Here is a 57,671-nt window from a genome sequence, read left to right as displayed (position 1 = left end):
CATTCAGTACTGCTTTAATTTTTTTCCAGTCCTGTTTACCTTCTTTATAGGTTAAGGTCGTTTGAAAATTAAGTTGATCGCCACTCATCACGTTGCCGTTATTCGTTACATCTTGATTATTATTCGTACTATCTGTGACCTTTTGAACACCGGCCGCCGAAACTAAATTTGAAATCTGTTCAAACATAATTAAGTTATTTTCGTACTTGCTACCAGTTGAACCCGTGAATCCCCACATAATATCAGTTCCATTACCATTTTTCCCATCCGCGGTAAATCTACTTTTATCAATTTGGGCGGTTTGGCTTTGACCTGTTAATGCCGCACCTGTCGTGGGATCCTTATCATCTATTGTATAAGTCATCGAACCCTGCGTTGCCGATAATGTTTTATAATCTAACGTTACATGATGCCATGATCCGTTAGATAGATGTCTTGTTTTAATAACACCCTGGTGATTCATTACGGCATAAAACTTCAAGAAACCAAACCCAAATTTTAATCCGTACGTTTCAGGCGAGCTAGGGTACCCATAAGCAATATGATTAGTCCCTTTGACATCAGATGTATTATCAAAAGACGTCCCTTTCCCCGTATCGTTGTTATCATACGTATCAAATTCAAGTGCCCAGGCATTATTTATTGCAGTCTTAGCAATATCTGCTCTAGTACCACCATTATCAATCCCCCAAACACCCAACGATTGACCAACCCCTGATATGGCACCCGTTCCACGGGTATCATTTTGAAGCACAAAAGCCATCCCATCGCCGGAATCGAATTGATTACCAAAGTACATCCACATGTTCGTTTTACTATCCTTATTTATATTAAACGTGTTCGCAGGCATAGACCATTCTGAACCCAGCTGATCGCTGGAATCCGTTAATTTCACAATCGCCTTTGTTGCCGCACTAGAACTTTCATCCACGACCTTGTTATCCTTATCAAGCGAAATAACACTTGAATGATTGGCCGATCCGCCACCCGTCCCTGTTTGGAAAATATGATCCAGCGTTAACGCATCTGGTGCCACTGAAATAGCTTTAGCATAGTCTGCCGCTGCGTCTGTTGCCGCATTCGCACTAACAGAACCACCAATTCCTATCACTCCCAATGATAGACTCATTAAAAGTATTTTCCCCAATTTTAGCTTCATTATAAAAGCCCTCCCATTCGGTAACTCTTATATATTATCATAACACTTAATCGTACAAAATAGATTAATAATTACAATATAAATCAGCCATACCAATTATTTTTAACCATTAAACCAGGACTTTCATATCATTTATTACTTATGAATGAATTATATATTCAATTTAAAATTTAAATAAAAAAAAGAAGCATAATTAATTATGCTTCTTCCCCTATATCTATTCTGTTGGTGTGTGACTTAGCGTCCAATTGATGGTTGCTTTATAACTTTGTGTTTTAACTTCACTCGGTTTAACCTTTAACAGAATCCCCGTGTCTTTAGCCCATGTCTTCGTTACCTTAGACGCAGATGACTGACCGTTGAGAATTGTTAAACTATTACTATTAACAACTGTTTCTGCGGCATTTACTGAATCCTTGTAAATTAAAGCACCCTTTAAAATGGATCCATCAGCCCCAACAACATCGCTACCTTCAACTCCTAAGTTCCATGAACCTGGGAGTGATGCTTCAAGCTCAACATTCATCGCCGAAACAGGATTATAAGTTGTCGTTGATTGAGGAATTGGAATCGTTCCAAAATTCAAGTCATTGACTGTCGTTAAATCAATCTTACCTAAATCTTTGACCGTAATCGTTGATTGAACTGTTTTAGAATCACCATAACCATCATCAACCCTAATCGTGTAGGTATTATCACCCAACTTTAATTTGTTCGCTGGGATTGTTTCAGAATATGGATATGGATCTAACTTATTCAATGCAATTAACTCATCACTTAACTGTGCACCATTAAGTTTAGTCGTAACTGAAACAACATTAGGTTCCAAGATAGTATCTGTTTTAATGCTTGCAGCAACTTTGGCAGCTTGACCAACGTTAATGGTTTGGTTAACTAACCCGGTAATTGTAAATCTTTGTTGTGATGCCTTAATCGTAAATGCTGCCGCATTCGATGTTATCATCGCATTTTTACCGTTAAACGCACTTGCAGGACTAGCCACTTTTGTATCTGATGTAACTGTATTGGCAGTCCCGTTCATACTAATTGTTGCAGTATTATTAGTTTTAGACAAACTTTTCGATAAAACTGCTGAAATAGCTTTGTTCGTCACTTTAGTCGTATCGAACTTTTGGATTGTTCCATCCGCATATTTAATCGTTGCTTCTTTATCTAAGGTCACATCATTTGGCACTTGCAATAAGGCCTCAATTTTTTGCCAATCTTGTTTACCATCTTTATAGGTTAACGTTGACTGAAAATTAAGTTCGTCGCCACTAACAACCGTTCCGTTATTAGTCACGTCCGCATTGTTTTGCGTTACATCAGTAACTTTTTGGACGGCGTCAGCAGAAACCAAACTAGAGATTTTTTCAAACATCACTAAGTTATTTTCATAGTTACTTCCGGTAGCCCCCGTAAATCCCCAGGTTAACTGACCGTTTGTGCTAGCAAATTTACTTTTATTGATGTTAAATGAATTCGTTTGTCCGGCCAATGCCGCACCGGTACTTGGATCTTTATCACCAATCGTGTAAGTCATCAATCCGCTTGATTTGTAGTCTAACGTTACGTGCCACCACTTACCATTAGATAATTTCGCGGTATTGATAATGCCATTATGACCCAATTTATTGAACTTATTTATAAGCCCAATAGTTTGATATGAGCCAGCATCGTTAGGGTGCGCGGCCGCAACATGATTATCCCTAATCGAATCCAAATCATCAAAGCCACTACCGGCGCCCTTATCACCATTTCGATGCGTATCAAACTCCAGTGCCCATGACTTTTTAATAGCGGAATTGGCAACAGAGCTCTCCCATCCGCCGTTATCCACACCCCAGACACCTAATGATTGGCCCGCTCCAGAAATAGCAGCCGTTCCCCGATCATCATTTTGTAAAACAAATGCCATTCCGTCACCAGAATTACCACCTGCATTACCGAAATACATCCACATCGTTGTTAAATTATCTTTGTTAATATCAAATTTATTATTTGGGGTTGACCATTCTGAACCCACTTGTTTTTGTGCATCCGTAATTTTAACCAATGATTTATCCGCGGTTGCCGATCCTTCTGGCACCACATTTCCTTTAGCATCCAGTGTTACAACGGTCGCAACGTTAGATGCCCCTGATACAGTCCCTGTTCCTGTCTGGAAAATCCCAGTCAGAGTCAAGGCTTCAGGTGATGATTTTAAAGCAGTATCGTAGTCAGCGTCAGCACTGACTGTCCGACTACCAACCCCCAAGGTTAGTGCAATCATAATACTTGTTACAATCAATATTTTCATCATTCAGTTCCTCCTCCCAAAATGTCTTGCATTTTGATCAGTAGCTTAAAATCCGACAATTCAACTCATTGGTTGCAGCATTTATTTTTATTAGTTAACTGGTGTATTTGTTAATGTCCAATTAATCTGTGAGGTATAAACTTCGTCAGCTTTAATCTCACTTGGTACTACGTTCAACACAATTCCTGCATCCGTAGCCCATTTTTTTGTAATTGCTGCTGCTTGTCCCGTGCCACTATCAATTGTTGTCCCAATTGTTGGACTTAGTGGCGTGAAACTTTTATCTTTGGTATCACGGAACCCAACTGTTGAATGTTGCAAAGTACTGTTATCACTCTTAGCAGTTAAAGCACCCGCAGTGACAGACAATGTCCAATTCTTTGCCGCTGAGGTTTCTAACTTGAGTGTATAGTCCGCAGTACGGCTTAATACACTCGTTTTAGCTGGTATTTGATTATCAAATTTAATCGAATCATCAGATGAGATACTTAATAATCCCACGATAACCGTAATCGTTTGATTATTAGATGTATTTCCCTCCGTATCGACTGAGTAAACCGTTAAGACATGCGTCCCAATTGAAAGCTTGCTTGTATCTAGGTCAACCTTATGATCTTGTGTTGAACCCGGTTTAGCATTGGCATATTTTTCTAATTGAACCGGCGTGCCAGATGCGCCTTCTTTATAGTATGTTGTAATATCTGCACTGTTATCGACAACTTGGAAATTAAACGTATATGGTGCAATGACCGTTCCGTTGTTGTCATTTAATGTTAATACGGGATGAATATTAATTTTATTCGTATACTTCACTGTTTGAATACCGGCAGCATCTGTTGCTTGAACAGTAACCGTATTTTCGCCAGCTTTATATTTATCTTTTGGTACCGTCACGCTAAATTTACCATCTGTCCCAACATCCGCTTTAATCGGTGTTGTTTCATTGTTGACGGTTACATCAACCTTAGCACCCTTAGCAAGTAGCCCACCCAAACTAGATTTTACTGTCCCACTGACAGTTGCGTCTGAACCATAGTTAACATCAATATCTTTGAGATTATCGATTGTTAATAGAATTTTGGGTTGACCTTTAACGGTATAGCTAACGGCATTGGTATTAGCAATCGCGTTGCTTCCGATAACTTGTCCGGCTGGGCTAGTATCTTTACTATCTTCAGTAATCGGTTTTACTGTACCAAAGTATGTTACCTCCCCAGTTGTATTGGGGGTTGAGATATCTCCGTTACCCTCTGCCATTGGTGCTCCGAGATCAAGTACATCCTTAGGCGTATAACCCTCTTGTTCCTTACCATTTATCAGGACCGCCGTCCAATCAATATTTTTATCAGGAAATTTAGCATACGCGGCCGGTATTTTCCAAACTTGTTTACCACCCAAATATGTTGCCTTTGTTGTAAATTTCAACTTATCTCCAGCATTAACTATGCCTGTCCCATCACTGGGTAAATCCTTTCCTTGCGTAAGATTAGTTACAGTTTGTGTTGCTTTTGCATCTACAAGTCCAGGAACTTGTTCAAACATAACTAAGTTACTTTCAGAGTTAGCGCCCGTAGAACCCGTAAATCCCCAACGAATTTTACCGTTAGTTGACTTAAATTTTGTTTTATCAATTGATACTTTTTGCGTCTGCCCCTCATACTCAGCAGGTGCAAACTTCGAAGCATTGTATTCCGATATCGCCTCTTTATCATCAAATGTATAAGTCATAGATCCTGTTTTTGCGTCTATTGTTGTGTAATCAATTGTCAAATGATGCCATTTACCATTAGACAAAGAATCATTGTAGGTAATCAATCCAGTATGATTTTGCGTATAATATGCTTTACCCAAAAAGCCTTTACCCTTATAAGTACCCGCATCCGCCGGATATCCACTGGCAATATGACTGCGGCCTGGCAAGTTAAGATCAAAGGCACCACCACTATTCGTGCCCCCATTCATATAGGTATCAAATTCTAAGGCCCAGCTATTCTGAATAGCTGAACCGAGCAGATTAGAGCTAATATCATCTCCCCAAACACCTAATGTTTCACCGGAATTTCCCGAAATGGCGGCATTTCCCTTAGAGTCATTTTGAAACACGAGTGCCATTCCATCTCCGGCACCGTTCTCTCTATTCCCTAAATAAACCCACATTGATGCTTTTCCGTCCTTATTGATATCAAATGAATTATCATCAGTCGACCAAACGGCGGCCTTTTGATTTTTATCATTAGTTATTCTAACAAGTGTTTTTACTATAAGGGAAGGAGTATCCGTAGGTTGATTATGTTCGTTTAAATTAATCATGTCACTACTTGTAGTGACACCTGCCCCAGTACCCCGTTGGAACAGTCCATCCATCGTTATTGCTCGAGGGGCAGTTGAAAGTCCCTGAGCATAATCTCTCTCTTCATCAGTAAGAACAGCCGCTTTAACACTTGAAACCCCAGCCAAAAAGAACATCCCAAAAGCCAACATTGTTATTTTTAATTTATTATTTATCATCATCGTAATAGTCCCCCACCCATTTTATCGAAATATAACATACTTATATAGTATCATGTTATATCTTTTAAAAACGTCAAAAAAAGGAGGACTACACGCACTTTTTGATACTTTTCCACCTCCGCTAATGCTTGATTTTTACCAATTATGAACCTAAATTATCATTCATGAATTTAACGACTTTTTTACTATATAGGGCTGGATCTGTACCGAAGGCTTTTGCATGTCCTGCACCCTTAATAACCCACAATTCTTTCTTACCTGCAGACGCCTTATAGTTGTCGTAAACCATTGAACTTGGCACAAAATCATCTTTATCCCCATGAATAAATAACGTTGGTAATTTATTTTTCTTCAATTGCTTAACAGAATCTGCTTCAGCAAAAGAATATCCCGCACGCAACTGTGTCACCCAACTTGAGGTTGTGATTAACGGTTGCTTGGGTAGATTAAATTGTAACTTCAATTGATAAGCTAATAGGTCCTCAACATTCGTGTACCCACAATCTTCAACAATTGCCTTAACTTGAGTAGGTAACTTCTCGCCACTCATCATCATGACCGTTGCGGCACCCATACTTAGACCAAATAGACCAATTCTCTGATCTTGCCCTTTTTCAGCAATTAATTTTTTCGTCCATTTAATATAATCTAAACGGTCTTTCCAACCAAAACCAATATAATCGCCTTCACTCTTACCTTGTCCGCGATCATCTGGCGCTAACACATTGTAGCCAGCATCATGGAATAGTCGAATATATGACGCCATATTTTCTTTGTTTTCCATATAGCCATGAGCGACCACAACTGTTTTAGTTGATTGTTTTTCCGCAGGCACATAATCAGCAACTAATTTTAAATTCTCGCCAGCCGATTGTTGTGTCCAGTTCTCTTTTTTTACACCAGCCAACCATTTTTTATCTTTAATAGTTCTCTCCGGTGTTTTCTTTGACGCCCCTGTTAATGTTTTTTCGGTATTTTGGATAGCGTAGTGATAGAGGTAAAAACTTCCACCTGCAATCGCGACCGCAAATAGGACCAAAATACTCACGATCCAAATGATTATTTTCTTTTTCATTCAAAAATCCCCTTTTATTGTATATGCCATTAACGTATTATAGCATTGTTCATTTTATAATTCATATTTTAATTAAAAAAAATAACCACACTAGTTTGCTAACTAGCGTGGTTACAACGTTATAGACCATTTATTTAACTTGTTTAACTTCTTTTAAAATGGCTTGCATAACTTTTGCCTTTTCTTGTACCTTAAATGCGTCAGTTGCTTGTTTAACTATTTCAGCTTTATCTGCGGATGAAATTTTATCATTTTTCATCATTGCATTTGCGACTGCTTCCTTAGCGAAGGCAGCCCCTTCTTTAGCAAGTTTTGCTTTACCAGCCTTAGAATTTACTTGAGCTTGTTCGGCTTTAACTATTTTAGGCATTGCCTTAGCTTGGTTAGCCGTTAAAACTAGCATATCTTTCTTAACATAGAACGTATTCGTTCGTTTAATTAAGACATGATTATTATCGGCGATTCCAAACATCAATTTGTAGGTATTATTTTTATATACCCAACGCGTTTCTTTGACTACCAACTTATTGCTCTTCGCATTTTCAACGATTTTGCTAGTTGTATCATCAGTTTGCGTATGTTTCGTTTTTGTTTGTGATGCCGTATTTTTATAGACGACCACTTTTTCAGAACCATCCGTTCCAATTGGTTGGTAGACTAATAAGTTCGTATCCTTAGACATTGAGGCTAAAGATTCCGTTTTAGTTGTCGTTACCTTTTCCATCCCGTAATGGGTGCTGTAATTGGCAACAATCATCCCACCGAGAACGATAATACAAAGTGCAAAAATACCACCGAGCGTATAACTTACTGCATTATTCCTAATTAAATTCCATGTTAGGAAGAATAAAACAACGGCAATAACCAATAAAATAATAATCATTATTTTGCACCCCCGTTATTTGTTACTTGTTGTTTTGATTTTAAGAAGAATGAGAGTCCAAGACCAATGACACAGAAAATAATCGCAATGGCAAAGGCTGCTTTATACCCACTCAACGTCGCATTAATCGCTTGGTTCTTATAATCTAAAGGTGCTGATTTAAGCAGTGATTTACCAGGCAGTGCATCTACCGTTACGTTTGTTAAAACAGAAACCATGACAGCTGTCACAATTGAACTGGCAATTTGACGTGCTGTATTATTAACGGCCGTTCCATGACCCATCAATCTAGCTGGTAAAGCATTCATCCCAGACGTTGTTGTTGGCATCATAACCATTGAAATCCCGAACATCCGGATAGCGTACATGACCACGATGTATAACGTTGGCGTATCTTTCGTTAAGAACGCGAAAGGAATTGTTCCTAACGTTAATAGGAACATCCCACCAGTCGCTAACTTCTTAGCCCCAAATAAATCAAACAGACGACCCGTGAATGGACTCATAATTCCCATCATCAATGCCCCGGCTAATAACGTTAACCCTGATTGGAAAGCACTATCTCCACGCACAGTTTGTAGGTACATTGGCAAGATCATTTCGACACCGATCATAGCCATATTAACGATAGAACTTAAGAGCGCAGCAATTGTGTATTCTTTAGACGCAAAGACGTGTAATTCTAAGAATGGTGTTTCCATAGTTAGTTGACGCCATACGAAAAGACCAATAAAGATAACCCCAATTGCTAAGAAACTAAGTACTGATACACTACCCCAGCCGTTATCACCAACAGTTGAGAAACCATAAAGTAAACTACCAAAACCAATTGTTGATACAATTAGTGATAGAATATCAATTTTTGATTTATGCGTTTCGATAACGGGTTTCATAAACCAGAAAGAAGCCACGATAACAACGGCTACGATTGGTACAATCATCCCGAAAAGATCACGCCATGTTGCATTATCCACAACCCAACCTGAAAGCGTGGGCCCAATAGCAGGTGCCAACCCAATAACCATTCCGGCAAGTCCCATTGATGCCCCACGCTTTTCTGGTGGGAAAATCGATAACATAATCGTTTGGAGTAATGGCATCGTTACCCCAACACCAACAGCTTGAACTAAACGACCGGCAAGTAAGAAACCAAAGTTAGGCGCTGTATATGACATCACCGTTCCAAGTTCAAAAATCATCATTGCCCCAATATAGAGCCATTTTGTGTTCACGCGACTACTTAACCACGCACTAACAGGAATAAGGATCCCATTAACCAACATAAATCCAGTTGTTAACCATTGAACTGTTGACGTTGTCACGTTAAAGTCCTTCATTAACGTTGGATATGCTGTTGCTAAAATTGTTTGATTCAAAACCGTACAGAACGTTCCTATTAACAATGTTGCAATCAATAGGTTACGGTTATACGGTCTTCCTTTTGCATCTAAATTCATTTTGCTGACCTTCTTTTCCTCTTAAAATAACTTCGACTATTAATATAAGACTATTTGCAACGTATGTCAACCTACTTGACATACGTTTTAAAAAATATATAATCAATAGAGTAAATATGACAAGATTAATCCCGTTATCATTAATAAATTTTTTAATTTGGAGGTAAATTTATATGGATGATATAAACGACATCGCAAATATTCAAGATTATGCGAAAAGAATGGCCGATATTATGAAAAACGATACGTTCTCGATTGGTATCGGTGAAATTGCTGAAACAACTGGTCTTACACAGAGCCAAATTCGCTATTGGGAACAAAAAGGCTTCATTAAATCAATTAAGACAAATAAAAATCAAAACAGAAAATATTCTTACCATACATTATCGATTATTCGTTTAATCAAATCTTACCTAGATTCTGGGTTCACTCTCAAAACTGCGGCAGAAAAAGCCAATGCGCATAAAAAAATGGGTAAAATGCTACGTCAAATTTTTACGGATCGTTTCGTAGGCGTTGAAGAAATCGATGGTTTACCATGTATCAATCTTGGATTTTTCGATAAAGAAGAAACTCAGACGTTATACGTTGTAATTCATGATGACTCAACCGAAATAAAAGTTGTTCCAGTAAAATAAAAAATGCTCAACACTCCGAATTTTTCGTGAGTGTTGAGCGTTTTTTGTTTTTTGGCGCTTATTATGTCCGATGTCCGAGCAAGAGCCCAAACTAACATTCCGATGAAACCAAAGATAACCCAATAATAGCGTGCCAAAAATTCCCATCCATTATTAATAGGTTTATATTGCCATTCTCGCCATCGATGATTTTCATGCCAATCTTTATCCACCTCATCTTCTTCAAGCAGGCCTTTAATTTTCTTTTTAAATCCTGATTCAGGCTGACTGGCATCCCCGCCAAATAATAAAACTTCTACAGGAACGTCCAACACTTTCGCAGCCGCTTCGATTTTACCTAAATCCGGTTCAGCTTCTCCCGTTTCCCATTTTGAGATAGCTTGTCTTGAGATAAATAATTGGTTCGCCAATTCCTCTTGTGACAACTGTTTTTCCTTACGACATTTAACCAATTGTTCTGCAAAAATAATTTTCATCCCGATGTCCTACTTTCCTTTAATTAACACCTTAATATTATCATCCGGTAAAATGTTCAACAAGCAACGGATGGGGCAATCTCCCGCAACCAAAAATAGCATACCGCAAATCAAATTCGCATTTGCTTATATAACAGGGTTTTGAACGTATTTTATACAAATGAATGCAATACTGATAATCCTTAATTTTTTCTATTATTTAAACCCATTTATTATGCTTTTCTCTCCAGATAGGTATAATTAAGTTAAAATATATGATAATTGAGAGGGTCACATTATGAAATTCAAAAATATAATTTATACGGCGGCAGTCACTACATTAGCTGTCCTTAGTTTAGGATCAGTTGCTCACGCTGCAACTGACACATCTAGTTCGGCTTCATCAACAACAGAAAAGACAACCGATTGGTCAAATCCCGTTGTCACATTAGGTTCAAGTTTAACGGATTCACAGAAATCGGGTACAATTTCGACATTAACAGCGAGTTTAGACAGTAATTCTACTTACTCGACCTTACCAGTTAATGGATCTACGTTGGTTAAATATCTCAATAGTTCTGGTAGTACCTTCAATTCAGATTCAGGCGTTTGGTCATCAGCGATGGTTCAAAAAACCAGCAGTGGTTCCGGAATTAACGTTAAAATTTTAGATTACAATGGCACAAATAATATTACGACAATTACGGAAAACCAATATAAGAATGCGGCCTTAACGGCTGGGGTAACCGACGCTAACATCTATGTGACTTCCGCAACAAGAATTGATGGTTCTGGCGCCCTTGCTGGTGTCTATGCAGCTTTTGCTCAAAACGGTGAAACCTTGAATACAAAACAAGTGACTGCCGCTCAAAATGAAATGTCGACGTTAAGTGACATTACGCAAGCTAATAAGAGTAAAGACGGTTACACGGATTCACAGTTAAATAATGCGGTAGCCGGTGCCAAGAAAGATATGGCCAAAGAAGGTAGCAACGTTACGAACAACCAGATTACAAATATTGTGAATAACCAAATCACAAATAATAACTTAACTAACATCATTACTGACAATCAAAAACAACAAATTGTTGCTGTTTTAATTAAGATTCGTGACTCGGGTGCTTTAGATTCATCTGATTTCAAGTCACAAGCCAACAAAGTCGCAACAAATATTCAAGATGGTGCGAAAGATATTTTCAGCAAATTAAACACGTCTGAAAATCGTAACTTCTTACAAAAAATATGGGATGCAATCGTCTCATTCTTCAGTTCTATCTGGTCAGCTATTACATCAATGATTTCATAAACATAAAAACGCACCATTTAAGATGATGATTTATCTTAAATGGTGCGTTTTTATTTAATTTAACAGACTAAATCCAATTCTAACTACCATAATCATGCACAACATCTCAAAAAAAATATATTTATGCGTTCTAAAATTCAACGTTATCATGAGACTCATCAAGGTTGTCACTAAAATTCGTAAATCACCTATAACAAAATTTTGTTTAATTGCCAGACTCATTATCAAATTTATAGCAACAAGTATAATAAAATTTGGCGCAATTCGCTTAAAGGCCAACCAATAATATTTCACGTTGTTAACTCGAGGACGAATCATATTCTCCAATTGCCAGATATCATTAATGGGAATTAAAATAATTAATACCTCGAGACAACTCAAGAAAATAATCGTCAATTGACTCATTAGCGTCCCATTCCATGCAAAATTATATTGAATAGCATTCATAATTTTGGGATCTTGATAATAGAGACCAAAAATACATAGTTTTAATAGTACCAAATAAAGGATTACTTGATTCTTTCTCATAACTTTTGTAAGTCACCTTCGACTAGTTCATAACGCGTTGTAAATTCCAATTCAGATAGGTTTTCATGTGACGCAATAATAATAGATTTCCCTTCACCAATTAGCTCCATAACCATCTGGCCAAACGTTTCCAATGCCTTTTTATCAAGACCTCGTGTAGGTTCATCCAACAAGATTAAGTTTTGATTCTCCATAATAGCTTGTATAATGCCCACTTTTTGACGCATACCTAGTGAGTACTTATTAATTTTTTCACGACTATTATAATCTAAATCAAGCTTGCTAAATAAGTCACTGATTCTTTTCTCATTGTAATGATGATTAATTTGAGATAAGAACTTCATATTTTCTTTAGCTGTACTAGTTTCCATAAAGCTCGGGTTCTCAATTAATGCCCCAATTTCTACGTTTTCAAAAAGTGTAACAGTTCCACTACTTGGTTCCATAATATTAGCGATGATTTTGAAAAGAGTTGATTTTCCGGATCCATTAATCCCCATGATATGGATTAATTCACCTGAATCAACGGTTAAATTTAAGTCATTAATAATCTCATGTTGTTTAATTTTCTTTGATAATGCTTCTATTTTTAACATTTTTTTAGTTTCCATTATATAATTCCCTCCACATACCATTTAGAAATAATATTCATCACAAATGCGTAATGCCAGATAAAATTCATTCCCAGTGCAACTGCGAACACGAACACAGGGTTCATTCCAAAATTAATTAAGTTCATAACCATAATTTCAAATAAAAATAAGACCATATTAATCAATAAATAGAGATAAATGACGCCGACTCTAGCCGGATGTTCAACAGGCAACAACCATAAATTTAAAGCGTATTGAAATCCTAAATAAACGAGTCCAAGACTCATAGACAACATCAACTGACTTGTTAAATATTTTGTCAATTTCACTCTTGTAATGAGTAAGTTACTGATCCGGTTGTACCTCACTAACTGGCTAAAGATTAACACAAGTACAATTACGTTAGGTACAGTCGTTATAAAATTAGTCTGAGCTAAAGTAGAATAAACATCTTTATTTAACCCGCCTAACATTAATAGATTCCCACCGCCACAAACCAACACTGCCATAAGTAGTAAGACATTCTTCTTACGATTTAAAATTCCAATCATCCTGCTACCTCCTCATTCCTACTCATCATAGTATTGATCCCATACCTTATATAAAATAAAAGTAACTAACCCAAAAAAGAAAACTGAGCCGATAAAGGGAAACCACGCATTAAATTTAGGCGCATAGGAGCCAATCGTCCGTATTCCAGGTGTGAATAAGGTGTCAAAAGACACCGAATTCATAAAGAGAGAGCCAATGAAACTTCTAATATTTAATAACCCCATTAATAGACCCGGTACTAACGAAAAAAATAAACTTGCAATCAGTCCTACAGCGTAATAAAGAACCGAATTTTTCAAAAATAAACCGATACTTAAAATGAAGCTAGCAAATACCATAGCGCCAATTGTTGATAGGATAAGGTAAAAGACTAAGTTTAGAATAGCGTTCGTTGAAAAGACGTAAGGTAATTGATCGAACAGACTCCGCGTCTCTTCCGTAAAATTAATTGGATTAATTATCATAACGGAAACAACTAATTCTAAAATTCGATAACTTAAAAAGATACCTCCTGAATAGACGATATTCATTACGATTGCTTTTAGTCGATAGCGTTTTTGTGAACCCAGTCGTGTGATCATAAGGTTATCAAAATGGTTATTTTTAGCGCTGATAATATTATGAGAATAAAGAAATGGCATCACTGAGATATAGAAAAAGAATAAAAGTGCTGATGAAAAGCTCCCCTGTGTACCATAAAAGAAATTTAATCCTGAAGCTTCTTTTGGAATACTTGCTAAACTGATATACTCATTTTTTGCGTATAAAATCGTCGCTATTACCACATATAAATATGAACAAATTAAAAATATAACTCTTTTTTTTCTATTAAATATTAACATCTTAAATGTCCTTTCTATGTTGTTCACATTTCATTAAAATTTAAATTTTTGATTAATTATTTCTTCTCAGTATAACGAAGTATACAACTCTAAACAACGTTAGCGCATGAGTCTCTATTTTATTAAAATAACATAAATATTAACGGTCAGAGTTGTACATATGCGTTTAAAGAAAGCGTTTTACAAAGATGCTCATTTATCGTAACATTATACAGAAAGGAGGGATTTCATGAAGAAAATATGTTTTGTATTAACCGTTAGTTCCGGTATAAACTTTAGTTCAATAGATGCTATCCCATTTATTAAAAATCACGATGACCTAAAAGCCTATTTTTCTAGGTATTATGATGTTTCAGTTAACTATCTTAAAGATAAAGACAGCGTTGATTATTTGGTGGTCCCCAAACCTTTCGTGCCTTTTGATAATGAAAATAATTTACCAATAATTGAGGTGCCAGCACGTTTATTTATAGAAAAGGACTTTGAAAAAATAAAAATGTATCTAGATAATTCTATTTCTTAATAATTAAATAAAAAAATGGATAACGTAGAAAATTCTACGTTATCCATTTTAATTTCAACCGGTTAGTTAAACATTTTTACGCTTGAATACGAGGTATCCCAAGAATAAGAATACTGCTGTGTAACCAAGGTTACCCCAAATTAATTGATTTGTCGTCAAATGTGTTAAAGCCTCAAATGTTTTTCCGGCTGATAACTGATTACTCAAGTTCATCATGTTAAGCGGATTCCATTTAACCCAGTCCCATTTAGTAATAACTAAAATTTGGATACCTGAAAGGATACTCGTTAAGAAGTAGAATCCAATTCCGGCAGCAATTGAAGCACCAGAACTATTAAAGGCACTAGCTAATAGCAAGACTAAACTGATAATTAACCATAAATTCACAAAGTTACCAGCGAGGGATGTTGTTAATGCGCCGATAATCATTTGATTTCCTACTTTTTCTGCGAATGATAGATCAGGTAAGAAGATTAATTTAGCAACAATTGAAGCAACAATCACTAATACGTTTAAATAGATTGAGTAGATGAACACGGTCAACCATTTACTTGATAAAACAGCCCCCCGTGAATATTTACGATATAACAAATCTTTAATTGTTCCAAATTGTGATTCCATAGCAACAATTGTACTTGCACTCGCAACCATTATCATCACGATAAAGAACGTTGCGCCAAAACCACCAACAAATAGGTCTTTAGCTCCAAATATTTTAGGATTCATTTTTGAGATAATTGCAACGCCAAAAATAAAAATGGTAAGTAAAATCGAAATAATTGGTGTTGATTTCTTTTTCAATAATTTGAATGTTTCTTGTTTAACCAATGTTAACATCAGGCTTTACCCCCATCTTTTTGATCTAATAAATTAAGCAATGATTCTTCCATATCGTTTTCTTGATGTCTAACATCATTGATTTTAATTTTGTTATCATAAAGAACTTGAATAATATTTGCCAAATCAGCATTTTCACTCATTTTAATTTTAACTGATCGGTCAACTTGTAGCTCATACTTAGCCGCCGTTAAAACTTCCTTAGCTTTTTCGTTATCAGTTGTCGTTAACATAACGTAATGGCTATGTCCTGCATTCAATTCTTCAACAGACATTGCTTGAATGATTTTACCTTTGTTTAAAATGATAAAATGATCAACAATCTTTTCTAATTCGCCCAAAATATGACTTGAAATTAAGAACGATGTTCCTTTTTTTGATAATTTCAATACAAGTTCACGGACGTCACGTGTTGCTTGAGGATCAAGTCCATTCATTGGTTCATCCAAAATAATTAATCTTGGTCGATTCAATAATGCCAAGGCAATTCCTAATTTTTGTTTCATCCCCAATGAGTATGACTTAGCCTTACGGTTAATATAATCTGTCATATGTAGGTCAGCCACAATTTCGTCTAGTTCTTCTTTAGTATTATTTTCAGAGAATAATTTTAAATGATCATAGCCACTTAAAAATGGATAAATACCGGGGTATTCAATTAACGCACCGACTTCTTCTAACGCCTGATGACTCGTTGTTGAAACCATCTTCCCATCAATCGTTATTTCTCCTGCTTGGTAACTAGCTAATCCAAGAATGGATTTCATGATGGTTGTTTTACCGGCACCATTAGCACCAACAAGTCCAACAATTTCACCTTCTGAAATCTTGAAGTCAATCCCTTTAAGCACTGTCTTTTTGCCGAAACTCTTTGTTAAATTATTTATCGTTAACATTTCTTTCAAACTGAATCCCTCCCAATAATATCGCTTTTATGTGTATAAATTGTAGTTTATCATAATCCACTTATTATACATACTAACAAGTTTGTAAGGTCGAAATAGCCCCCTATTCGTTATGAATAGAGGGCTATTATTTTTTAAGATTTATTTTTTGAAAATTTATTTTGTATCTTTTGCCAAATGTTTTGTGGCCGATAGATAACGATATACGCAACGATAAACGTGATAATCCCGGTAATGACGCCCACTTTTATCATTTCACTCAGCTTTGTATAACCGCGACCTTGCCCACCAATAATGAATCCAATATAAAGAGTTACAAAAATCAGTAACGGTTTTTTTAGATAGTTAAATTGTAAGTAAGGACCGTCTTGTTCTAATGACAGATTATTAAAGAAATAAGAAGCTGCCCACATCATTAACGCGGCTAAAATCAAGAATATTACTATCTGGACTGGGACGCTAGGCCCCATCATTTCCATATTATATTCGGACGCATAATTAAAAGGATTACCCATGCTATTATTGAGGAATGCCCCCGTAAATATTATCCAACTTCCAAGAAACCCAAATGCAGTTATTGTTGCTGCTAAAATACCGTTCACTAGAATTCCAACAATGGTTCCAACAGCATATATGGCAGTATATCCCGCTATATAATGTCCCAATTTTAATACTAAAAATGATTCTGAAACGTGGAAATAATTGCTTGAAATTAATAGTTTAGCAATACCAACATCCGCTATCATACAGATTACGATTGTTGCAAGTGTCGTTATAAATATTAATCCTGATTTTTTCCAAAAATATCGACGTCTTGAAAAACCACTCGAAAAGATAAATTCATTAAATTTTGTTTTTAAATCATATAAACTCGTAAACAGGCCCACACCGACTATAAATAAAAGAAATATTTCTGACCAGGCATTGCCCAGCATAGTTGAGCCATCATTATAACCCATATCTGCTTGATACTTTTTATAATCTAACTGACTGACATGGTTTTTTATTTTACTTTCTTTAGCATCAGAATTGGTTTACTTGACATAATACTCGTATGTTGTCATCTTTTCTGTATCCTTGACGCTATTAATGGTGCCCACCGTGTTTATCATCGATACCCCGACAATTAAAGCAACAAATAACGCGATAAACCACTTGTATCTTTGCCAAACAATTTGATTCAATCTCTTATTTACTGTCATTATTTTTCACCTTCAGTACTTTCTTTAGCTGAAATGCTTGCTCGGAATAAGTCTTCCAGAGTTAACGGCAATTCTTCAAATAACGCTGGGTCTTCAGCTTGAATTTGCGCCTCAAGTTCTGCTGAATAATGTTCAAATAAAACAACGACTACGCGTCCTTGAATACTAATGGCGCGACTATTTTCTTTAACAAAAGTTGGAATTTCTTTTGATTTAAACACTAATTGTACTTTTCGAGCTTCTGAACGCGTATCTTCTAAGCGATAATCACTCACAATATGACTACCCTTCAATACAATCGCGCGATCGATAAGTCGGTCTAACTCTTCTAGGTTATGTGACGAAATCAAAACGCCTCGCTGATCTTCAGAAACGGCATCGATAATAATCTGAAAAACCTGCTTACGAACGATAACATCCAAACCGTCCAACGGTTCATCTAAAATCACGTATGGTGCTCCGGTTGAAAAAGCTAAAACAATGTTAAATAACCCTTGCATCCCCTTAGAGAATTGACGGTATTTCGTTTGACGTGGTAAATCATATTCGATGACCCAATTGTTATATTTTTCACGATCGAATGTTTGATAGGCTAACTCGTAAAAGTCGGCGATTTTGTCGATTGTGTAGCTATCAAAAAAGTTATTTTGAGTATCCAAGTAGAAGAGCTTTTCCTTTAACGTTAAATCTTCTTTAACCCATTGGTCATCAATCAAAATATCGCCAGTATCTGGTATGTATTGGCCCGCGATTGACCTAAATAACGTCGTTTTACCGACACCATTACGGCCAATTAGACCTACAATTTCTCCGGGGACCAAGCTAATATTAATATCTTGTAATATGTCTTTGTCTCCGATTTTTTCTGATAATCCTTTAATTTCAAATCCCATGTTTAGCTCTCCCCCTTTTCAAAATATTGTTTAATCCAATCATGTATTTCATTTTCTTGTACACCTAGATAAGTTACTTCTTTAATTGTGTCTAATAATATCGTACGAACTTTTTGAATCTGACGTTCATCACGATCACTCTCATTTGTTGCTTTAACATACGTACCACGGCCTTTAACGGTGACAAGTACATCTTGCGACTCGAGCACCTTGTAGGCTTTACTAACCGTATTCGGATTCATCTCATGAATTTTGGCCATTTCTCTGACCGATGGGACTTTATCGTCTGTTTGTAAAATACCTTTAAAGATATCTTCTTTAATACCTGATATTAATTGTTCATAAAACGGTTTGCTACTTGTCTTATTAATTTGCACTTATCTCACCTCCACCATGTGTACTATTATACATAGTACACAAATTAATACAACCCCTATGCACAAAAAAAGAGAGGTTAACGGAATGTTAACCTCTCTTCGTTCATTATTTATTAAACTGTTGCGTTCACGAAAGCTTGGAATAAGCCTTCGGGACGTTGTGGTCTTGATAAAAATTCTGGATGGTATTGAGCTGCCACGAAGAATTTGTTTTCAGGAATTTCAACAACTTCAACTAAACGGTTATCTGGAGATGTTCCAGAGAAGACCAACCCTTCGCCAGCAAGTTGTTCACGGTATTCATTGTTAAATTCATAACGATGACGGTGACGTTCTTGAATGACATCTTGATTGTTGTAAGCTGCGGCTGCTACTGTTCCTGGTTTTAATTTACATGGGTATAAACCAAGACGTTGTGTGCCACCCATATCTTCAACTTCTTCTTGATCTGTCATCAAGTCGATGATGTTATATGGTGTTTCTGGAACAGCTTCTGTTGAATGTGCGCCTTGAAGACCCACCACGTTACGAGCAAATTCGATACATGCCATTTGCATACCAAGACAAACGCCTAAGAATGGCACATTGTTTTCACGCGCATATTGAATTGAAAGAATCATCCCTTCAAGTCCACGGTTACCGAATCCACCAGGTACGATGATACCATCAGCAGCTTGTAATGCTTCGACAACGTTGCTTTCATCTAATTTTTCAGAATCAACCATCGTAATCTTAACGTCAGCATCAACCGTGTACCCAGCATGTTTCAATGCTTCGGCAACAGAGATGTAAGCATCTGGTAATTTAACATATTTACCAACAAGCGCAATATTGATTGTTTTCTTCAAGTTTAAAACTTTCGTTTCAAGTTCTTGCCATTCAGTCATATCAGCTTCTGGTGTCGTTAATTTCAAGTGATCAACAACAATTTGGTCCATTCTTTGTTTTTGTAATGCTAAAGGAATCGTGTATAACGTATCAACATCCATTGATTCGATTACTGCTTCCGGTTCAACATCACAGAAATTAGCTAATTTATTACGCATATCTTGTGAAATATGTTCTTCTGTACGAACAACTAACATATCTGGTTGGATACCCAAACCACGTAATTCTTTAACACTATGTTGTGTTGGTTTTGTTTTCATTTCACCAGCAGCTTTTAGGTATGGAATTAAAGTTGTGTGGATATAAATCACGTTTTCAGAACCAACATCAGCTTTCATTTGACGTAATGCTTCAAGGAAAGGTAATGATTCAATATCGCCGACAGTTCCACCAATTTCAGTAATCACAACGTCTGAATCTGTTGTTGTTCCAGCGCGCATGATTTTTTCTTTAATTGTGTTTGTGATATGTGGAATAACTTGAACTGTGGCACCCAAATAATCACCACGACGTTCTTTTTGTAAAACTTCTGAATAAATTTTACCAGTTGTCACATTCGAATATTGATTTAAGTTGATATCAATAAAACGTTCATAATGACCAAGATCTAAATCAGTTTCCGTACCATCATCAGTTACGAAGACTTCCCCATGTTGATATGGGCTCATCGTTCCTGGATCCACATTAATGTAGGGATCAAACTTTTGAATTGTGACCTTTAAGCCTCTGTTCTTTAATAAACGGCCAAGAGATGCTGCAACGATCCCTTTACCAATTGACGAAACAACGCCACCTGTAACAAAAATATATTTGGTCATTATGAATCTCCTTTGGGTTAGTTTTTTTGGGGATTGTATGTTTATGGCCTGATACTTGTTCATTATAAATATAAAAACAACAAGCTCCCTAAGCTAACTAGATTACTCTAATCAGGGTAGGGAGCTTGTATCAACCGTGCGTTTGCCCTCACAAGAAATACCTGCGAGGTGCCCAAAAAATATATTACAGGGTTTTGACGAAATCGTCAAGTCCTTTTAACTATTTTCCTCGTCATCATCTGTATCATCATCAGCTATCTCAGATAATTGATCTTCAATACCTTCTGGTAATTCTTCTTCATCATCAGAATCATCATCAGCTATTTCATCAAGATCTTTATCATAGCCTTTGATTTCTGCATCTTCATCGTCATCATCGTCGTCATCTTCATAAGTTGCATCTAAATCATCGTCCTCAGGATCGTCATCATTGTAATCGATAACGTCATCATCATCAGCGACATCTGCTAAGAAAGCATTAACTTTCTTACGTTTTTTACGTTTAGGACGATCTTCGTCATCTTCATCTTCCACATGAGCAACAGCTTCATCGATTGAATCGAAGGGATACCATGATCGTAATCCCCATAAGTTCTCTCCAAGCGAAATGAAACTACCATCTGCGTTCAAATCTGTGTAAAATTGTGATAAGCGATCTCTCACTTCTAAATCATTTTTACCAAGATATGTTTGGATTTCATTAGTTAAGTCAGCAAAACCCATGACGTCACCATGTTGCGATAAGATTGCGTGAGCAACCTCGATCATTGATAACTCGTCTTTGTTTTGGCCATCGAATTGTTTAAGCTCCAACTAGCACACGTCCTTTCCAAAAGTCTACTCTTAATCATACATTTTTATGCGGTAAATTGCAATCGGATATTGTAGTCTCCTAATAATTCACCATTAGTTGTCAATCGGTAATCAATCTCAACTGACCCCGAAATAGGTTGATTTTTTAATTGGCTTTTTAGCCGTTTCGTTTCAATTTCAATTGGAATCCGGCCATACGCCGTTTTATAAGTTCCGCTAATCTTTTTTTGCGCCAAAAAGATTAATTTTGTTCGGATGGCATCTGTTTCTCGTGTTAATTGAATTTCGCCATCATCTTGTAATTTAAATGTGACTGGAATTGTTTGACCAGTCTCTTCATCTTCTTCTTTATATCTGATGTACATCCCGTCGCCTAAACGAACAAGTTGACCTGTCGTTTCAATGACGTAGCGTTCAACTTCGCCTTCTTGCGTTTTAACCGTTTCTAAATGAATTGCAATTTGTTTATCCAATGTGATTGCCACGTGACTGAGTCCTCCGTTCACCTTATTGTTTCATTGTATTATAACTTAGATTTTCATAAATGTCGTTACTTAAAATCAGGATTATATCATGACTAAATTACGAATGTTCGTTATAATGAAAGTATTGCGTCATTACATGGCCTCAATTTGTCGTTAAATTTTCGAGGAGGGATTTCTATTGCTCGAACAATCACCGTTACTCACTAGAGAAAAAGTATTACGTGATCCAATTCACGATTACATTTATGTGCAACATCAAGTCATTTTAGACTTAATTAATACAAAAGAATTTCAGCGTTTACGCCGAATTAAACAACTGGGTACAACATCACTAACGTTCCATGGTGCTGAACATTCTCGTTTCACTCACTCTGTTGGTGTTTATGAGATTACGCGTCGCATTTGCGATAACTTTCAACGTAATTACCCAACTAAAGAAGCCGGTGACGGTTTATGGGATGATTCCGAAAAATTAGTTGCGTTATGTGCTGCACTCTTGCATGATATTGGCCACGGCCCTTACTCGCATACTTTTGAGCATATCTTCAAAACAGACCATGAAGCTATTACCGCACAAATTTTGACTGATCCCTCAACCGAAATCAATCAAGTTTTAGCAGGTGTTTCAACTGATTTCCCAGCAAAGGTCGCAAGTGTCATTCAGAAAACTTATCCGAACCCGCAGGTTGTTCAATTAATTTCCAGTCAGATTGATGCAGATCGTATGGATTATCTGCTACGCGATTCTTACTATACGGGTACGAATTATGGAACATTTGATTTAACACGGATTTTACGCGTGATGCGCCCTTATAAAGGCGGCATTGCATTCGATATTAACGGGATGCATGCGGTTGAAGATTATATCGTCAGTCGTTTTCAAATGTACGTCCAAGTTTATTTCCATCCAATTTCTAGATCAATGGAAGTTATTTTAAGTCACCTCTTACATCGTGCTAAGTATCTATACGAAAATAATCGATTAGGGATTGAAGATTCTCCAAAGTTATTGATTCCACTTTTTGAGAATGATTTCTCGTTAGACGATTACTTACAGTTAGATGATGGTGTTTTAACGACTTATTTCACAGAATGGCGTCAAAATACGGATACCATTTTAAGTGATTTAGCCGTTCGTTTTTTAGATCGTAAACCTTTCAAATCAATTAAATTTGATGCGGATACGGCCAACTTACTCCCTGATTTAGAACGTTTAATCGAATCAGCCGGTTTCAATCCTGAATATTATACGGCTGAAAACGATAGTTACGATTTACCTTACGATGCCTATGATCCAACTAAGGATAAACCACGTACCCAAATCGAATTGGCCCAAGAAGATGGCTCACTCGTTGAACTTTCCAGCGTTAGTGACTTAGTTGCTTCAATTACCGGTAAAGTTTCAGGTGACAGACGCTTCTTCTTCCCAAGAGAATTGTTGAAATCAAATGACGATTTATTCGTAGATATTTATACCCAGTTCAGAACTTATATTAACAACGATAACTTAATTCACCCAAAGGAGATTACACAACATGACAATTAAATTAATCGCAATTGATATCGATGGCACACTCGTTGATGATCAAAAAGAAATTGCGCCAGAAACAATCACTGCTATCAAAGCTGCTAAGGCTGCAGGTATCCGGGTCGTTCTTTGTACCGGCCGTCCATTAACTGGTGTCACAAAATACTTAGAAAAATTAGATTTAACAACAGATGACGATTTCGTTATTACATTTAACGGCGCTTTAGTCCAAGTTTCTGGTACTGGTGAAAGTTTAATTCACCACACATTAGATATTAACGATTACCACTTACTTGAAGAAGCCAGTCGTGAATTGAACGTGCATATGCATGCTGAAGATCAAAAACTGATGTACACACCCAATGCTGATATCAGTGAATACACGGTTGCTGAATCTTTCTTGGTTCAAATGCCACTTCGTTTCCGTAAACCAGAAGAAATGCCTAAAGATATTGTCATTTCAAAAATAATGTATATTGATTATCCTGAAGTTATCACACGCGTTGCTAACGCCTTGCCCGCAAAAATTGCAGATAACTACTATTATGTTCAAAGTGAACCCTTCTTCTTAGAACTTTTAAATAAGAATGCCAGCAAAGGTAATGCCGTTATGGGCTTAGCCGAAAAATTAGGCATCAAAAAAGAAGAAGTTATGGCACTTGGTGATCAAGGTAATGATTTATCAATGATGCAGGCTGTTGGTTTCGGTGTTGCCATGGGTAATGCTATCCAAGAAGTAAAAGATAGTGCCAAAGCTGTAACGGCTACTAATGTTGAATTAGGTGTCGCTAAAGCCATTCAGAAATATGCGTTAAATAACTAGAAACAACAATTAAAATCAGATTTAAAAGGGAGCTCTCAATTAATGAGGGCTCCCTTTGTTATTTATTTTAGTTTTAGCTGATTATTTTTGTTTTGAAACTTTTTTAATGATGAATGCACCTAATGCCGTTGCTGAAACAACCCCTAGTCGTTAAATATTTGTTCACCCAATATCCAATATAACAATCAAAAGCTAATTATTTAAAGTTGAAAAAGCATCACTATTATGACGTACATTGCAGATATGATTGCTAGCAACCTTATTAGTAGTACCTGATGCCAAAAATCTTATCGAAAGAAGGACAACGCCCTAATATAAGTTCCAATAGACGCGATACCTATACCTATACCTATTAAGAATATTCCAACAAGCAATAAAGCTTTTAATAGATGGGCCATCAATCACATAATTCTCATTTACGTACTTCTAGTTTCGTTTTTTTAAAGTGTCACGGCTATTGAGATGACAATCATTACCATTCCAATAATAAAACATCCCCGCATAAACGGTGAAATTTTGAGTGGCCGATTCTTTTTGCTACCCACACTTCGAACATCTATTTTTCGTTCAGCATAATCTTCTTTAGATTCACCTTTGTCTCGACGTTTAAACCAGCCGGCAAATAGTTGCGCCTGCCCTAATATGAAACAGATGCCCAATAAAATCAAACAGATTCCGATATAAAAATAAGCGTTTGATAAAGAAAAGTTATCTCCGCCGACACGGATCCAAACAATCGCAATAATCATAACAAGGATACTCAATAATAATGTACTATTCTTTTTAACCTGTTTCATAACGATTTGTTCCTCGCTGACTTTTAATTTGTGCCTTAATTATAGCATTTATCCCTGTTAACTCACAATTTCCATTTCACATATGCCATTGAATCCGTTATACTTTAAGATACAGTTAACTAAACTAAAGGAGACTTATTAACTATGTTAAAAGAATTTAGAGATTTTATCACTCGTGGGAACGTGATGGATTTAGCTGTCGCTGTTATTATTGGTGGCGCATTTACAACAATCGTTAAATCTTTCACAACTAACATTATTGGCCCTATCATTGCGCTTGTCGTCGGTAAGGTTGATTTGTCAGGAATTGTTCTCACAATTGGCGATACAACTTTTAAAATCGGACAATTCTTAGATGATATCATCAACTTTATAATCATCGCCTTCGTTATCTTCATGTTGCTAAAAGGGATAACATCACTCAGAAATGCAACAAGCAAGTCTAGTGAAAAAGATGAAGACGAAAGCTTAGATGTCGCGTTAACACCGACAGAAGAGTATCTAAAAGATATTCGTAACTTATTAGCTGAAAGAGACAGCGACTTACCTCGAGAAGCTTCTAAGAAAATCGAAGAGAAAATTGCAAAAGAAGACTAACCTAATAATCACCAAGAGCCTACTCTGGTACTTCAATCAGAGTAGGCTCTTTTATTGTTGAAAACACTTTTTATATTTTTTCTTTTTTACATCATAATTTCTTCACAACTAGTTGTTATTATAAATTCATACCTTAATTAATAACTTTTAACTCTTAATTCATTTCCCCGAATGAATTAAGTTAATGAATAACTAATTTCCCCCCCGAAATTAATTATCCCTACCCCTTTTTCCGTCAGTCCTTCCAGACTGGCGGTTTTTTTGTGAAAAAATATACTTTAAATAATAACGAATATTGAACGGCTAATAATAAATAACCTACTCATTCTATTTTCCTTTTATATCACTTTTGTTTTTTCTTTTTTACATCATAATTTCTTCACAACTCATTGTTATTATAAATTCATACCTTAATTAATAACTTTTAATTCTTAATTCATTTCCCCGAATGAATTAAGTTAATAAATAGCTAATTTCTCCCCCGAAATTAATTATCCCTACTCCTTTTTCCGTCAGTCCTCCCAGGCTGACGGTTTTTTTGTGTCCATTCAACTAGACGTAAAGATAAATCACTCTGACAATCTATCTTTATCACTTATATAATCATTACCCCATTGTTCCATTGCCCTTACAACGGGTAAAAACGTTTTCCCAAATATGGTCATTCTATACTCCGTTTTAACTGGGATAACCGGATAAATACGTTTATCAATAATGCCATCATTTTCTAGCTCGGCTAACTGCCTTGCAAGCATGCGTTTAGATACATAAGGTAACTTAGTCTGGAGTTCAGAAAACCTAAGTACTTCATTTTCAAATATATGATATAGAATAACGGTTTTCCATTTACCTGAAATAAACTGTAGCGTATTTTGCACGGGACATCCCACATCGCAATCGTATACCTTAATCATAATACCCCTCCATAAAAGTAATTCTTTTTAGCGTCGTACTGTTATTGTATCACTTTCATTTTTTATAAATAGGTGTATTAAATGTCACCAAGTGAACTCAAATTCACGTCTTAACAAAATAAATAATGAGTCTAATATAGTTATCACAGGGGGAATTAAAATGTCAAAAAAAATGAAAGCTGTTGGTTTTTATCAACATTTACCAATTACAGATATACAAAGTTTTGAGAACTTAGCGATAGACATTCCAACAATCAGAAGCCACGATTTATTGGTTAAAGTGACTGGCGTGTCAGTCAATCCTGTTGATACATTTGTTAGACGTGGCGGCCGTTCCACACAATTGGTCCATCCAAAAATTATTGGTTGGGATAGCGTCGGGACCGTAGTCAAAGTTGGAACTAAATGTTCTTTGTTTAAATTGGGGGACCGAGTATGGTATGCGGGAGACTTTAAAAGAAGTGGTAGTAACGCTCAATTTCAAGCAGTTGATGAAAGAATTGTTGGTCATGCGCCACATAATCTAACCGATGAAGAATGCGCGGCTATTCCATTAGTTGGTTTAACCTCATACGAATCCTTATTCGAAAAACTAGAGGTAAGTCCGAACTGCGATAATAATAAGAATGAAACAATTTTAATCATTAATGGTGCCGGTGGTGTTGGATCAATGGCCGTACAATTAGCCAAATTAGTTGGTTTAAACGTAATTGCAACGGCATCAAAACCAACATCAGTAACCTGGGTTAACCGTTTTAACCCCAATTATATCATTGATCACCATCAAGATATTGTCTCTCAAATTCATTCTTTAGGCTATAAATATGTTGACTACATTATAAATCTAAATAACCTAGATGCTCATTGGAATGAAATTGCCGAAATAATAAAGCCTGATGGTAAAATTACAGCTACAACCGAAAACAAAAAATTAATTGATTTACAAAAATTAACAAAAAAGAGAGCAACCTTCAGTTGGGAATGGGTATACAGCAAGTCTTACTATCAAACTACAAATATGATTACACAAAAACATATTTTGGATCGTCTGTCACAATTATTTGAAACTAATCAATTAAAATCAATTACCACAAAATCATATTCTCCAATCAATTCTGAAACTCTTCAAAAAGCTCATAAAAATGTTGAATCTGGTCGGATGGTCGGAAAAGTAACCATCACTGGATGGGAGAAATAATTATATTAGACGCTTTTTAACTTTTTTAGTTAAAAGTGTTTTTTTGTGTCCATTCAATTTAGATACAAAAAAAGTTAGACAACTGACGTCATCTAACTTACTAAAATCTATTTTTCGTTGTGGAAACGGTTTTTAAATAATGGACTAACTGGTTTGTTTTCATGAATTCTCGTGATTGCATCCCCAATTAATTGACCCACTGAAATTTGAACTAATTTATCAATCTTTTTATCTTCAGGTAACTGAATTGAATCTGTTACAATAAATTGCTTAATTGGTGATTTTGCAATTCTTTCAACAGCTGGGCCCGATAGAACAGGATGAGTTGCACTTGCGTACACTTCAGTTGCACCTGCGTCCATCAAAGCTTGAGCAGCAAGTGTAATTGTACCCGCCGTATCAACCATATCATCGATTAAGATACAACGTTTACCTTCAACAGTTCCAATAATGTTCATAACTTCAGCAACATTAGCTTTAGGACGACGTTTATCGATAATTGCAATTGGTGCCTTCAAAAATTCTGCCAATTTACGGGCACGCGTTACACCACCATGATCAGGTGAAACAACAACAGAATCTTTGTCTAATCCTTCAGTTAAGAAGTAATCAGCAAGTAAAGGTGCACCCATTAAATGGTCAACTGGAATATCAAAGAATCCTTGAATTTGAGCAGCATGTAAATCGAGCGCTAAAATTCTTGTTGCACCAGCTTTTTCTAACATGTCAGCAACTAATTTTGCTGTAATTGGTTCACGTGAACGCGCTTTACGATCTTGGCGAGCGTAACCATAATAAGGAATAACGACATTAATTGATTTAGCACTTGCGCGACGCAAAGCATCAATCATGATTAATAATTCCATAATATTATCATTAACTGGATCAGACGTTGATTGAACAATATATACGTGATCACCACGAATACTTTCTTCAATATTAATTCTGATTTCACCATCGCTAAAGCGATCGACAGAGGTTTTACCTAATTTAACACCAACCGCATCAGCAATTTTTTCAGCCAATGGTTTATTCGAGTTCAAAGCAAAAATTTTCAACTTTGGATCAAAATAATGTTCTGACATATGTGCCTCCATTTATTTAATTTTCCCTACTTAAAATTTTAAATAGTAATCAAGTAAATTGCAAGTTAAAATCCGATAAGAATTCGCTTACTAATTAATTTCTGGTGCATCCGCAACAGGTAATTTATCAAAATAACCTTTTTTATTCACTTGACGGCCACGGGCAATACCCAAGTCGTGTGAATCAACATTATCGGTAATTGTTGATCCGGCAGCGATAAATGCGTGATCACCAACTTCGAGTGGGGCAACTAAGTTAGAACCGCTCCCGATGAATGAATGGTCGCCAACATTTGTATGATGTTTATTAACCCCATCATAATTAACAAAAACAACGCCACATCCAACATTAATATCTTTACCTAAAGTTGCATCCCCAACATAAGTTAAGTGCCCCACTTTTGTACTCTTACCGATCGAAGCATTTTTAATTTCCACAAAGTTACCAATATGTGCGGCTTCGCCAATATGTGCTTGAGGACGTAAATGACTGTATGGCCCAATATTACTTTGTGTTTCCATGACAGAATCTTCAAGGTATGATGCCGTAACCGTTACATTATCATGAACGATACTATCAATAATTTCTGAATGTGCACCGATATAACAATCTTCGCCAATCACGGTTTTACCTTTTAAGTAAACACCAGGTTCAATAACTGTATCTGATCCAATTTTGACATCACATTCAATATACGTGTTATCAGGATCAACTAATGTCACACCATTGCGCATATGCATTTCATTAATACGACGTTGCATAACTTTAGTTGCAGCAGATAATGCAACACGATCATTAACGCCCATTGATTCTGAGAAATCCTTCATGCGGTAAGCTGCGACAATCTTGCCTTGTTTTTTAAGGATCTCCATAACGTCAGTTAGGTAATATTCGCCTTGAGCATTATCGTTTGTCACTTCATGTAAAGCGGCAAATAACGTTTTATTATCAAAACAATAAACGCCTGTATTAATTTCCTGAACGTTAGCTTCTTGGATTGTGGCATCTTTTTGTTCAACAATCTTTTCAACAATGCCAATTTCGTTACGAATAATACGACCGTAACCAGTTGGATCTTCAGCTTGCGCTGTTAAAACTGTTGCTGCAGCACCTTTTTCTTTATGATATTCGAACAATTCACCGAATGTCTTAGCCGTTAAAAGTGGTGTATCACCATTAGCAATAATGGTCATACCTTCTTTGTCTTTTAAGATTTTTTCTGCTTGAAGGACAGCATGACCCGTTCCTAATTGTTCTGCTTGAAGGGCATATTCTGAACGGTCTCCTAAAGTTTCTTCAACTTTTTCGGCACCATGCCCCACAATTGTTACAACTTCATCCATATTATTTGCTTCAATTTCTGTTAAAACATGGTCGACCATTGGGCGGCCAGCAATCGGATGTAACACTTTATATAGCTTAGATTTCATTCTTGTACCCTTGCCGGCAGCAAGGATAATCGCATACTTAGCAACTGTCATTAGATAGTCTCCTCCAAATTAATATTCTTCTTTTATAATAGCTTAGTCACGCATGTGTTGCAAGATTAGCTAGTATACCAAAAGACCTAAATGCACGTTAAAAAGGAGGGACACCGATAAAAATATTTTATTATTGAATGTCATTTTATGCTTGGCTAACATTACTAAAACTAGCCTACGCCCTAAAGTTTTTCAACTTTAGGGCGTAGGCCTTTAATATTATTTTAATAGATTTTTTATCTTATTTGCTTTCCCTTTCGAAAATTGCCTTGATAATTCGATACCAAAACTAATCTCACGAGATTTAAAATCAATTTCTGTTATATTTTTAAGATTCACTAAGCAATTTCGATTAATTCTAAATAAACAGGAATACTTTTCTTCTAAATCATTTAAGTTGCCATAAAATTCATATCGGCCATTTTTTGTATTTAAACAGACGCGGTGCGGTAAATTTGACGGTTCTATAAAATAAATGTCTTGCCTATCTATCGAAAATGTTTGTGAGCCAATTGAAAAAACAAATGCTCGTCGCTGACTATCTCTTGTTGCATCAATCCTTTGCCGTGCCAATGTTAATAATTCAGCAATTTCTGCCCGATAATCATCTAATGTTTGATCTTTCAAAATAAAGCCTAACGCTTCAACTCGACGTTGAATTGTTAAAGGAATCATTTCATCGTGTGTCGTGACAAAAATAATTTTTACCTGTACATCACATTCTCGAATTTTTTCAGCTAGGTCAATGCCGTTCATTTCATTTTCTAAATCAATATCTAATAAATAAATACCTTGCTTTGGATTAAATTTTTTTAAATATTTAATTACTTCTGTAGGGCCCTGCGTCTTTAATTGGATTTCAAATAAGTCATTATGAAAGAGAATATAATTTTGCACAATTATCTCCAGTTGATTCAATTGTACAATTTGATCTTCACAAAGAACAATCGGATAAGTCACCGCTATACCTCCACTACTTTATTAGAATTACTTGAGTAGAAAACAATAAATTTTTTCGTTGATATTGAACAAATATATTTGGATATTTTTGATTATATTCATGAATTGTATTTAATCCAAGGCCTGAATGTCCTTCTTTTGTAGTTAACCCTCTATTTTGTAACTTATCCATTGAAATATCTGAATTTTTATAGGTATTCTTAATTAAAAATTCTATTTGTGAATCGTCTTGATAAATCATTAAATCAATTATTTTATCAGTACTTTCTACTGCTGCTTCCATCGCATTATCTAGTAAAATCCCTAGTATTCGTACACAATCAAATGTTGGAATCGGTACACCATCTACTGGTGTTGCACATTCTAAATGACATTGTATATTTAATTCTCTTGCCCGATGAAATTTTGCAATTAAGATACTTTTTATAAAACTATCATGAATATTGTAAAACGCTTCATAATCAAATTTATCCTTAGAAAGATATTTATCTGAATAGTGTTCAAGTTCTTCAATTTGTTCGACCATTTTAAAGTTCCGTCCAGAACTAACTATCTCCTTAAAACTAAGCAATAAATTCTTATAATCATGTCTAAACTTTATCGTCTGTTGTTGTTTTTCCTCTAATTCTTTTGTGTACATTTTTAAGTTATCTAATTCTTGTCTTTCCATCTGGGATTCATATCTTTCCTTTTGTTTATTGAGAATTCGTAAAAACAAAAAAAAGACAAAAACAGTTTGGATAATTAAAAAAATTATAATGCCAATGACAAAATGGTCATAAGCAGCATAGTAATGGGCTGCATAGGTTATCAATAAAGTGACAAGAAATAAATACATTAACAAAAATGCTGATGATTCAGAACTAAATTTTTTGATGACTTGATACATATGCATTTTTTGATAAAAAAAGTAAAAAAGACTAATTAAACTTATTTTTATGCCTATTTGTATAAAAATTTCAAAAAATCCAACTACGTGATCATTGGAAATTCCTGAAACCATTAGGGTTGAGCTAATAATATCAACCATATATAGAACCAACATACATGCGATTAAGCTACTTAAAAGGCGGTAATCTTTTTCATGTTTTCTTTTCAAAAAAAGATAGCCGAATATTACCAAGATAAGATCCGAGAAACTACTGTATAGCCCTACAAAAAAAGTAAGCGGGAAAATAATGACTATAAATAATATTCTATTCCTTTTCGTTCCTTGTTTATTTAACATAAAGAATAGACCATAAAACAAGACGATATCGACGAAAAATCTTAATATGTATGCTTTTGTATCTATCGTTATCAACGGCAATCCCTCCTTTTTAATAAGTATATCAAACTAGAAAAATTGAATAGGTTTTAAATAACGAGCTACCTTAATATCCCATACTCTTAACTGAATCATCAAAATACAAAGGTTTCTGTTTTATCTAGTATGCCATATTTCTATATTCGCAAAAAAATCCTTCCTGAACCAATTAATATTCATTCCTTAGTAGTCATTTGCTTTCTGTTAGGAGGTTCAAGAATGGTTTTACCACTGTTCAGGAAGACTTCACCCATAACTAAATAACTTATGTTAAATTTCATTTGTACAAAAATAATAACTCAATCGGAGGTAAGTTACTATGTCAGATGATTCTAAAAATGAGCAAAAAGTAATAAAGGAAACTATTCGTGACTTAATTTCTGCTTTGGAAATACGTCAGCTTCAATCAACAGAACTTTTGGATATCATTGATGTATTATCCCAAGTTCGGACAAAATTGGATTCGGAAAAGAATCCACCTGCGTTAGTTAATAGACTTGTTAATTATATACGTAGTGTTAGCATTAAAGGGAAAATTCATTTTCTCTCAAATGAAGAAAAACTCATCATAAAATTAAGCCTTATTGGCCAAAAAGCTGGATTAAATGGCTTATATATGGCTGACTTCTCTGATAAAACACAATTTTATAGTTATCTTGAAAAAATGCCTAATCGAAATTAAATTTATTAACTATATACCAATCATGCTAGTTGAAGGGAGAAATAAAATGGGATTATTAAAATGGTTTTCAGGTGGTTCAGATAGGTCAACGGAGGCCGTCAATCTAATTTCAGATTTACTAAATGAATTGACTATTGGCTCTCGCAACGATTCTTTAGTGGCCACTCTAACTGAATATAAAAATGAATTAACGAAAAAAGAGTCATCGGTACCCTTTATTTTAAGTCGTATGAATATATCAATTTCCAATACGATTAAAAATAACAAGATCACTTTAACTCAAGAACAAACTAATAAATTAAATCAACTGCGGTCTTTATCTAATATCAGATATGGTTATTAATTTTTATTCGAATAAGAAACTAAAAACGCCTCATAATTATTAGACATACTGTCCGATAATTATGAGGCGTTGCCATTTTTTCTGTTAATTATTACTTATTTTTTAAACGTTTTTGATAAGTAATTACCTTCACTTACATGAATCGTTTTATCCGTATGATTAATTTCATCAACTTTTAATAACGAACTGTAGTCATCAACAATCCGGTCACCGCTGAAGGCCCCTTCGGCGAAAACAGAAATACCAACTAAGTTAGCTTCGAATTCTTCGATTAAGCTCTTCATTCCGTTAACCGTGCCGCCACCCTTCATGAAATCATCAACGATTAACACGTTAGCGCCACGTTTTAAACTACGTTTTGATAATTCCATTTTTTCGATGCGTTCGCTAGATCCGGATACATAATTTACGCTCACCGTTGAACCCTCAGTGATTTTTGAATCACGACGGACAATGACAAAGGGCACATTTAAGAACGTGGACACACTTTGTGCAATTGGCACCCCTTTAGTTGCAACAGTCATAACGGCATCAATTTTTTGATCTAAGTATTCCGTTGCGATAAGGCGTCCAACTTGGCGTAAAACATCAGGACGGCCAAGTAAATCAGATAGGTATACATAACCACCTGGTAATAAGCGATCTTTTTCTGATAATTCTTCAGTCATCGTTTCAATAAATTCACGGGCTTCCGCTTCATCAATTGAAGGGATAAAACGTGCACCACCAGCAGCGCCGGGAATTGTTTCTAATGTTCCTGTTCCGCGTTCTCTAACTGTACGTTTTACAATTGCTAAATCCTCACTAATTGATGATTTAGCTGATTCATAACGTTTTGAGAAATAAGTTAAAGAAACTAACGTGTGTGGTCTTTCTAACAGGTAACGGGTCATATCAATTAATCGGTCACTTCTTCTTGTCTTCATTTATATCAGGCCTTTCCTTTTCAAAAATCTCTAGTATTCGAGCGTGTTTTTTATTATAACCCGTTTTACCGAAGATTAACAGTTAAAACCCAAATTAATTTTATTAACGTTCGCTTTTTAATAATTTTTTAATAAAAAAACAAGCTATTTTAAAAAATAGCTTGTTGATTGTTAATATTCGGTTTTACTTCTGTTTGTTCACTTGGCGTCTAACTGAGACGACTTTAATCAAGCTGCAAATAATAAAAATGGCAATAAACAATAATGTAATCGTTGCGCCGGGTGGCGTATTGAATTGGTATGACGACATTAAGCCACCAACCATCCCGATGACACCAACAACTACACCAACTAAAATAACCATATTAAAACTACGACCTAAGCGCATCGCGATGGCAGCCGGTAGAATCATAATGGCTGACACGAGCAAAGCACCCGCAATTGGCATCATAATAGCGATTGTCACACCCGTAACTGCATTAAAAACAATTGACATCCATCTAACAGGTAAACCCTCGGCAAAAGCCGTTTCTTCATCAAAAGTTAATACATACATTGGTTTTTTGAATAATAAGAAAAGGACAACGATTAAGACTGTCAAAATCGCTAGGATAATCACTTGGGCCGTACTAATTGTCACGATTGATCCAAACAGGTATTGTTGAACACTCATCGAACTTGCGCCCTGATTTAAACTCATTAAGACCAAAGCAATCGATAGACCGGCGGACATCATAATGGCGATTGAAACTTCTGAATAAGTCCGATACAAGTTACTCAAGAATTCGATTAAGACTGACGCAATCAAAACAACAATTAACGTGGTGATGGTTGGGTTAATATTGACGAATAAGCCCAATGCAACCCCAGCTAATGAAACATGCGACAATGTATCGGCTAACAGCGATTGTCTTCTTAAAACTAAGAATAAGCCTAATAATGGGGTAATGACAGCCATTAAGAGTGAGGCAATTAAAGCTCGTTGCATGAATCCATAGAGAAACATCTCCATTGTGAGTCCTCCTTTCTAACTAATTTAATATGGCGATCAATATACTCAGACACATCTTCATGATCATGAGTAATCATCAAAATACCTTTATGGTGCGTATGTGCTTCGTGTTGTAATAATTCATAAAAATCATGACGAGATTTTTCATCCATCCCTGTTGTGGGTTCATCCAAAATGAACAAATCAGGATCTGCCGCAAAAATTCGTGCTAAACACACGCGTTGTTTTTGACCACCAGATAATTCACCAATTTTATGGTTTCTAAAACTCCACATATTCACTGTTTCGAGTGCCTTTTTAATATGATCATGATCTTTTTTATTTAATCTTCTTAACCAACGATTTTGTTGATAACGACCTGACGCTACCAATTCATAGACCGTTGATGGGAAACCCGCATTAAATGATGAAATTTCCTGTGGAATGTAACCCACGCGCAATTTTTTATCTTCTAAATTAATTTTAGAAATTTCAGCGGTCCCTTTAGCAGGATGCAATAATCCCAGAACGTTTCTGATCAAGGTTGATTTAGCGGCGCCATTTTCACCAGTTAAAATAACAAATTCGCCTGAATCGATGTGAAAATTAATATCTTGTAAAACGGGTTCTTCATCGTAATAAAAAGTGAGATCTTTAACTTCAATATATTTCATCTATTCTCCTTATTTAACAACCGTTTTTAACGATTTCAAATTGTCTTGCATCACTGAAAGGTATGTTTCGCCACTTTCAATTTGAGCTTTTGACAAGCCCTCAATTGGGTTTAACCCTTTAACTTTAATATTAGTTTCCTTTGCCAACATGTTCGCAATTTTACTTGAATCATTCGCTTCCGTAAAAATAGTGTCGACATGATACTTTTTAATATAGGTTTGTAATTCTGCCAAGCGATTTGGACTAGGTTCCCCATCAGAAGAAATCCCCGCAATTGCGACCTGCGTCAATCCGTATTGTTTTGCTAGATAAGCAAATGCTGCATGTTGCGTCACAAACGTTTTATTTTTAGCATTTTTTAATGTCGTTTCATACTCAGTATTTAACGTCGTTAATTTTTTCAAATAAGCGTTCGTGCGTTTAACGTAATCCTGCTTATGCTTAGGATCTTGTTGAATAAGTTCTTTGGAAATATTTGTAACCATTTCTTTTGCGTTTTCAGGATCCAACCAGATATGCGGATCATAATTATCAGTTGATTCAAAAGAAGTCGTTTCTTCTTTATCGGCCAATTCGGCCTCTTCACTTTTCAATTCGTCATTCTCGTCAATCATCTTAATTGAATGACTGGCATTTAAAATTTTGGTCTGTCCTTCATCAATACTTGATTTCAAACTTCCGACCCACGTTTCCATGTTATTACTACTATAGATGAAGACATTTGCTTGTGAAATTTTACCAATGTCCTTAGCACTAGGTTCATAATCATGAGGTTCTGTACCAGCAGGCATCAACATTGTTACATCCGCATCAGAACCAGCAACTGCTTTAGTAAATTCATAAATTGGGTAAAATGTCGTGACAACCTGTAACTTATTAGATCCTTTATTGGTTGCCGTTTGCCCACACCCGGCCAATACGACAACGAATAACGTCAGCAATAAGCCAACTAAAACCGATTTTTTATGCATGATTTCTCCCTCATTTTTCAAATCGTAATCTAAATAGTAATGAATACTATTACCGACAATTACTAGAATATCATTTTAAATGAGGCCACGTCAACTTTTTATTCGTCTTAATCACCGTTTAATCAAGGTTTAATAAGTATTTTTGACAGTATTCGTTTGAAGGAATACTGTCAAAATGGCATAGTAATCGTTTACAATATTAATCCATGCCACTTTTTCTTATTTAAAATGAATACAGACGTATGGTATCCCACTAGAATTAACATTACTGAGATGGAGGCTATTTGGGGGATAAAGAATGTTCCGATTGTTGAAACTAGCCCAAACATAACCATCCAAAATCTTATTTTTGCGACACTTTCCATCATCTTAATATGACTTTTATCTACATGTTTCATTGCGCCTTTTGATAAAACAAATAATCCTAATACGCAAAATGTGTATATCGCGATGTAACAAACGCTTGGCGCCACGGAATTCACAAAATCATTATGCCATGTCGTAACGGTTGGCAGTACACTCATTGGTAATAATAAAAGTAAATTAACCCACAATAATTTCTTACTAACCGTCTTCACCGGCGCCAAAATCATATGGTGACTTACCCAAAAACTTGCCACAAACATGAAACTAAGAATATACGATCCAAATGTAATTAAAAAATTAGGCGCTAGTATAGCGCTCCAACTGTCATGCGTAGGTACATTTATTTGCAAAACCATAATAGTTATTATTATTGCGATAACCCCATCGCTAAACGCTTCTAATCTGCTTTTATTGATAATTTTCACCCCATATGTTTACTTTAAACAATCATTTTTATTTCGGCTAACTTACTCCTAATTTTTCCAGAAAGATAACAAGCTACTGCGATTGCTGGGAAAAATTGTAATGGGAAAAGGAATAATAAAGGTGCACCCGTAACAATCGGTTGGTTCAAGATGATTGTTACACTTGCAGCAACGACGATTCCGATTATTAATCCCGGCGTGTAGTTAAAGATAGTAATAATAGCGAATCCTATTGCAACGCTTGCGAAGATAGCTGGGAATATCTTCCCACCTCGCCATCCGAAAGCAAAACAAATATTTGTTAATAGCGACTTACCTAACGCTAAAAGGACTAAAAATAAGACGGACTCTTTAGCGGCACTACCTGAAAAGCTCAATAATTGATGTTCTCCCGAAAAAAGTAAATATGGTGAGATCATTCCTGCTACCCCAATCAGGGCTCCTGCTAAAACGGCCGCTATTAGTTTATTCGTTATTTTTTTAGCAATTTTCTCGCTTATTTCTTCTAATTTTAAAAATAAAATGCCAAAAATAACACCTATAATCAGTGCTGGTACAATTAGCCATAATACTTCTGGTTGCCAATTCACTTTAGCAAAACGTAATCCAAATAACGCTTCTTTTGGAAATAGTCGGTTAATACTGGTAAATCCTAATATTCCAAGCAAGGTTGTCCAACCATATAAAAGAATTTTAGGCCAATTTTTCTTGGCCGATTGTTTAGTTACAGTGTCTTTCTCCAGTGCCTCACCCATACCAAGTAAAGGGGCATGAAAAATGGTTGCCATCATTGTGCCAATTCCCAAATTCAAAAATTCTTCTCTTCTTTTAAGGGTCAACTTCATCTTGTCACCAACCCAACTAATTAAACCGCCCAGAATACTTGAAAGTGCGGCTTCTGGCCCAAGACTGGCCCCAAACGCTAAGACAATCCACGCCGCTAAGATGTTCTTCCCAACTCTTTTTTTATATCGTACTGAACCTGTTTCTTTAAATTCTTGTAAAGTTTGATGCATCGTTTTTGGGTAATCACCAAAATATTTTTGGAACAGCCCCACTAATAAACCACCTATCAAACCGACGATTAAGGGATAATAAGACCATTCTAAATTACCCGGAACGGTTACCCAGATAAAATTGATAAATATATTTAGAATAACTAAAAATAATGACGCTACCATCCCAACAAAAATACCCAGTAAACTACTCATAAAAATAAACATTGAATCGAATTTCATTCTTTATACTCCTTTAACTTAGACATTTTTATGTACCCTTATTACCAAAAAAAGGCAACCGAATGAGTATCCAGTCACCTTTTATTTATCTTAATCTTGAATTTCTGCGCCCAATGAGTCTTTAAAATGAGTCAGTGCCCATTCGTGGCCAACTTGATTAAAACTTGCCATCGCTTTTTCGTGAATCACGATTTTATAGCCCAAGTTATAGGCATCAACCGCTGTGTGCAATACACAAATATCTGTGCAGACGCCCATTAAATGCACTGTATCAATTGAACGCGCCCGTAATTTTAAATCTAAATCAGTTCCTGCAAAAGCACTATATCTTGTTTTATCCATCATGTAGACCGTTGACTCATTTTTGTGAGCCTGATACCAAGGGGCTAATTGTCCATAGAATTCTCGACCCTTTGTACCGGCAATATTATGTGGTGGAAACAATTTTGTTTCCGGATGAAAAGGGTCATTTTCATCGTGTATATCTGTGGCCAACACAATATAATCACCCTTTTGCTCAAACTCAGTCATTAATTCCATGAGTCGCGGCTCAATAGTTTGTGCGGGTTTCCCTGCCGTTAACGCTCCGTTTATTGCGACAAAATCATTTGTATAATCAATTTCAATTAAGGCTTCCATCGGTATCCCTCATTTCAGTCATATTTAATGCTTACAACATACCAAAATCAGTCAACTATCGCAATTAAATCAGCTTAAGGGCCTGACCAGATAAACCTCTTCACAAAAACCTTTTAAACTATTATAAACATGTTGCGCCCGGCTTTTTTTCCGACAAATTGCGAAGACGGTTGGACCAGATCCACTCATTTCTGCAGCATCTGCACCGAATTTTATCATTTTCTTTTTTAATCGCGTAATTTCGGGATAACGTTCAGCCGTAATTGGTTCGAGCGCATTCCCTAGATTATCAATCAACGCATCCACATCGTCATCCTCAATGGCGTTCACGATAGCATTCACATTCGGGTGGACCAAGTGTGTGTAATCGATTTGTCTAATAATTGTTGGCGTTGAGACACTAATTTTCGGTTTCGCAACCACTAACCAAACAGGCGGTAATTCTTTTAAAATGGCGATTTTTTCACCGCGACCGGTTACATGAGCTGTTCTACTGTAGACACAATAGGGGACGTCAGAATCAATTTTCAACCCAATTTTAGCTAGTTCAGCCAGCGATAACTTAAGTTCCCATAATTTGTTTAACGCACGTAGAACTGCAGCCGCATCTGATGATCCGCCACCTAATCCTGCTGCCACCGGAATCTGTTTTTTAATATGTATTTGAGCCCCTTTGTTGATATGAAACTTATCTTGTAAAATTTTTGCCGCTTGGTAGGCCAAGTTTCGGTGATCGCACGGTAAAAAGCCACTATCAGTTTCCACTGTAATGTCCGTTCGATCTTCTAGCGATTTGATATGTAAGTAGTCTGCCAAATCAACTGATGTCATGACCATCCGCCACTCCTGTTCACCATCTTGATGATGGAATGGCGTGTCTAAACTTAAGTTGATTTTGGCTGGGGCTTTTTCACGAATCTCCATATTTTCACCTAATCCCAGTATGCCTTAATTACCTCTAATTATACTAATAATTTCTAAAAATAAAAGTCCCAGTTCATCTATTATAAAAAAATAGGTTCTTCATCAAAAAAAATGACAAGGAACCTACTCATATTCTATTAATTTAAGCAGCGTTATTTTACCAAGTACGTCAAGACGCTACACCATTTTATTTAATAATACGTTCGTCATCTTCACCAAAGTATTGATAATTTGCGTGTAAGCTATCACCAAACATTTTACTAATCGTTGTAAATTCGTACCCTTTGGCTTTTAAATTTTTGATGATTGAATCAAGTGCAACAACAGTTGTTGGTTGACTATCATGCGTCAGTATAATTGTTCCTGGGTAAGTCGATTGGGTAATAGTTGAGACCGTTCTAGCACTATTTTTTGTTTCCCAATCTCTTGAATCAATAGCCCATTGAATAACAGGCATATTCATTTTAGCAGCAACAGCCTTATTAACAGCTCCATATGGTGGACGGACTATTTGTGGCAACATACCGGTTGCTTTATAAATTTCAGCAGATGTACTTTCAACTTCACTTTGCACTTTATCATCTTTTAAAGTCACCAAGTCAGCATGATTATAAGTATGACTACCAATTTCGTTACCAGCAGCTAAAACTTGTTTCGCAATTTGTGGATTTTCTTTTACTCGATAACCCACCATGAAAAATGTAGCATTTACTTTATTTTTAGCCAACGTTTTTAAGATTTTAGGCGTATTAGCGGGATCGGGGCCATCATCAAAAGTAATTGCTACAAGTTTTTTGTTTTTTGATTCAGGAACAACTTGAGTTTTAAGTTTATCCGAGTAAAATACGGGATCTATTACGTGAATAAGTTCTTTACCAGTTAAAGATACGGTTGAAACATTTAACTCATTATCTGGGAAAGTCACTTGTAAAGAGTCGTTTGAATAGTTAAATTTAATTTTAGCTAACTTCTTAGCCTCAGTTAATCGCAATACTTTAGTAATATCCAAATTTTTATGTTGTTTTAAGATTTCATTTTGTAGTTGTAAAGATAAATCAGATAAATTACCTTTTTTGTTAAGCAACTCGCTAAGCGCTAAAGGCTGATTCGTTTTAGCATTCACTAACTGATTATCCATTTTTGCGGAGCCTGATTTTTTATAAGAGTAGTCGTCTTTTTGATAAGACTGTGCCGTTATTTTGTAATTCACAGCATCCCCATGCTGTGAATTTTTCGTAGCAGTTACGACTACAAATGAATTAGTCTTCTCACTTTTAGCCATTTTTACTGCATTCTGTGGAACCATAATGTTCTTTGGTAGATAGTTGTACACAAGAATTCCATTTACCTTCTGTTTAGAAGGTTTGGTATGATTAGCGGCGGCATTTAAAATACTTTCTTTACTTGCCTCTAATTGACTCGCGTGTTTGTTAGCCTCTGTTTTTAAATAGAGTCCTGTCGAACCCCCAATTAATACCAGTACAAGAACAACTACTCCAATGATTTTCCCAAAATTTTTATTCATCTACCCTAATCCCTTTATCTAAATTTATTATTTTTTTGATTATCGGGTCTCCGATAATCATTCGCAAAAAAAAATCTATCATTGAATGATAGATTTTATAAAACTTAACCGTTTATGTTAATCTTCAAAATCAATTTCAATATTTTTTGTTAAAACATCAGTGTAACTGTATGAGACACGTTCAAATGAATTCTCATCTTGGTTTAAATCAACTACAAAAATTGCTGGGAATGTTTCACGTAAAATCCCTTTACGTTCTGTAGTTTTCTTTCTACCGGCTTGAGCGACTACCGTTAAGTTCTTTCCGACTTGGGCATCTAGCTTTTCCTTGATGCTTGCTAAAGTTTCTGGCATGATGGGCTTCACCTTCTTATGTGAAACATCATAACATAGTTTCACAAGATTTGCAATTATACCACATCGGACGTTAGTAGTTCAATAAGAAGTTAATTAAATTTCTCTTCGACTTTAATAAGATTATTAGACAAGACGATAAACTCATGAATACTGAGCTTTTCAGCTCGAATTTGAGCAGAAATCTCTGACGCATCTAAGGCTTCTTGTAATGCCTCACGAATTTCAGGTGTCTTACCATAGATTGATTGCAAATTGTTCCACAAACTTTTACGACGATGAGCAAAACTTCCCTTAACTAATTTAAAGAAGACCATTTCACTAATTGGACGTTCAACGTCCCCTTCTTTTTGATTCAACACAATAATTGCTGAATCAACATTGGGTTGTGGAATGAATACAGTTCTTGGCACAACAAATGCCACTTCCGCATCCATTTCGTATTGAACGGCAACCGTGAGTGAGCCGTATGTCCGGCTTCCCGGGTCAGCCGCAATTCGTTCTGCAACTTCTTTTTGCATCATGACAACGATGGTATCCAACTTAACCGCCGTTTCTAATAAATGCATAATAATTGGCGTTGTGATGTAGTAAGGTAAATTAGCGACTAATTTTAATGGATGTTGACCATCAAAATGTTCTTCCACCAATGCAGGTAAGTTAGCTTTTAAAATATCTTGTTCCACAATATCAACATTGTCATAAGGACTTAATGTTTCGCCAAGAACTGGAATCAAATTTTGATCAATTTCAATGGCCAAAACCTTATGAGCACGTCTCGCTAATTGTTCTGTTAAAGACCCAATTCCGGGTCCGATTTCAATAACATCATCTTCAGCTGTAATATCCCCAGCATCCACGATATTCATTAAGACATTTTTATCCGTTAAGAAATTTTGACCCAAACTCTTTTTAAAAGTTAAGCCATAAGTTTCCATAATCGCTTTGGTTCTAATTGGTGAAGCAATATCTGGCACGTCATTGTTAGCCATGTGTTTCCTCCGTTATCTCGTTAATTTCTTTCAATGCGTCTGCAAATTCTTCCGGCGTAATTTGAAATAATTTTAGTCGGTTATATAATTGTTTCCCATTTGTATAACCAATTTTTAGGTATTCACCCAATTTTTCACGTTTACTCTTAGCATCCGGACCGGCAATTAAACCTGCCGTTTGTAAATCTTCCAAGCTGATTAAAATCTCACCATCTGGCATTTCCGTATAAAGATGCTCCAACGCCTCACGAATAGCTTCAACTGAGGCATGCTCCACACCTAGACTACCTTTATGATCTGGGACAGCTTCACTTTTCTTTAAAAAAGCATGTTGTACGCTAGGTACTCGTGCCGAAATTGTTTTACGAATTTTTTCTCCAGAAAAATCTGGGTCTGTAAATACGATGACCCCACGAGTCTCTTGTAACAATTCAATTTGATCTAATGTTTCGTCGCTAATTGCCGATCCACGAGTCTCAATCGTATCCGCATTAACAGCTAAATGGATCCGTTTGGTGTCATCACGACCTTCAACTACAATCACTTCTCTAATTTTTTGCATATTAACCTATCCTAAATAGTTTTTCGGCATTTTTAAATGTTGCCGATGCCATATCGATACTTGAACTTTCTCGAATTTTTGCGATTGCCTCTAAGACATATCTCGTGTAACCGGGTTCGTTACGTTGACCTCGATAAGGTTCAGGCGTTAAGTATGGCGCATCTGTTTCAATTAAAATTCGATCAATCGGTGTCACTTTAACTGCTTCATGAACCTCTTTGGCGCTATTATAGGTCACAATGCCACTATAGGATAAATGCATCCCTAAGTCTAAGAATTTATCCGCCCATTTTGCGTCACCATTAAAACTGTGCATGATACCGCCGATATCTCGGATATCAGCTTCCTTTAAAATGGTGTAAACATCCTCAAAAGCATCTCGGTTATGAATTGAAATCGGTAAATTTAAACTTTTAGCAATTTCAATTTGACGTTTAAAAACTTTTTTCTGGGTTTCTACTGGGGATGTATCCCAATGATAATCAAGACCCATCTCACCCATTGCCACAACTTTTGGCGTCTGTAGTTGTTCTATCAAGACTTTTTCAGTTTCTGGTGTATACGTTTTTGCTTCTTCTGGATGCCAACCAATTATAGAATACAAGTTCGGATAATCTTTGGCCAACGCTAACGATTTTAAAATACTAGGTTGATCAAAACCAACGATGGCCATCTTAGTGACATCAAACGCTTTAGCACGTTCAATAACTTCAGGGATTTCAGTTTTGAATTCATCAGAATTAATATGTGTATGCGTATCAAATATTTCCATAGGATACCTCCTTTGATCGGCAAAAATGAAGAAGGACTAGAGCAAAACCAAGTTTTGTTTCTAGTCCTTACTTTTATTTAGCCCACAATTGCACCATTTTTAATATCTTCATCAACGGTAATTAATTTTAATTTACCATCGTATTCAGCAGAAAGAATCATTCCTTGGCTAATTTCGCCTTTCATCTTACGTGGTTTCAAGTTTGCAACAATCACAACTTTTTTACCTAATAAGTCTTCTGGTTCAGGATAGAACTCTGCCACACCAGATAAAATTTGACGATGATCAGGATCACCGGCATCTAATCTGAATTTCAATAATTTGTCAGCATTTTGAACTTTTTCAACTTGGATAATCTCAGCAACTTTTAATTCATTTGGTTCAAATTGGTCAAATGTCGTTTGAGGTAATGTTAAATTCAACTCAACATCTTCTGGGTTCCAATCTGTAGAATCTTCGTCCGTATGATTAACTGCCATTGCTTTACGCCCCTTTTTCTTATCAGAAACTGTCATTTGATCTTTAATGTAGGCAACTTCTTCCTCTACATCTAAACGTGGGAAAATAGGTGTTCCTTTTTCAATAACAACTTTATTTGCTGGGAAGTCAGAGTAGTTTAACCCTTCAATTGCCATGTCAGCTTCATCTAAACCTAACTGGTTGAATATTTCTTTAGGCGCATGCGTCATTACTGGTTGAATTAAAACAGCAATCACACGTAGACTAGCAGCCAAATGAACCATCACGCTATCCAACTCAGCTTTACGTGCTTCATCCTTAGCAAGGACCCATGGTTGTGTTTCATCAATGTATTTATTTGTTCTGGCAACTAATTTCCAGATTGCATTTAAGCCATCTGAGAATTCCATTTTATCCATTAATTCTGTGTATTCCGTAATAACGTCTTCAGCCGTTTGACCCAAGTCGCCATCAAATTCAGTCACATTACCATTTAACGTTGGAATTTTTCCACCGTCATACTTATTAATCATAGCAACAGTTCTATTCAATAGGTTACCTAAATCATTCGCTAAATCAAAGTTTACTCGCGAAACAAAATCTTCTGGTGTGAAGACGCCATCATTACCAAATGGTACAGCGCGCATTAAGTAATAACGGAGGGCATCTAATCCGTAACGTTCAACTAACATTTCTGGGTAGATAACATTCCCCTTTGATTTAGACATTTTTCCGTCTTTCATCAACAACCAACCATGACCAAAAATTTGTTTTGGTAAAGGCAAATCAAGTGCCATCAAAATAATTGGCCAATAAATCGTATGGAAACGCACGATTTCTTTACCAACCATTTGGACATTTGCGGGCCAGAATTTATCAAATAACTCGGTATCATCAGAGCCGTAACCAAGCGCCGTAATATAGTTTGCCAGAGCATCAATCCAAACGTAAACAACATGTTTTGGATTACTTTTCACTTTAACTCCCCAATTAAAGGTCGTTCTAGAAACCGCAAGATCTTCCAAACCAGGTTTGATGAAGTTATTTACCATTTCATTTTTACGTGATTCTGGTTGAATAAAGTCGGGATGTGCATCGTAATAACTCAATAAACGATCCGCATATTTACTCATTTTAAAGAAATATGATTCTTCCTTAACTAATGAAACTTCGTGGCCACTTGGTGCTTTACCGCCAATCATTTTGCCAGCATCATCACGGAAAACTTCGGCTAATTGTGATTCTGTAAAGAATTCTTCATCAGAAATAGAATACCAACCTTCATATTCCCCTAAATAAATATCACCTTGTTCGAGTAATTTATCGAAAATATATTGTACTGCTTTTTCATGTTGGTCATCCGTCGTTCGAATAAATTTATCATTTGTAATTTCAAGTGTTTTCCATAATTCTTTGATATCACTAGCCATACCATCGACATAAGCTTGCGGTGTTGTTCCCAATTCTTCAGCTTTTTGTTCGATTTTCAAGCCATGTTCATCTGTTCCCGTTAAGAAGAAAACATCATAGCCTTTTTGGCGTTTATAACGCGCTAGCACGTCACATGCAATTGTTGTATATGAATTACCAATATGTAATTTACCTGATGGATAATAAATTGGTGTGGTTAAATAAAATGTGGGTTTTTCTGTCATTTTTAAGACCCTTTCCGTATCGTGTTTCATCTGTATTTTGTCATTCGTTCTGTATAAACTCCTTAACAGTATAGCATAGTTTTTTACCGATTTTAAACAATAAAAAGAGACAATCCGCGAGTTTCACAGACCATCTCTTTTAAATTTATCGGGCATATTTTTGAAATTGGCGAATAATCATAATTTCTTTTTCAGACAGTTGCCCATCTAAAATGGTAATCAAAATGCGCCCCACTCGTCTTGGATCCCGTTTTAGCGCCGTAATACTAAACGTAATTGCTGCGACCATTAGGGTTAATAACAATCCTTCGCCTTTTGTAAATAATGTGCCAAATAACATGATTGGATTTCCACCAAAAAAACTGACACCACCAAAGTAGAAAAGGATGAAGTCGAAGAACCGTTGAAAGTAAGTTAACCATTGCAACCGTGTCTTAAGACTACTTAACCGAGTAAATATTTCGCTATGTTCAAGCATTTTGCAACAATCCTTCACTATAATTTAATTTCAAATTTGATTAATTGTGAGCCTCTGAAATTCGTCACATATCGATGTGCCTCATTCTTTAATATATAAGGTAACACAGGAATCAGGTCAGGCGTTAGTCCAACGTTCTGTTCATCTAAAGCCCATGCAGTTGGAAAATTAGCCAGAATTCCTTCACGCATTCTTTGTGGATATTGCGTTCCGAACGACTTCGCCAAATCTACATGAAACAACGCTATCGTGGCTTGATAATTATCATCCACTGACCACTCAAGATACCCGGTTGGACTGCATTGAACTTCCGAAACCTGTATACCCGTTTCTTCAGCTAATTCACGAATCATCCCTGCCAATTCAGATTCTGCCGCCTTACGTTTACCACCAATCCCATTCCAGAGACCAACATACGGTTTCTTGAAGCGGTTCAGTAGTAAAAGTTCATCCCCAGCCGTAATAACGGCTAAATTATATTTTGCTAACTCTACCATTATTCAGCAGGTCTAATTAAAAAGCGCATATCAATCGTGTTCATCAGTTCTAGCACTGTCATATCATAGGTGTGGATGATAACTTCTTTTGAATCTGCATTTTTAGGGACCGTGATAACAAATGCATTTTGTTTATCATTTTTTTGAATTCCAATGTATGCAGATGCAAAGTTAACGTTACTTTTAAACTCAGAATGCATAATATCAAATAATTGACGGACTTCTAATTTTAATTGACGTTCGCTAAAAACGGGTGTTAATGTTGCAAATGTATTTAGGTACATTTTTGGTAATTTCCATGCTTCAAGTTGTGCATCAAATGCCTTGAATAATGCAACTGCCGCACGTCGAGCTTCAAACGGTGCACGCAAGCTGTTTGCCGTTAATATTTCCAACAATTTGAGCGCCGCGTTTGCAGAGATAGGATAAAATTCTAAAAATTTCTCAGTAATTTGTTCCGCATCTTCATTTTGGAAGAAAACTAGGGCATCTAATAGCGTGATTAAACGATACATTCCCCATTCGTCTGGACCACTACCTTCTTTAGGCTCAGCTGTTACTGTTGCTAAAACGCCTTGGTAGAATAGTGATCTGACGTTATCATCGATAAATCCATTTTCTTCCTGTAATCTAAAAATTGTTGCATGTAAAATCGTGTCATAAAGTTGGATAGCCGTGGCGTTAATTTTATCATCAATATCAAAATCATCCGTTGTCATCTTTAACATTAATTCAGGCGCTTGGTTAAGTTGTAAGAAAAAATGAAACAACTCATGTGAAATTAAATAATCTGGCGCCGTAATGTCAGTCACATTGATAATAAAATTACCATCTTCTAACCGTGATTCAACTTGCTGATGTCTAATGAATCCAACTTTTTCTCCACCACATTGAATTTTGATTTCCCCATCAAATTGTTTTTTAATTTCGGCAATTAAGTTTTGCGTGTTTTGTTGTAATATAATTTCAGCCATTTTAACGTTCCCCTTTTCGTCTTAGGTCTTTTAATTTTTGTGTTGCAATCGCAGTATCCGGTCGTATTTCATGTTTTAATAACTCAGTTAATTGTCCCACTTCTTCATTCATAGCGCCAACTTTAACCGCTAATGATTTTAATTGAAGGCCCATATGTCCCTTTTGAATTCCATCAGAAACCAATGCTTTAAGTGCTGCAAAATTTTGTGCTAGGCCAACGCTGGCGATTACACCAGCTAGCTCCTTAGCCGAGCCAATACCCATCATTTTTTTATTGATTTGGACCATTGGTACAATATCAATTGAGCCACCAACAACTCCAACAGGCATAGGCACTTTAATTGTCCCAACTAGATTATCACCAATTATCGTCCAATTAGTCAAGCCCCGGTACTGACCATCTCGACTAGCGTAAGCATGAACACCTGCCTCAATCGCACGCCAATCATTCCCAGATCCAATTAACGCCGCGTCAATACCGTTCATGATTCCTTTATTATGTGTGACGGCTCGATAAGGGTCAATTTGTGCTACTCGACTGGCAGAAACAATTTTTTTGGCTAGTTCTTGCCCGTCCATATGTACAGCATCGAGTAGAAAAATTGGCACTGAACAACTCGATTCGACTAATGACTCGGTTGCATAATTAGATAAAATACTCATCAAAACATCTTGATTCAATTCTCTCCTCAGAACATCACCAACCACTTCCATCATCGTATTAACACTGTTTGCGCCCATTGCCGCTTGAACATCAATTGCTAGATCAATAGAAAGTAAATCATCTGCTAGTTTTCTAACACGTACCCAGCGTGCGCCACCACCACGTTTTACAAGTGAGGGACGGGCCGCATTAGCTACTTCAATTAAATACGCTTTTTGCGCATCAATTTGTTTAATCGTCTTGTCCGTCTCTTCGACATTTTCCAAAATCACTTGACCAATCATTAATCGAGAGTCAATTTTCGTCGTAAAGCCACCGGCGGATGCAATTATTTTTGCACCGTTATTACTTGCGGCAATCACAGAAGGTTCTTCAGTCACCATCGGAACCGTCACCTCTTTACCATCAACTAAATAATGAAAGGCAACACCTTCTGGTAGCGTAAAATCCGCTATATAATTTTCTGTCATTTGATTATTTAACTCGTGATTAGGTGAACTTTTCTCTATCTCTTTTCTTGCTTCATCCGAAATAAGACCATCATTCAATAAGATATTAAGCCGGTCTTGCCACTTTTTTTGATAAAATTTTATTAATTTTGTCATTTTGTTAGTCCTTTTTATTGTTTTTTACTTTTAGTAAGAAAAATGAATGGTTTCTTAGCTCATTTTACGCTATTATAGAAAGATAATATATTACTTTTAAAAAAAAGGGGCGTACTAAAATGAAAAAAATATTAAGTCTTGCCAGTGTGTTATTGATTGCTCTTGCTCTAACGGCCTGCGGCAAATCTAAAGAGTCATCATCCGATTTAACACAAACAAAAGATACCTTAACAATTGGTCTTGAAGGGACTTACCGCCCTTACAGCTACCATGATAGCGATAATAAATTAACGGGATTTGAAGTTGAACTTGGACAACAATTAGCTAAAAAGATGGATTTAAAACCCAAATTTGTAGAATCAAAATGGGATTCTCTAGTTGCTGGATTAGATGCCAACAAATATGATGTTGTTTTAAACAATGTCGGTGTGACAAAAGAACGTCAAGCTAAATACAATTTCACATCACCTTACATCTATTCAAAATCGATTTTAGTTGTTAAAAAAGATAACACATCGATTAAAACAATTAAAGATATCAAAGGTAAAAAAATGGCACAAACCGTTACAAGTGAAAATGGTGCTGATGCTAAACGCCTCGGTGCTGATGTCGTATCAACTGACGATTTTTCAAACACAATTAGCTTAATTTTGGATGGCCGCGCTGATGGTACTATCAACAGTAATGACGCTGTTTACTCATACCTAAAAGAAAAACCTGACACAAACATCAAAACAATTTCAACGGGTTCTGAAATCACGTCACTTAAAGTTGCCGGCTTGATTCAAAAAAACAATCCTAAATTACAAAAGAAACTAGACGCAGCGCTTAAAGAATTACGCGCCGACGGATCATTATCAAAATTATCTAAAAAATACTTTGGTAGCGATATTACAAACAAATAAGTTAAAGAAGACTGGTGCAAAATCCATTTTGTTATCGGTCTTTTTTTATTAAACTAGATTAAGAGAGGTTCATCGTTCATGAAACTTGTTATGGATTCACTCCCGGCCATTTTAGAAGCCGGGTTGCGTTACACTATTCCATTATCGGTTATCTCATTTATTATCGGGATAATTATCGCCGTGATTACAGCATTAGTTCGCATTTCAAACGTTAAAAAAGGGAGTACTTTCACGCGTTTATTAAAAATAATTGGTAAGGCCTTCTTTTCTTTTTACGTCTGGCTTTTCAGAGGAACACCTCTAATTGTTCAAATGTTTATTCTATTTTATGGATTACCTAGATTGCCGGCTCCTTATACGGTTGAATTTGGTGCATTCAGCGCTGCCGTAATTGTTTTCTCATTAAATGTAGGTGCATATGCGTCCGAAACAATTCGTGCCGCCATTTTATCAATTTCAAAGGGGCAATGGGAGGCCGGTTACGCGATTGGTATGACCCATACAACCGTATTATTCCGCGTTATTTTACCACAAGCAGCTCGCGTCTCGTTGCCACCTTTATCAAATAGTTTTATTGGCTTAATTAAAGATACCTCACTAGCTTTCTCAATTACAATTGTTGAAATGTTCTCCGTTGGTCAACAAATCGCGGCCCGGACTTATGAACCTATGGTCCTATACTGTGAAGTTGCAGTCGTTTACCTGGTATTCTGCTCAATTTTAAACGTTGGCCAATATTACCTAGAAAAAAGAACATCGCGCTACATTAAGAATACCTAGGGGGCTGAATCATGATTAAATTTGAAAATGTTAATAAATATTTTGATCAACACAAAGCATTAAAATCGTTATCATTTGAATTGCCAGAACATGAGACAACCGTGATTGTTGGGCCTTCTGGGTCAGGTAAATCGACATTGTTACGGTCATTTAATCTGTTAGAACAACCTGAAGAAGGTCTCTATTCATTAGATGATAAAGTAATCGATTTCGCTCAACCAATCAGTGAAAAAACTATTTTAGAAGTTCGTCGACAGACCGGCATGGTTTTTCAAGATTATAATTTATTTCCACATTTAACCGTTTTAAAGAACGTTATGGAAGGTCCGTTGCATGTTTTAAAAGAACAAAAATTAATTGCCGCGCAGCGTGCTGAAGAACTTTTGGAACTAGTTGGTCTTTCAGATCGTGCTAATTATTATCCAAATCAGTTATCCGGTGGTCAGCAACAACGTGTCGCTATTGCCCGTGCAATGGCAATGAATCCTAAATACTTATTATTTGACGAACCAACTTCCGCACTGGATCCAGAGTTAGAGGCTGAGGTCTTAAAAGTGTTACTTAAATTAGACGTCGAAAAGAATTCGATGGTGATTGTGACGCATAATATGGCCTTCGCAAAAGCTGTTGCTAGCAATATTATCTTTTTAGAAGAAGGCAATATTCTATTTAACGGTTCACCGGATGAATTTTTCAATCATCCCACAGAACGTATTCAAAAATTCTTGTCGGCAATGACATTTGAAGATATTTTACCCAAATAAAAAGACATCGTATTAAACGATGTCTTTTTATTTGCCTAATTTAGTTGTTAAATAGCCTTCACGAACGCCACTTTCAGAGAAAATGACCCCTACGGAATTCAAATACTGACCTAAGGCCACAACGGGCGCAATACCACCTACGATAATATCTGCACGATTAGAAGCTATCCCACTAACTTGTGCACGCTTTTTAGTTGTCAGCCCTACTAATTCTTCAAAGGTTAATGAAACGGCTTTACGCGACAATTGATAGCCATTAATTGCTTCCGTATTCACTAATTTTTGTTTTTTCCGATTAAGACGTCCAATAATTCGATTCGACCCACCAAGTAATACAAGCGGTAGTTCAATCGCTTCTTTTAACCATTCTAACTTTTGAAAGGCAGTTACTAAATATTCCATTAGTTGAAACAATTCTTTACCCGTAATCTGATCATTTTTTAAATATTTTTCAGATAAAGTCACCGCCCCAAACGGAAGACTCACGAGATGGGCTACTTTTCGATCAACAACATGGATGAGTTCGCTACTTGCACCACCCGTATCTAAAATTAAGCAATCACGAATTGGCAAAGCTTCCATAACGCCCATATAGTCGTAATAAGCTTCATCATCGCCACTCAAAACTTCAATATCAGCACCGACAGCCTCTTTAATACGACGTAAAAACTCTTTTTGATTTCGCGCCATTCGAACTGCAGCAGTTGCAATGCCGTGCACGGCAACTGGGCCATAAACGTCGTACTGTTTTTTAAAACTCACTAGTGCTTCAATCGTCCTAGCCATTGCATGTTCCTGCAAAACGCGGGATTTCCCCATCCCTTCAGATAATCGTGTTTCTGACTTTAATCGTTTGATTTCTTTAAATTGCCCATCATCGAGTTGCTCATTAATTGATAATCGGACTGAATTTGAACCCAAATCCAATAAAACAAACTTTTCCATTATTACTCACCTCATACTAAATCAAAGAAACGGTTCACAACAGAACTAGTTAAAATAATTAATCCCAATCGCATCTCTAACTTCGTTCAAGGTTTTGTTAGCAACAATATTTGCCTTGTCGCTACCGGCTTTTAGCATCGCATAAATGGCTTCAGGATCCTTAGCCAGCTCAGCACGTCGGTCACGAATTGGTGCCAACTCAGCTTCAAGCACATCGTTTAAGTAACGTTTAATTTTAACATCGCCTAAACCGCCAGCTTGATATTGAGCCTTAAGCTCTGCAACTTTTTCAGTATCTTTATCAAAGATATCAAGATAAGTAAAGACCATGTTACCTTCAACTTTACCAGGATCTTCAATATGAATGTGATCCGGGTCAGTATACATCGACATAACTTTCTTCTTCAATGTCTCAGCGTCATCCGCAAGAAAAATACCGTTGCCTAATGACTTACTCATTTTTGCGTTACCATCTAGTCCGGGTAAACGACCTTGACCCTTTGGTGGGAAAACGCCTTCCGGTTCAACAAGGATATCTTTTTGATAAATTGTATTAAAACTTCTAACAATCTCACGTGTTTGTTCGATCATTGGTTCTTGATCATCGCCAACAGGAACGACCGTTGCTTTAAACGCCGTAATATCAGCAGCTTGGCTAACTGGGTAAACGAAAAAGCCAGCAGGAATGCTACGTTCAAAGTTCTTTTGTTGAATTTCAGCTTTAACAGTAGGATTTCGTTCCAAACGAGAAACAGTTACCAGGTTTAAGAAATAGCTTGTTAATTCCGTTAATGCAGGAATTTGAGATTGTACAAAAATAGTTGTTTTACTTGGATCAATTCCAACTGCCAAATAATCCAAAGCAACTTGAATTAAACTATTTTTGATTTTTTCTGGATCACGTGCATTATCTGTCAAAGCTTGTTGATCAGCAATCATAATGAATGTCTCATAATCACCTGAATTTTGCATTGCAACGCGATTCTTCAATGAACCAATGTAATGTCCAATATGTAGTTTACCCGTGGGACGATCTCCCGTTAAAATTACTTTTTTTGTCATAGTTACGCTCCCTTTCTATCTATAAAAAAAGTCCTATTGTTAGTAAATAACAATAGGACGACTGTCTCGTGGTACCACCTAAATTGCAGAACGAATCCTGCCACTTACCGATAAGGAGGTTACCCAAAATTCTCATATATCCAATTCGGCCTGCCATCATACCTTTCAATAAAATCAGTATGTCCCTGTTGTGGTTAGCATTCCTACTTCGCAATAATCAATGAATTATCTATTAGTGTAAGTGTAGCGTGTTCCACACAAAAAATCAAATAATATTAAATACTAGACGAAAATTTCAAAAACCTTTAAACTAGGTCAATAGTACAAGGGGGCCATTAATTATGTCAGAAGAAGAAATTGAACAAGAACGAGTGGACTCAGTTGTTAAAGAAATTAATGAAAAATCAATTAAAACAGCTGAACTGTATGAAAAAGCGCATAAAGAAACATCATCAGTTGAAAAAAACTATGTAGATAACGCAAAAATCAATACTTTTGAAATTGATGATCGAATTGAAACGAATGCCGAAGTCCAACAACAAAAGCAATTAGTTGCAACAACAATTCAGACCGAAGAAATTTTAGAAAGACAAGTCCACACTTTAGAACAGTTAGGCGACTCACCTTATTTTGGCCGCATTGATATCCAAGATGATGGTGATCCAGACCAAGAACAACTTTATATTGGTCTAGCGTCTCTAGTAGATGATCACCAAAACTTTCTGATTCACGATTGGCGAGCGCCCATCTCAAGTATTTATTATAATGGTGCACTAGGCCATGTTTCATACGAAACGCCACAAGGAAAGCAAATGACTGAATTATCAAAAAAACGCCAATTTCAAATTAAGGAAGGCAAAATCCTATCGATGTTTGATACCAACGAAACAATTGGTGATGAATTATTGCAGCAGGTCCTAGGCGAACAAAGCGATGCACAAATGAAAAATATCGTTTCAACAATCCAACAAGAACAGAATACAATTATTCGTGATACAACAAGCGACCTGCTAGTCGTACAAGGGGTCGCCGGTAGTGGTAAAACGTCGGCCATTCTGCAACGCATTGCATTCCTACTTTATCATTCAAGAACGTCGCTAAATGCTGACCAAATCATCTTATTCTCACCAAACCTACTCTTCAGTCATTATATTTCTGATGTTCTGCCAAGTTTAGGCGAAAAAAATATGCGACAAGTCACTTTGGCAGAATTTTTTTCTAATCGATTTCAGGGATTAAAGGTGGAGACATTATTTGAAGACTATGAATCAAATAACGATCGCCATTTATCTGATATAAAAGGTAATGAGCAATTCAAAGAAACAATTGAACATTACTTAAATACACTAGAATCCACAGATTTATCTTTCACCGATATCATATACGAAGGAACACCATTCTTTAAAAAAGAAGAAATCACCCAGATATACACACGTTTGCCACAAAATATGTTATCAGCAGATAAGTTCACTGCAACAAAAAATGCATTAACAAAACGATTGAAAAATCGAATTACCGAAATGTCTACATCAGATTCGATACGAGAAGAAATTGATTCTCTGTCTGACTCCCAGTACGAAACATATTTAACAGACTATAAACGTGATGAATTCGATAATGTAGACGACGAAATTTCATATATCGGTACAATCATATTGAAAGATCGTTTTAACATTGTTTATGATGCTATCTACAATAACTACTTTATAGATATCTACGAGCAATATGCAAAATTTTTAGAATCTGCTATTTCAACAGAATCTAAAATAACATTCCAATTGAACCTAGAACTTCACAAAATAGCATTGTCGGACGCTGCACCATTATTATTACTACGTGATCTATTGTCAGGAAGCGGTCAAAATAGAAATATTGAGCACCTGTTTATTGATGAGATACAGGACTACTCTCCATTACAACTTTTATATTTAAAAAATTGTTTCCCCAATGCCAAACTAACACTTTTGGGCGATAGTGAGCAAGCACTGTTCCACGATTTAGTTTTACCAACTAAATTTTTAGAAAATTTGAATCGGATTTTAAAAATCAAAAAAACTAATTTAATTATTCTAAATAAAAGTTATCGATCAACGTTTGAAATTACTAACTTTGCGAAATCACTACTGCCCGACGGGAATAATATTGAATCATTCACACGTCATGGTGAATTACCCAAAATATACTTTAGTAAAAATCGTTCTCAGGCTCTTTCATCCTTGATAACATTAATTAACGAAAAAGATAAAAGCGGTCAGCCGCTAACAATTATTACAAAAAATATAACAGAGTGTAATATACTTTATAATGAACTCAGGGCGTCGGTAGATATTACAAAAATCACGGACGGTGATAGAAGTATACCGCCTACTACAATTATATTACCCATTTATTTAGCTAAAGGACTTGAGTTTGATTCCGTTGTTGCCTTCGATATTTCAGAGACAAACTATGCATCACAAAATGACCTTGGAAATCTCTATACACTTTGTTCCCGAGCAATGCATTCACTATCCATATTTTCAATCGAAGCACTATCACCATTGCTGAAAGGTTCTATAATTGGATCGTCCGTCCATATTGTTTAATATTTAGATTGATTTTTTATTAGTATTGCTATAGAATTTTATAGTAATGCCGCTTTAGCTCAGCAGGTAGAGCATCACCATGGTAAGGTGGGGGTCGCCGGTTCAAATCCGGCAAGCGGCTTTTTATAATAAATGATCGCACAAAAAAAGACATTAACAATTAAGTTAATGTCTTTTTTAATT

At 36.1% G+C, this 57,671-nt stretch carries 57 protein-coding genes, 1 tRNA gene and 1 pseudogene (1 of these 59 running past the window's edge); 14 read left to right on the top strand and 45 right to left on the bottom strand.

The window, feature by feature from the left end; all coding sequences use genetic code 11:
• From N0K73_RS06655 to N0K73_RS06630, 6 genes are all read right to left on the bottom strand, one after another.
• On the bottom strand, positions 1-1,159 hold the 5' portion of the coding sequence (locus N0K73_RS06655) for an L-type lectin family protein (RefSeq protein WP_112251267.1). Its footprint begins 992 nt before the window's first position; 1,159 of the gene's 2,151 nt are visible here — the first part of the coding sequence; the start codon lies at positions 1,157-1,159; the stop codon falls past the left edge of the window.
• Positions 1,160-1,376: 217 nt separating this feature from the next.
• Positions 1,377-3,461, bottom strand: a complete 2,085-nt coding sequence (locus N0K73_RS06650) for a lectin-like domain-containing protein (protein WP_112251265.1) — start codon at positions 3,459-3,461, stop codon at positions 1,377-1,379.
• Positions 3,462-3,548: 87 nt separating this feature from the next.
• The gene (locus tag N0K73_RS06645) at positions 3,549-5,969 is read right to left on the bottom strand and encodes a lectin-like domain-containing protein (protein WP_112251263.1); all 2,421 of its coding nucleotides are present in this window, start codon (positions 5,967-5,969) and stop codon (positions 3,549-3,551) included.
• Positions 5,970-6,111: 142 nt separating this feature from the next.
• Positions 6,112-7,044, bottom strand: a complete 933-nt coding sequence (locus N0K73_RS06640) for an alpha/beta hydrolase (RefSeq protein ID WP_057974465.1) — start codon at positions 7,042-7,044, stop codon at positions 6,112-6,114.
• Between the two features lie 130 nt (positions 7,045-7,174).
• A complete protein-coding gene (locus N0K73_RS06635) occupies positions 7,175-7,927 on the bottom strand; it encodes a DUF4811 domain-containing protein (protein ID WP_112251261.1) in 753 nt (250 codons plus the stop codon).
• Complete coding sequence (locus N0K73_RS06630) at positions 7,927-9,384, bottom strand: MDR family MFS transporter (RefSeq protein ID WP_112251259.1); 1,458 nt, start codon at positions 9,382-9,384, stop codon at positions 7,927-7,929. Before N0K73_RS06630 ends, N0K73_RS06635 begins: the two co-directional genes overlap by 1 nt.
• 173 nt (positions 9,385-9,557) lie before the next feature.
• On the opposite strand from N0K73_RS06630, the gene N0K73_RS06625 reads away from it, so the two are divergent.
• Complete coding sequence (locus N0K73_RS06625) at positions 9,558-10,022, top strand: MerR family transcriptional regulator (protein ID WP_112251257.1); 465 nt, start codon at positions 9,558-9,560, stop codon at positions 10,020-10,022.
• Between the two features lie 334 nt (positions 10,023-10,356).
• Here the strand turns inward: N0K73_RS06625 and N0K73_RS08315 are convergent.
• Positions 10,357-10,498: pseudogene (locus tag N0K73_RS08315) on the bottom strand (helix-turn-helix transcriptional regulator); the annotation flags it as partial.
• A gap of 277 nt (positions 10,499-10,775) precedes the next feature.
• Between N0K73_RS08315 and N0K73_RS06615 the strand changes: the two are divergent.
• Positions 10,776-11,783, top strand: coding sequence for a DUF1002 domain-containing protein (locus tag N0K73_RS06615; protein ID WP_057974461.1), 1,008 nt, complete (start codon positions 10,776-10,778; stop codon positions 11,781-11,783).
• A gap of 54 nt (positions 11,784-11,837) precedes the next feature.
• On the opposite strand, the gene N0K73_RS06610 is transcribed toward N0K73_RS06615, so the two are convergent.
• From N0K73_RS06610 to N0K73_RS06595, 4 genes are read right to left on the bottom strand one after another with little or no spacing between them, the layout of a single operon-like run.
• Positions 11,838-12,311 carry a hypothetical protein gene (locus N0K73_RS06610; protein ID WP_112251253.1) on the bottom strand — a complete coding sequence of 158 codons (474 nt, stop codon included), beginning with the start codon at positions 12,309-12,311 and terminating at the stop codon, positions 11,838-11,840.
• Entirely contained in the window at positions 12,308-12,922 is a 615-nt protein-coding gene (locus N0K73_RS06605) for an ATP-binding cassette domain-containing protein (protein ID WP_225416504.1), read from the bottom strand. Before N0K73_RS06605 ends, N0K73_RS06610 begins: the two co-directional genes overlap by 4 nt.
• On the bottom strand, positions 12,922-13,455 hold the full coding sequence (locus N0K73_RS06600; protein ID WP_057974459.1) for a hypothetical protein: 534 nt from the start codon (positions 13,453-13,455) through the stop codon (positions 12,922-12,924). The genes N0K73_RS06605 and N0K73_RS06600 overlap by 1 nt, the downstream gene beginning before the upstream one ends.
• Positions 13,456-13,473: 18 nt before the next feature.
• Complete coding sequence (locus N0K73_RS06595; RefSeq protein WP_284068662.1) at positions 13,474-14,298, bottom strand: hypothetical protein; 825 nt, start codon at positions 14,296-14,298, stop codon at positions 13,474-13,476.
• A gap of 229 nt (positions 14,299-14,527) precedes the next feature.
• On the opposite strand from N0K73_RS06595, the gene N0K73_RS06590 reads away from it, so the two are divergent.
• Positions 14,528-14,821: a hypothetical protein gene (locus tag N0K73_RS06590; RefSeq protein ID WP_057974457.1), complete on the top strand. Its 294-nt coding sequence runs from the start codon at positions 14,528-14,530 to the stop codon at positions 14,819-14,821.
• A gap of 66 nt (positions 14,822-14,887) precedes the next feature.
• Here the strand turns inward: N0K73_RS06590 and N0K73_RS06585 are convergent, their stop codons facing one another.
• From N0K73_RS06585 to N0K73_RS06550, 8 genes are all read right to left on the bottom strand, one after another.
• Positions 14,888-15,658 carry a DUF2705 family protein gene (locus N0K73_RS06585; protein ID WP_112251249.1) on the bottom strand — a complete coding sequence of 257 codons (771 nt, stop codon included), beginning with the start codon at positions 15,656-15,658 and terminating at the stop codon, positions 14,888-14,890.
• Positions 15,658-16,554 (bottom strand): ABC transporter ATP-binding protein, encoded by an 897-nt coding sequence (locus N0K73_RS06580; protein ID WP_112251348.1) that lies wholly within the window; start codon positions 16,552-16,554, stop codon positions 15,658-15,660. Before N0K73_RS06580 ends, N0K73_RS06585 begins: the two co-directional genes overlap by 1 nt.
• Before the next feature lie 143 nt (positions 16,555-16,697).
• On the bottom strand, positions 16,698-17,498 hold the full coding sequence (locus N0K73_RS06575; protein ID WP_284068661.1) for a hypothetical protein: 801 nt from the start codon (positions 17,496-17,498) through the stop codon (positions 16,698-16,700).
• A gap of 266 nt (positions 17,499-17,764) precedes the next feature.
• On the bottom strand, positions 17,765-18,658 hold the full coding sequence (locus N0K73_RS06570; RefSeq protein WP_112251243.1) for an ATP-binding cassette domain-containing protein: 894 nt from the start codon (positions 18,656-18,658) through the stop codon (positions 17,765-17,767).
• 2 nt (positions 18,659-18,660) lie between these two features.
• Positions 18,661-19,035 carry a GntR family transcriptional regulator gene (locus tag N0K73_RS06565; protein WP_057974453.1) on the bottom strand — a complete coding sequence of 125 codons (375 nt, stop codon included), beginning with the start codon at positions 19,033-19,035 and terminating at the stop codon, positions 18,661-18,663.
• Positions 19,036-19,148: 113 nt separating this feature from the next.
• Positions 19,149-20,741 carry a CTP synthase gene (gene pyrG, locus N0K73_RS06560; protein WP_112251241.1) on the bottom strand — a complete coding sequence of 531 codons (1,593 nt, stop codon included), beginning with the start codon at positions 20,739-20,741 and terminating at the stop codon, positions 19,149-19,151.
• 216 nt (positions 20,742-20,957) lie between these two features.
• Entirely contained in the window at positions 20,958-21,554 is a 597-nt protein-coding gene (rpoE, locus tag N0K73_RS06555) for a DNA-directed RNA polymerase subunit delta (protein WP_057974451.1), read from the bottom strand.
• 44 nt (positions 21,555-21,598) lie between these two features.
• Positions 21,599-22,039 (bottom strand): YwiB family protein, encoded by a 441-nt coding sequence (locus N0K73_RS06550; protein ID WP_057974450.1) that lies wholly within the window; start codon positions 22,037-22,039, stop codon positions 21,599-21,601.
• A 178-nt stretch (positions 22,040-22,217) separates the two neighbouring features.
• Between N0K73_RS06550 and N0K73_RS06545 the strand changes: the two genes are divergently transcribed.
• Both N0K73_RS06545 and yidA read left to right on the top strand, forming a co-directional pair.
• On the top strand, positions 22,218-23,585 hold the full coding sequence (locus N0K73_RS06545; RefSeq protein WP_112251239.1) for an HD domain-containing protein: 1,368 nt from the start codon (positions 22,218-22,220) through the stop codon (positions 23,583-23,585).
• Positions 23,575-24,390: a sugar-phosphatase gene (yidA, locus tag N0K73_RS06540; RefSeq protein WP_112251237.1), complete on the top strand. Its 816-nt coding sequence runs from the start codon at positions 23,575-23,577 to the stop codon at positions 24,388-24,390. The genes N0K73_RS06545 and yidA overlap by 11 nt, the downstream gene beginning before the upstream one ends.
• 440 nt (positions 24,391-24,830) lie before the next feature.
• Here the strand turns inward: yidA and N0K73_RS06535 are convergent, their stop codons facing one another.
• A complete protein-coding gene (locus N0K73_RS06535) occupies positions 24,831-25,187 on the bottom strand; it encodes a DUF3899 domain-containing protein (protein ID WP_057974447.1) in 357 nt (118 codons plus the stop codon).
• A gap of 144 nt (positions 25,188-25,331) precedes the next feature.
• Here N0K73_RS06535 and mscL point away from each other — a divergent pair, with 144 nt between their 5' ends.
• Positions 25,332-25,784 carry a large conductance mechanosensitive channel protein MscL gene (mscL, locus tag N0K73_RS06530; RefSeq protein ID WP_057974446.1) on the top strand — a complete coding sequence of 151 codons (453 nt, stop codon included), beginning with the start codon at positions 25,332-25,334 and terminating at the stop codon, positions 25,782-25,784.
• Positions 25,785-26,353: 569 nt separating this feature from the next.
• Here mscL and N0K73_RS06525 read toward each other — a convergent pair.
• The gene (locus N0K73_RS06525; protein ID WP_112251235.1) at positions 26,354-26,698 is read right to left on the bottom strand and encodes a winged helix-turn-helix transcriptional regulator; all 345 of its coding nucleotides are present in this window, start codon (positions 26,696-26,698) and stop codon (positions 26,354-26,356) included.
• A gap of 160 nt (positions 26,699-26,858) precedes the next feature.
• On the opposite strand from N0K73_RS06525, the gene N0K73_RS06520 reads away from it, so the two are divergent.
• Positions 26,859-27,896 carry a zinc-binding alcohol dehydrogenase family protein gene (locus N0K73_RS06520; RefSeq protein ID WP_404825136.1) on the top strand — a complete coding sequence of 346 codons (1,038 nt, stop codon included), beginning with the start codon at positions 26,859-26,861 and terminating at the stop codon, positions 27,894-27,896.
• 107 nt (positions 27,897-28,003) lie between these two features.
• Here the strand turns inward: N0K73_RS06520 and N0K73_RS06515 are convergent, their stop codons facing one another.
• The 4 genes from N0K73_RS06515 to N0K73_RS06500 all read right to left on the bottom strand — a co-directional run bounded on the left by N0K73_RS06515 (position 28,004) and on the right by N0K73_RS06500 (position 32,726).
• A complete protein-coding gene (locus N0K73_RS06515; RefSeq protein WP_057974721.1) occupies positions 28,004-28,981 on the bottom strand; it encodes a ribose-phosphate diphosphokinase in 978 nt (325 codons plus the stop codon).
• A 90-nt stretch (positions 28,982-29,071) separates the two neighbouring features.
• A complete protein-coding gene (gene glmU / locus N0K73_RS06510; RefSeq protein ID WP_057974720.1) occupies positions 29,072-30,463 on the bottom strand; it encodes a bifunctional UDP-N-acetylglucosamine diphosphorylase/glucosamine-1-phosphate N-acetyltransferase GlmU in 1,392 nt (463 codons plus the stop codon).
• A gap of 219 nt (positions 30,464-30,682) precedes the next feature.
• Entirely contained in the window at positions 30,683-31,423 is a 741-nt protein-coding gene (locus N0K73_RS06505) for a LytR/AlgR family response regulator transcription factor (RefSeq protein ID WP_112251233.1), read from the bottom strand.
• A 13-nt stretch (positions 31,424-31,436) separates the two neighbouring features.
• Positions 31,437-32,726, bottom strand: coding sequence for a sensor histidine kinase (locus N0K73_RS06500; protein WP_284068660.1), 1,290 nt, complete (start codon positions 32,724-32,726; stop codon positions 31,437-31,439).
• 322 nt (positions 32,727-33,048) lie between these two features.
• Between N0K73_RS06500 and N0K73_RS06495 the strand changes: the two genes are divergently transcribed.
• Together N0K73_RS06495 and N0K73_RS06490 are read left to right on the top strand one after the other, a co-directional pair.
• Entirely contained in the window at positions 33,049-33,411 is a 363-nt protein-coding gene (locus tag N0K73_RS06495) for a bacteriocin immunity protein (protein WP_112251229.1), read from the top strand.
• Positions 33,412-33,457: 46 nt separating this feature from the next.
• On the top strand, positions 33,458-33,754 hold the full coding sequence (locus N0K73_RS06490; protein WP_112251227.1) for a bacteriocin immunity protein: 297 nt from the start codon (positions 33,458-33,460) through the stop codon (positions 33,752-33,754).
• A 95-nt stretch (positions 33,755-33,849) separates the two neighbouring features.
• Here the strand turns inward: N0K73_RS06490 and purR are convergent, their stop codons facing one another.
• From purR to N0K73_RS06400, 18 genes are all read right to left on the bottom strand, one after another.
• Complete coding sequence (gene purR, locus N0K73_RS06485; protein WP_057974719.1) at positions 33,850-34,680, bottom strand: pur operon repressor; 831 nt, start codon at positions 34,678-34,680, stop codon at positions 33,850-33,852.
• A gap of 184 nt (positions 34,681-34,864) precedes the next feature.
• Complete coding sequence (locus N0K73_RS06480) at positions 34,865-35,692, bottom strand: metal ABC transporter permease (RefSeq protein ID WP_057974718.1); 828 nt, start codon at positions 35,690-35,692, stop codon at positions 34,865-34,867.
• Complete coding sequence (locus N0K73_RS06475) at positions 35,653-36,345, bottom strand: metal ABC transporter ATP-binding protein (RefSeq protein WP_057974717.1); 693 nt, start codon at positions 36,343-36,345, stop codon at positions 35,653-35,655. The genes N0K73_RS06480 and N0K73_RS06475 overlap by 40 nt, the downstream gene beginning before the upstream one ends.
• Positions 36,346-36,354: 9 nt before the next feature.
• Positions 36,355-37,317, bottom strand: coding sequence for a metal ABC transporter substrate-binding protein (locus N0K73_RS06470; protein ID WP_112251225.1), 963 nt, complete (start codon positions 37,315-37,317; stop codon positions 36,355-36,357).
• Positions 37,318-37,508: 191 nt separating this feature from the next.
• Entirely contained in the window at positions 37,509-38,108 is a 600-nt protein-coding gene (locus N0K73_RS06465; RefSeq protein WP_083478991.1) for a TMEM175 family protein, read from the bottom strand.
• A 14-nt stretch (positions 38,109-38,122) separates the two neighbouring features.
• A complete protein-coding gene (locus N0K73_RS06460) occupies positions 38,123-39,346 on the bottom strand; it encodes a chloride channel protein (protein ID WP_284068659.1) in 1,224 nt (407 codons plus the stop codon).
• A 90-nt stretch (positions 39,347-39,436) separates the two neighbouring features.
• Positions 39,437-39,985, bottom strand: a complete 549-nt coding sequence (locus N0K73_RS06455; protein WP_112251221.1) for a cysteine hydrolase family protein — start codon at positions 39,983-39,985, stop codon at positions 39,437-39,439.
• A 69-nt stretch (positions 39,986-40,054) separates the two neighbouring features.
• Positions 40,055-40,909, bottom strand: a complete 855-nt coding sequence (ispE, locus tag N0K73_RS06450) for a 4-(cytidine 5'-diphospho)-2-C-methyl-D-erythritol kinase (RefSeq protein WP_057974712.1) — start codon at positions 40,907-40,909, stop codon at positions 40,055-40,057.
• Between the two features lie 187 nt (positions 40,910-41,096).
• Entirely contained in the window at positions 41,097-42,434 is a 1,338-nt protein-coding gene (locus N0K73_RS06445; RefSeq protein WP_112251219.1) for a polysaccharide deacetylase family protein, read from the bottom strand.
• 117 nt (positions 42,435-42,551) lie between these two features.
• Positions 42,552-42,788, bottom strand: a complete 237-nt coding sequence (locus N0K73_RS06440; RefSeq protein ID WP_057974710.1) for a Veg family protein — start codon at positions 42,786-42,788, stop codon at positions 42,552-42,554.
• 92 nt (positions 42,789-42,880) lie between these two features.
• On the bottom strand, positions 42,881-43,780 hold the full coding sequence (rsmA, locus tag N0K73_RS06435; protein WP_057974709.1) for a 16S rRNA (adenine(1518)-N(6)/adenine(1519)-N(6))-dimethyltransferase RsmA: 900 nt from the start codon (positions 43,778-43,780) through the stop codon (positions 42,881-42,883).
• On the bottom strand, positions 43,773-44,342 hold the full coding sequence (rnmV, locus tag N0K73_RS06430; RefSeq protein WP_112251217.1) for a ribonuclease M5: 570 nt from the start codon (positions 44,340-44,342) through the stop codon (positions 43,773-43,775). Before rnmV ends, rsmA begins: the two co-directional genes overlap by 8 nt.
• Position 44,343: 1 nt before the next feature.
• Complete coding sequence (locus N0K73_RS06425; protein WP_112251215.1) at positions 44,344-45,114, bottom strand: TatD family hydrolase; 771 nt, start codon at positions 45,112-45,114, stop codon at positions 44,344-44,346.
• Between the two features lie 77 nt (positions 45,115-45,191).
• Positions 45,192-47,228, bottom strand: a complete 2,037-nt coding sequence (metG, locus tag N0K73_RS06420) for a methionine--tRNA ligase (protein ID WP_284068658.1) — start codon at positions 47,226-47,228, stop codon at positions 45,192-45,194.
• Between the two features lie 145 nt (positions 47,229-47,373).
• A complete protein-coding gene (locus N0K73_RS06415) occupies positions 47,374-47,706 on the bottom strand; it encodes a hypothetical protein (RefSeq protein WP_057974706.1) in 333 nt (110 codons plus the stop codon).
• Between the two features lie 17 nt (positions 47,707-47,723).
• Entirely contained in the window at positions 47,724-48,203 is a 480-nt protein-coding gene (locus N0K73_RS06410; RefSeq protein WP_112251211.1) for an NUDIX domain-containing protein, read from the bottom strand.
• Positions 48,203-49,177: a hypothetical protein gene (locus tag N0K73_RS06405; protein ID WP_057974704.1), complete on the bottom strand. Its 975-nt coding sequence runs from the start codon at positions 49,175-49,177 to the stop codon at positions 48,203-48,205. The genes N0K73_RS06410 and N0K73_RS06405 overlap by 1 nt, the downstream gene beginning before the upstream one ends.
• Before the next feature lies 1 nt (position 49,178).
• Positions 49,179-50,447, bottom strand: coding sequence for a hydroxymethylglutaryl-CoA reductase, degradative (locus tag N0K73_RS06400; protein WP_112251209.1), 1,269 nt, complete (start codon positions 50,445-50,447; stop codon positions 49,179-49,181).
• A 119-nt stretch (positions 50,448-50,566) separates the two neighbouring features.
• On the opposite strand from N0K73_RS06400, the gene N0K73_RS06395 reads away from it, so the two are divergent.
• From N0K73_RS06395 to N0K73_RS06385, 3 genes are all read left to right on the top strand, one after another.
• Positions 50,567-51,352: a transporter substrate-binding domain-containing protein gene (locus N0K73_RS06395; protein ID WP_112251207.1), complete on the top strand. Its 786-nt coding sequence runs from the start codon at positions 50,567-50,569 to the stop codon at positions 51,350-51,352.
• A 78-nt stretch (positions 51,353-51,430) separates the two neighbouring features.
• Complete coding sequence (locus N0K73_RS06390) at positions 51,431-52,132, top strand: amino acid ABC transporter permease (protein WP_057974701.1); 702 nt, start codon at positions 51,431-51,433, stop codon at positions 52,130-52,132.
• Positions 52,133-52,143: 11 nt separating this feature from the next.
• The gene (locus N0K73_RS06385; RefSeq protein WP_057974700.1) at positions 52,144-52,896 is read left to right on the top strand and encodes an amino acid ABC transporter ATP-binding protein; all 753 of its coding nucleotides are present in this window, start codon (positions 52,144-52,146) and stop codon (positions 52,894-52,896) included.
• 27 nt (positions 52,897-52,923) lie between these two features.
• Here N0K73_RS06385 and N0K73_RS06380 read toward each other — a convergent pair whose 3' ends face one another.
• Both N0K73_RS06380 and trpS read right to left on the bottom strand, forming a co-directional pair.
• Positions 52,924-53,841: a Ppx/GppA family phosphatase gene (locus tag N0K73_RS06380; RefSeq protein WP_112251205.1), complete on the bottom strand. Its 918-nt coding sequence runs from the start codon at positions 53,839-53,841 to the stop codon at positions 52,924-52,926.
• Positions 53,842-53,886: 45 nt separating this feature from the next.
• The gene (trpS, locus tag N0K73_RS06375) at positions 53,887-54,903 is read right to left on the bottom strand and encodes a tryptophan--tRNA ligase (protein ID WP_057974698.1); all 1,017 of its coding nucleotides are present in this window, start codon (positions 54,901-54,903) and stop codon (positions 53,887-53,889) included.
• A 341-nt stretch (positions 54,904-55,244) separates the two neighbouring features.
• Here trpS and helD point away from each other — a divergent pair, with 341 nt between their 5' ends.
• Positions 55,245-57,488: an RNA polymerase recycling motor HelD gene (helD, locus tag N0K73_RS06370; protein WP_112251203.1), complete on the top strand. Its 2,244-nt coding sequence runs from the start codon at positions 55,245-55,247 to the stop codon at positions 57,486-57,488.
• 48 nt (positions 57,489-57,536) lie between these two features.
• Positions 57,537-57,609 (top strand) — tRNA-Thr (locus tag N0K73_RS06365).
• Positions 57,610-57,671 lie beyond the last annotated feature (62 nt).

The organism is Dellaglioa algida (genome assembly GCF_030127605.1).
GTDB classification, from domain to species: Bacteria; Bacillota; Bacilli; order Lactobacillales; family Lactobacillaceae; genus Dellaglioa; species Dellaglioa algida.
This window is presented reverse-complemented; position numbering and strand designations above follow the sequence as displayed.

What these genes read in the sequence shown, in the direction of transcription:
- N0K73_RS06650 (WP_112251265.1), bottom strand. Translation starts at nt 3,461, where the DNA reads ATGATGAAAATATTGATTGTAACAAGTATTATGATTGCACTAACCTTG.
- N0K73_RS06645 (WP_112251263.1), bottom strand. Translation starts at nt 5,969, where the DNA reads ATGATGATAAATAATAAATTAAAAATAACAATGTTGGCTTTTGGGATG.
- N0K73_RS06640 (WP_057974465.1), bottom strand. Translation starts at nt 7,044, where the DNA reads ATGAAAAAGAAAATAATCATTTGGATCGTGAGTATTTTGGTCCTATTT.
- N0K73_RS06635 (WP_112251261.1), bottom strand. Translation starts at nt 7,927, where the DNA reads ATGATTATTATTTTATTGGTTATTGCCGTTGTTTTATTCTTCCTAACA.
- N0K73_RS06630 (WP_112251259.1), bottom strand. Translation starts at nt 9,384, where the DNA reads ATGAATTTAGATGCAAAAGGAAGACCGTATAACCGTAACCTATTGATT.
- N0K73_RS06625 (WP_112251257.1), top strand. Translation starts at nt 9,558, where the DNA reads ATGGATGATATAAACGACATCGCAAATATTCAAGATTATGCGAAAAGA.
- N0K73_RS06615 (WP_057974461.1), top strand. Translation starts at nt 10,776, where the DNA reads ATGAAATTCAAAAATATAATTTATACGGCGGCAGTCACTACATTAGCT.
- N0K73_RS06610 (WP_112251253.1), bottom strand. Translation starts at nt 12,311, where the DNA reads ATGAGAAAGAATCAAGTAATCCTTTATTTGGTACTATTAAAACTATGT.
- N0K73_RS06605 (WP_225416504.1), bottom strand. Translation starts at nt 12,922, where the DNA reads ATGGAAACTAAAAAAATGTTAAAAATAGAAGCATTATCAAAGAAAATT.
- N0K73_RS06600 (WP_057974459.1), bottom strand. Translation starts at nt 13,455, where the DNA reads ATGATTGGAATTTTAAATCGTAAGAAGAATGTCTTACTACTTATGGCA.
- N0K73_RS06595 (WP_284068662.1), bottom strand. Translation starts at nt 14,298, where the DNA reads ATGTTAATATTTAATAGAAAAAAAAGAGTTATATTTTTAATTTGTTCA.
- N0K73_RS06590 (WP_057974457.1), top strand. Translation starts at nt 14,528, where the DNA reads ATGAAGAAAATATGTTTTGTATTAACCGTTAGTTCCGGTATAAACTTT.
- N0K73_RS06585 (WP_112251249.1), bottom strand. Translation starts at nt 15,658, where the DNA reads ATGTTAACATTGGTTAAACAAGAAACATTCAAATTATTGAAAAAGAAA.
- N0K73_RS06580 (WP_112251348.1), bottom strand. Translation starts at nt 16,554, where the DNA reads ATGTTAACGATAAATAATTTAACAAAGAGTTTCGGCAAAAAGACAGTG.
- N0K73_RS06575 (WP_284068661.1), bottom strand. Translation starts at nt 17,498, where the DNA reads ATGCTGGGCAATGCCTGGTCAGAAATATTTCTTTTATTTATAGTCGGT.
- N0K73_RS06570 (WP_112251243.1), bottom strand. Translation starts at nt 18,658, where the DNA reads ATGGGATTTGAAATTAAAGGATTATCAGAAAAAATCGGAGACAAAGAC.
- pyrG (WP_112251241.1), bottom strand. Translation starts at nt 20,741, where the DNA reads ATGACCAAATATATTTTTGTTACAGGTGGCGTTGTTTCGTCAATTGGT.
- yidA (WP_112251237.1), top strand. Translation starts at nt 23,575, where the DNA reads ATGACAATTAAATTAATCGCAATTGATATCGATGGCACACTCGTTGAT.
- N0K73_RS06535 (WP_057974447.1), bottom strand. Translation starts at nt 25,187, where the DNA reads ATGAAACAGGTTAAAAAGAATAGTACATTATTATTGAGTATCCTTGTT.
- mscL (WP_057974446.1), top strand. Translation starts at nt 25,332, where the DNA reads ATGTTAAAAGAATTTAGAGATTTTATCACTCGTGGGAACGTGATGGAT.
- N0K73_RS06525 (WP_112251235.1), bottom strand. Translation starts at nt 26,698, where the DNA reads ATGATTAAGGTATACGATTGCGATGTGGGATGTCCCGTGCAAAATACG.
- N0K73_RS06520 (WP_404825136.1), top strand. Translation starts at nt 26,859, where the DNA reads ATGTCAAAAAAAATGAAAGCTGTTGGTTTTTATCAACATTTACCAATT.
- N0K73_RS06515 (WP_057974721.1), bottom strand. Translation starts at nt 28,981, where the DNA reads ATGTCAGAACATTATTTTGATCCAAAGTTGAAAATTTTTGCTTTGAAC.
- glmU (WP_057974720.1), bottom strand. Translation starts at nt 30,463, where the DNA reads ATGACAGTTGCTAAGTATGCGATTATCCTTGCTGCCGGCAAGGGTACA.
- N0K73_RS06495 (WP_112251229.1), top strand. Translation starts at nt 33,049, where the DNA reads ATGTCAGATGATTCTAAAAATGAGCAAAAAGTAATAAAGGAAACTATT.
- N0K73_RS06490 (WP_112251227.1), top strand. Translation starts at nt 33,458, where the DNA reads ATGGGATTATTAAAATGGTTTTCAGGTGGTTCAGATAGGTCAACGGAG.
- purR (WP_057974719.1), bottom strand. Translation starts at nt 34,680, where the DNA reads ATGAAGACAAGAAGAAGTGACCGATTAATTGATATGACCCGTTACCTG.
- N0K73_RS06480 (WP_057974718.1), bottom strand. Translation starts at nt 35,692, where the DNA reads ATGGAGATGTTTCTCTATGGATTCATGCAACGAGCTTTAATTGCCTCA.
- N0K73_RS06475 (WP_057974717.1), bottom strand. Translation starts at nt 36,345, where the DNA reads ATGAAATATATTGAAGTTAAAGATCTCACTTTTTATTACGATGAAGAA.
- N0K73_RS06470 (WP_112251225.1), bottom strand. Translation starts at nt 37,317, where the DNA reads ATGCATAAAAAATCGGTTTTAGTTGGCTTATTGCTGACGTTATTCGTT.
- N0K73_RS06460 (WP_284068659.1), bottom strand. Translation starts at nt 39,346, where the DNA reads ATGAAATTCGATTCAATGTTTATTTTTATGAGTAGTTTACTGGGTATT.
- N0K73_RS06455 (WP_112251221.1), bottom strand. Translation starts at nt 39,985, where the DNA reads ATGGAAGCCTTAATTGAAATTGATTATACAAATGATTTTGTCGCAATA.
- ispE (WP_057974712.1), bottom strand. Translation starts at nt 40,909, where the DNA reads ATGGAGATTCGTGAAAAAGCCCCAGCCAAAATCAACTTAAGTTTAGAC.
- N0K73_RS06445 (WP_112251219.1), bottom strand. Translation starts at nt 42,434, where the DNA reads ATGAATAAAAATTTTGGGAAAATCATTGGAGTAGTTGTTCTTGTACTG.
- N0K73_RS06440 (WP_057974710.1), bottom strand. Translation starts at nt 42,788, where the DNA reads ATGCCAGAAACTTTAGCAAGCATCAAGGAAAAGCTAGATGCCCAAGTC.
- rsmA (WP_057974709.1), bottom strand. Translation starts at nt 43,780, where the DNA reads ATGGCTAACAATGACGTGCCAGATATTGCTTCACCAATTAGAACCAAA.
- rnmV (WP_112251217.1), bottom strand. Translation starts at nt 44,342, where the DNA reads ATGCAAAAAATTAGAGAAGTGATTGTAGTTGAAGGTCGTGATGACACC.
- N0K73_RS06425 (WP_112251215.1), bottom strand. Translation starts at nt 45,114, where the DNA reads ATGGAAATATTTGATACGCATACACATATTAATTCTGATGAATTCAAA.
- metG (WP_284068658.1), bottom strand. Translation starts at nt 47,228, where the DNA reads ATGACAGAAAAACCCACATTTTATTTAACCACACCAATTTATTATCCA.
- N0K73_RS06415 (WP_057974706.1), bottom strand. Translation starts at nt 47,706, where the DNA reads ATGCTTGAACATAGCGAAATATTTACTCGGTTAAGTAGTCTTAAGACA.
- N0K73_RS06410 (WP_112251211.1), bottom strand. Translation starts at nt 48,203, where the DNA reads ATGGTAGAGTTAGCAAAATATAATTTAGCCGTTATTACGGCTGGGGAT.
- N0K73_RS06405 (WP_057974704.1), bottom strand. Translation starts at nt 49,177, where the DNA reads ATGGCTGAAATTATATTACAACAAAACACGCAAAACTTAATTGCCGAA.
- N0K73_RS06400 (WP_112251209.1), bottom strand. Translation starts at nt 50,447, where the DNA reads ATGACAAAATTAATAAAATTTTATCAAAAAAAGTGGCAAGACCGGCTT.
- N0K73_RS06395 (WP_112251207.1), top strand. Translation starts at nt 50,567, where the DNA reads ATGAAAAAAATATTAAGTCTTGCCAGTGTGTTATTGATTGCTCTTGCT.
- N0K73_RS06390 (WP_057974701.1), top strand. Translation starts at nt 51,431, where the DNA reads ATGAAACTTGTTATGGATTCACTCCCGGCCATTTTAGAAGCCGGGTTG.
- N0K73_RS06385 (WP_057974700.1), top strand. Translation starts at nt 52,144, where the DNA reads ATGATTAAATTTGAAAATGTTAATAAATATTTTGATCAACACAAAGCA.
- N0K73_RS06380 (WP_112251205.1), bottom strand. Translation starts at nt 53,841, where the DNA reads ATGGAAAAGTTTGTTTTATTGGATTTGGGTTCAAATTCAGTCCGATTA.
- trpS (WP_057974698.1), bottom strand. Translation starts at nt 54,903, where the DNA reads ATGACAAAAAAAGTAATTTTAACGGGAGATCGTCCCACGGGTAAACTA.
- helD (WP_112251203.1), top strand. Translation starts at nt 55,245, where the DNA reads ATGTCAGAAGAAGAAATTGAACAAGAACGAGTGGACTCAGTTGTTAAA.